Source organism: Ilumatobacter sp., assembly GCF_030065885.1.
GTDB lineage: Bacteria > Actinomycetota > Acidimicrobiia > Acidimicrobiales > Ilumatobacteraceae > Ilumatobacter.
This window is the reverse complement of sequence record NZ_JASJCS010000033.1, coordinates 1-48,005: the sequence shown is the minus strand read 5'-3', so window position 1 is coordinate 48,005 and position 48,005 is coordinate 1. Positions and strand designations below refer to the sequence as shown.

The following is a 48,005-nucleotide window of genomic DNA, read 5'->3' as shown; positions in this document are numbered from 1 at the left end:
AGCCGGTCGATCTCGAGCTCACCAAGACCGATGACGGGTTCGTCGCGGTCGCCGGCGGCGACCCGATCCCGTACACGATCACGGTGCAGAACGTCGGGATCCGCGACGCCGACCTCGGTGAGGCGGTCACGGTGACCGACGAGCTGCCGGCGTTCCTGTCGTGGAACACCTTCCCGGCGAACTGCTCGGCCGACGGCCAGGTCCTCACCTGCGACCTCGATCCGGCGCTGCTCGGCGCCGGTGACCCGGCGATCGTGATCGACCTGCTGGTCGACGTCGCCCCCGACGCTCCGTCGGGCGACTACGTGAACCGGGCGTGGGTCGACACCGCCGACGATCCGGTCTGCGAGGGCGAGGACTGCGTCCCGCCGCCGTGCGAGCGTGCGCTCGGCAACAACAACGTCGACTGCGAGACGACGCCGCTCGAGCGGTTCGCGTCGATCTTCATCACGAAGACCGACAACGTCGCCGACGGTGACTTCGTCCAGCCGGGAGACACGTACACCTACGAACTGGTGACCGGCAACAGCGGCCCGTCGACGGTGCTCAGCAACCTGGTCATCGACGACGACCTCCCCGAGCAGCTGACCTTCGTCGGCACGTCGGCCGTGGCCGAATGGGACTGCAACGATGCCGACCCGCTCGAGTGCTCGTGGACCGGCGGGGACACGTTCCCCGGCGAGACGCTGCCGCCGATCACGGTGACGGTGCTCGTCAACGACGACGCCACCGGCGAGTTCATCGAGAACACGGCGATCGTGACCGCGCTGGTCGACGTCTTCCCGGAGGCGACGCAAGGCCTCGCCCCGTTGTCGGAGGCCGACTTCGGCGGCGTCGGTGAGACCGTCACCGCCCAGGACGACGAGCAGACCCCGCTGACCGCCAGCGCGGACCTGGCGATCGCCAAGGGCGCCAGCGTCGCCCAGGTCGGCGCCGGCAACTCGTTCGACTGGGAGCTGACCGTCACCAACAACGGTCCGGGCGTGGCCGTGAACGTCACGGTCGGCGACATCGTGCCGAGCGACGTCACGGTCACCGGCGTGACCTCCGGCGACTTCAGCTGCAGCAACACCGGCAACTCGGTGACCTGCACCAAGGCGACGATGGCCGTCGGCGAGACGGGCGACGTGACGGTCTCGGTGTCGGTGCCCGCCGATGCGCCCGACGGCACGGTCATCAACGTGGGCACGGTCGAGTCCGACACGCCGGACCCCGACCTCACCAACAACAGCGACGACGCCACGGTCACGATCGTGGCCCAGGCGCCGCCCACCACGCAGCCGCTGCCTCCGGTGACCCTGCCGAGGACCGGCTCGGACACCACCGGTGGCCTCGTACGAGCAGCTGTCCTGCTGCTGGTGCTCGGCGGTGGAGTCCTGCTCATCACCCGTCGCCGCCGCGACGGCGAGCAGGCCGCCGTGTGAGACGTTCCCCGTCGCCGCCGCGGGGAACGTTTCGAAAACCGTGAGGGCCCGGGGTTGTACCCCGGGCCCTCACGCGTCCAACCTGTGACGATGAACGTTGGGAGGACCCGCGTGCTCGTCGTCGACGACGAGCCGACCGTGCGCGAGGTCGTCGTCGGCTACCTGCGGCGCGACGGTCACGAGGTCAGCGAGGCGGCCGACGGCCCGACCGCCCTCGAGCTGCTCGAGTCAGAGGAGCCCGACCTCGTCGTGCTCGACATGATGCTGCCCGGCGTCAACGGGTTGGACATCCTGCGGCGCATCCGTGCGAGCGGTGACATGCCCGTCATCATGCTGACGGCCCGTGCCGAGGAATCCGATCGCGTCGCCGGCCTCGAGCTCGGCGCCGACGACTACGTCGTCAAGCCCTTCTCGCCCCGCGAGCTGGCGGCCCGTGTCAACGGCGTGTTGCGCAGGGCCGCGCCGAGGGACGCGCCGGGGGCCGAGCTGCTCGAGTTCGACGGCCTGACGATCGACAACCGCTCGAGAGAGGTGCGCTGCGGGGCCGAACTGGTCGAGATGACGCCGAAGGAGTTCGACGTGCTCGCTCACCTCGCGGGTTCACCGCGGCAGGTGTTCTCCCGCGCCGACCTGCTGCGCGACGTCTGGCAGTCGTCCCCCGAGTGGCAGGACCCCGCCACCGTGACCGTGCACGTCCGCCGGATCCGCAACAAGATCGAGGCCGATCCCGAGAACCCGCGCTGGATCACCACGGTGTGGGGGGTCGGCTACCGGTTCGAGCCATGACCTCCGGCCGGTGGCGCCTCAACCGGCTCGGCCGTCGCTTCATGTGGGCGTCGCTGGGCGTGCTGGCGACGGCGGTGATCATGATCGTGATCGCCGCCCAGCAGATGTTCATCAACGACCAGGACCTCGGGTTCCTCCTGTGGATCATGATCCCGGCGGCGATCGCCGCCGGCCTGGCCGCCTACCTGCTGTCGGCGCCCATCGCGCGCGATGCACATCGACTCAGCGCCGCAGCCACCCGCGTCGCCGACGGCGACCTCACGGCCCGCACCGGGGTGATGCGCAGCGACGAGCTCGGCGACGCCGCCGTCGAGTTCGATCGGATGGTCGAGCGCCTCGACGCCGTCGAGAAGGAGCGCGCCCTGATGCTGTCGTCGATCTCGCACGATCTCCGGACGCCACTGGCGGCGCTGCGGGCCTCGGTCGAGGCGTTGCGCGACGGCGTCGCCGAGGACCCCGACGCCTCGCTGTCGGGCATGGAGCGTCAGGTCGAGGCGCTCGCCCACCTCGTCGACGACCTGCAGCTGCACACCCGGCTGTCGGCCGGGACGCTGCGGATGCGGCTCGGCCGGGTCGACGTGACCGAGCTCGCCGACGAGGCGATCGAGACCGTCTGTGCGATCGCCCGCCAGCACGGCGTCGAGTTGGCGCTCGAGGCCGACGCCCGTGTCGTCGTCGACGGCGACGGGGCCCAGCTCGGCAGGGTGCTGCGCAACCTGCTCGACAACGCGATCCGGCACACGCCGGCGGGAACCACGGTCCGCATCGGCGTCGGCCACGCCGCCGACGGCGTGCGGCTCACCGTCCGCGACGAAGGCGAGGGATTCCCCGACGAGTTGCGGCTGCGTGCGTTCGACGCGTTCACACGCGGCGACCCGGCCCGCAACGTCGCCACCGGAACCGCCGGCCTCGGCCTGGCGATCGCCCGCGAGATCGTCGTTGCCCATGGCGGCGCGATCCGCGCGCTCGACGGACCGGGGGGCGTCGTCGAGGTCCGGTTGCCCGCCACTGCGGCCGCTGCCTGATCCCGCTCGTCTGGGTGCGGGGGACGACCGGCCGGCGGTGCTTGCACCGGGACGGGCGCCCTTCTACAGTCCTCGCCCGACGCGAGGACTCGTTTCTCGCATTCGGGGTCCCGACCGTCTTCCCGCCTGGTCGCCGGCCTCGACGGGCACCGACTGGTGCGGAGGCGGTCACCCGCCGGCCGCCTCCGCGCCGGCCTGACCGACGACCGAGCAGATCCCTCGGTGTGCTCCTAGACTCGGGGGCCACATGTCGTCGCTCGCCTCGCCTCCCGCCGTGCTCCCGCTCGCCAACGAGCCGTGCTGGTGCGGGAGCGGCCGCAAGTACAAGCGGTGCCACAAGAAGTCCGAGGGCCGGGTGCTCCAGGGCGAGGTGTCACCGATGCGCACCGTGCCCGACCACATCGAACGGCCGTCGTACGCCGACACCGGCATGGTCGACCGCTGGGACGAGCCGCGGGTCAAGTCGCCCGAGATCATCGAGCGCATGCGGCACGCCGGTTCGGTGGCCGCCGAGATCCTGCGGCTGACCGGCGAGTACATCCGGCCCGGCATCACCACCGAAGACGTCGACGCCTACGCCCACCAGCTGTACGTCGATCGCGGCGCCTACCCGAGCACGCTCAACTACCACGGGTACCCCAAGGCGCTGTGCAGCTCGGCCAACGAGGTCATCTGCCACGGCATCCCCGACTCGCGGGTGATGCAGGACGGCGACATCATGAACATCGACATCACCGCCTACATCGGCGGTGTGCACGGCGACACCAACGCCACGTTCTTCGTCGGCGACGTCGATCCGCAGAGCCGCCAGCTCGTCCGCATCACCGAGGAGTGCACCTGGAAGGGCATCGAAGCTGTGGTGCCCGGACGCCCGATCAGCGACATCGGGCGGGCGATCGAAGACCATGCGAAGGCGCACCGGCTGGCCGTCGTCAAGGCGTTCGTCGGGCACGGCATCGGCGAGCAGTTCCACACCGACATCCAGGTGCTCCACTACTACGACTCGCGCGGCTCGACGATCATGCGCCCCGGCATGACGTTCACGATCGAGCCGATGATCGCCCTCGGCACGTGGCAGCACAAGATGTGGGACGACGACTGGACGGCGGTCACCGCCGACGGCAAGCGCACCGCCCAGTTCGAGCACACCGTGCTGGTCACCGACGACGGCGTCGAGGTGCTCACCGGCGGCGACGGCGCCGTGTCACCGGTCGCCCCCTGGCACCGCTGAGACGACGCAACCGACCAAAAGTTCGGACATTTCGGGAACCGGCGGCCGCGCTTCGGCGACCGAACGAGACATGAAGCGTGTACTCACCCTCCTCCCCCTGGCCGCGCTCGCGCTCGCTGCGTGCGGCGACGACGGCGATCAGGTCACGATCGAGAACGCCTGGGCGCGCAACAGCCCGGCGGCCGCGACCCTCGGTGCGGTCTACTTCGACGTGACGGTCGACGCCGACGACGTGTTGCTCCGTGCCGACGTGGCGGATTCGGTCGCCGACCACGCCGAGGTCCACGAAGTCGTCGCAGCCGAGATGGACGGAGGTGAGATGGGCGAGATGGATGACTCGGGCGACATGGCGGGTTCCGATGACATGGACGACGGCGACATGGACGACGGCGACATGGACGACGGCGACATGGACGACGGCGCCATGGACGACGGCGCCATGGAGGGCATGGGTGCGATGCGGATGCAGGAGATGACCGACGGCTTGCCGCTCACCGCCGACGAGACCGTGTCCCTCGAGCCCGGCGGCTACCACGTCATGCTGATCGATCTCGTCGAGCCCCTCGAGCTCGGCGACGAGATCGAGCTGACGCTCGAGTTCGCCGAGGCCGGCGAGACCACCCTGACCGTCGAGGTCGCGGAGACCGCTCCGTGACCGCTCGCCGCCGTCGCCGGTCGTTGTTGTTCGCCGCGTCGGCCCTCGTGCTCGCGGCGTGCGGCTCGTCCGACGGCGGCGGCGACCCGTCGGCCGACGGTGACGGCGGCGAGCGCCTGCCCGACGTCGCGATCGAGGAGCTGGCCACCGGCGAACCCGGCAGCCTGGCCGACATCGAGGGCCCGGCGGTCGTCAACCTGTGGGCGACGTGGTGTGCGCCGTGCCGGGCCGAGATCCCCGACTTCGAGTCGGTGCATCGAGCGCGCGGTGACGAGGTTCGCTTCGTCGGCATCAACATCGGTGAGGGGAGCGATCGAGCCCTCGACTTCCTGGACGAGGTCGGTGCCAGCTACGACCAGTTCCTCGACCCCGAGGGTTTCGTGGTCACCGAGCTCCGCACGACCACGATGCCGGTCACGATCGTCCTCGACGCCGACGGTGCGATCAGCAAGCGCCACCTCGGCCCACTCGATCAGGGCGGCCTGAACGACGCGATCGACGAGGCGCTCGCCGTCTCCTAGGAGTTCGCCGCGGCCGATTGAGCCGGCGACGCCGACGTCGGCGCGGCGTCATGTGACCCCGCGGGACCGTCGTGGCCCTCGGGGACGGGCGCGGCTGGGCGGAACAGTCCGCGCACGACCGCGATCAGCAGCACGGCGCTCCCGACCAACACGCCGGCGGTGACCGCCCGGTCGAGCCAGAACGGGGCGTCGGTGGGCAACACGGCCCTGGTGAGCGTCGTGCGGCGCAGCACCGCCCAGAGGAGCACCTGGAGCGCTGCCAGGGCCACGAGGCCGCTCTCGGCGAGCACCGACCTGCCGTAGATCCCGATCGTCGTCACGGCACACGCGACGGCGATCGCCGGCAGGAGCCACCAGGTGACCAGTGGTCCCGTCTCGCCGGGGAGCGACCGGTACTGAACGACGCCGACGATCAACGCAGCGACCCCGAACACCAGGGCGGCAAACGTCGTCGACGCCCGACCCAGCAGTACGGCGACGAGCGCCAGCTGCAGCCCGACCAGGATGCCGAACACCGCCGGCCACATCGACGGCCCGTCGAGCAGCGTGGTGCGGACCTCGACGTCGACCGTCGAGCCGTCGACGACGATCGGGATCCGCTGGCTCGGCAACGAGTCGCCCGGCTCGAGGCCGATCGGCGGGTCGTCGCCCATCCAGTGAGCGCGGTGGTCGTGCCAGGCCCAGGCCCCGCCACCGCCGATCCGTTCCCACTCGGGCGCCGCCGCGTTGTCGACGATGCCGGGGATGTCGGTGCCGCCGTACCGCTCCTCGTTGTAGTAGGTGGCGAACGACAGCCGGTTCTGCTCGACGGTGCCGTCGGGGCCGATCCGCAGGTACGGCTCATCGTCGTAGCCGAGCACGATCGCCTCGTGCCCCGGTTCGACTCGCAGGCGGACGAAGGCATCGCCGCCGACGATCGAGACCACGATCGACTCCGTCTCGGGGGAGACGGAGACCACCTCGGACCGGTAGTCGGTGGGTCCTGCGGCGTCGGCCGACGCCGCGCCGGGCGTGGCGAGCACGGTGAGGGCGACCGTGGCCAACGCCGTGACCACGCGGGCGGTCGTGGGCCTCACGCTTCGACTCGCAGCGTGAACGAGCCGCTCTCGTGCACGCTGCATTCGCCTTCGAGGACGCCGGCGCTGTTGAACCGTTGTGTCAGCGTCTCACCGGACGCCACGAAGAACACGCCGACGACGTGGTCCTCGGAGTCGTCGTTGACGATCCGGATCGCGTCGCCCACCCGCACGGTCAGCTCGGCCGGCACGATCTGGACGGGTTCGCCGTTCGCCATCCTGTCGGCCGTGCCGAGGGGGATCACGTAGTCGTGCTCGTAGGACGCCTCGTCGGCGGCGGAGGTGATCTGGAGGCCGGTGGGTGCGTCGTCGTCGCGCAGCGACGTGCCGAGCAGCACCGCGCCGACCACGATCAGCGGGACGATCAGCAACAGGGCGGTGAACTGGACCCGGCTCACGTCGCCTCCAGCATCTGCTCGAGGTCGGCTGCGATGTCGTCGATGGTGGTGCCGAACTGCCACGTGAGCGCCAGTTCGCCGGCGTCGTCGACCAGGTACAGCGCGGTCGTGTGGGCGACCTCGATCTCGCCCTCGTCGGTCTCGAAGACGTCGTACTGGGCGCCGAACGGCGCCGCCACCTCGGCGAGCAGCGACGGGTCGTCGGTGCCGAGTGCGTGGCCGTCGTCGAAGAAGCTCGTCACGTAGTCGACGAGCACCGGGAGGTCGCGGTCGGGATCGACCGAGATCATCGCCACCTCGACCCGGCCGGCCTCATCGTCGTCGAGCCGGTTCCGGGCCAGCTTGAGGTCGGACAGCGTCGTCGGACAGAAGTCGGGGCAGTTGGTGAACCCGAAGTACACGGCGAGCACGCCGCCGTCCCGGGCTCGGAGGGCGAACTCGTCGCCGTCGTTCGCCAGGTCGGGCATCGCCAGCCCGCCGACCGCCGGTGCGGGCTCGCGCCGGAACCCGGCCAGCTCGCGCGTGTTGCTGCCGCAGGCGGTCAGCAGCGTCGTGGCGGCGAGCGCCGTCGCGACGAGACGCCTCATCCGTCGGCTGCCTCGTCGGGCTGCTCGGCGAGCTCGATGATGTAGGCGACGACCTGATCGACCTGCTCGGGCGACAGGTCGTTGCTCGGCATCTTCAGACCGTATCCGGCGTTCTGAGCGGCGTCCGGTCGCGTGATCGACTCGCGGATGAAGTCCTCGTCGGCGACGACGGACTCGACGACGGTCTCGCCGTCACGCTCGACCTCGACCTCGATCGTCGAGTTGTAGAGCCCGACGTACGCCGGACCGACGCTGCCCTGACCGTCGCCGCCGTGGCACGCGGCACAACCCTCGGATCGGTGGATCTGGCGGCCTGCCTCGCCGGCGGCAGAGAGCTCGATCGAGGGCGAGCCGTTGCTGGCGCAGCCCGCGAGGGCGACGAGCGCGGTGACAGCGGTGCCGACGGCGAGACGCGAGGGGAGCATCAAGCGTGAGGTCGCCGGCGGCGATGCTCTGGTTCCCGGCCGGGCCGGGGTTCGGCCTCGGCCAGTGCCGCGACGAGCTGCTCGCGGGCCCGCGAGACGCGCGAGCGGATCGTGCCGATCGGGATGCCGAGCAGCTCGGCCGCCTCGTCGTAGTGCAGGCCGTTGATCTGCGTCAGCACGAACGCCGCGCGACGGTCGTCGTCGAGGATGTGGACGAGGTCGTCGAGCTCGATCGAGTCGACGCTGGGCGGTGGGTCCTCGAGGCTGGGCTGAGCGAGGCTGGCGACCCGCTGCGCCGTGCGGCGGCGACGGGCGCGCCGCCTCGCGGCGTCGGCGCACGTGCGGCGGGTGATCGTCAGCAGCCAGTGCTTGGCGGGCCCGTTGGCTCGGAAGCGGTGGAGCGACGCGAACGCCCGCTCGTAGGCCTCTTGCGCGAGGTCCTCGGCGTTGTCGGGGTCGCCGAGGTACCGGCACATCGCCAGCACGTCGTGCTGCGACTCCGCGACGAAGCGCTCGAGCGCGGCCCGATCGCCGCGCTGGGCGTCGAGCAGGAGCCGGGTGAGCGGATCCATGCCGACCCAGTGTGCCGCCGGAACCAAACACTTCCTAGGGCCGACCGTCACAACGTGGAACCTCACACCGGCTCGAAGGCCTGTGCCCGTGCGCGCGAGCTGATGTCGGCCGCGTCCGACCTCGAACTGGGAGGTCGGGGCGAGCGCGAGCTCGACACGCATCTCGCCAGTTGCCCCGACTGTCGCGAGTACGCGGAACGACTGGCGGGGCTGACGCGTGCGATCCGGCTCCGCCCCGCCGACCGCGACGGCGAGTTCGTCGAGCGCGTGATGCGGGGCTCCGGCAAGCTGGGCCGGGGCCGATGGTTGCGACCCGCGCTCGCCTGGTGCGGGGTGGTCGTCATCGCCCGCAGCGTCGAGCCGCTCCTCCTCGGCGAGGTCGACGACGCACCGACGCACGTCGCCCGCCACGTTGGCGCCTGGGGCCTCGCGCTCGGGATCGGCTTCCTGTACGCAGCGTGGCGTCCGCAGCGGGCGTCCGGCCTGATGCCGCTCGTCGTCGCACTCCTCGCCACGATGCTGGTGAGCGCGACGTTCGACATGGTCGGCGGCGTCCGCTCGCTCGCCGACGAGCTGGTCCACCTCGTCGAGCTCGTCGGCCTGGTGCTGTTGTGGATGGTCGCCGGATCACCCGGCCTCACCCGCGTCGGCGACGCCTGGCGCTCGTTCAGGGCCGGCCGGGCCGTCGTGCAGACCACCAACTGAGCAGTTCCGCCGCGCCGTCTCCCACGCCGAACGCCTCGATGGTGTGCCGCGCACACCCGTCCACGTCGCCGTCGCGCAGGGCTGCCACCGCGTCGTCGAGCGGACCAGCCGGCCAGGGCAACGCCGCGAGCACGGCCGGCCCGACGCGCATCGAGCGCGTCGACAGGCCCGTCCCGGCGGTGAGCCGCCACGCCAGCGCCGACGCCACGGGCGACGTCAGCACAGCAGCGAGTTCCCACACCGACGTCGGCCCGGAGGGTGTCACCGCGGTCACCGGGACGCCGGGGAGCCAGGCTCCGTCCGGATCGGCGACGGCCTCGACGACCGAGGTCTGGTTGGCGACGAGCACCTTGGGGACGAGCTTGCGCTCTGCCCATGCGGCGAAGCGTCCCTCGAGCATCGACAGGTCGACGCGGGGCGCGGCGAACCGTCGCTTCGCGAAGCGGACGTCGCGGCTGCCCCAGTGGCAGACGCCCGGGTCGATGAGGCCGCTCGTGACGAGTGGGGGACCGTCGGCATGGTCGCTGACGGCCGGCACGAGGGCGTAGTACTCGTCGCGGAAGTTGGCGTTGAGGTCGGCCCGATCGCCGACGGTCCCGTTCGACCGGTGGCCGGCCGCGGCGGGCACGCCCAATACGTCGGTCACGACGCTCGTCCAGTCGATCGAACCGGACGTACCGGGTCGCCGCAGGGCCAGCGCGCACACGTTGACGTTCGCATCGAAGTGCCGTTGATCGGGCCGCCACCACGACCAGACCAGATCAGCGAGGCGGGCGACGTCGGTGCGGACTGGCCTCGCGTCGCGAGCGGCGAGGATCGACTGCGGGAGCACGAACCCGACCAGGCCGCCGGACGGCTCGGCGAGCCGGACCGCCAGCGCGAGGAACTCGACAGCGGCGTCCGCGTAGGGCCCGCCGCCGTGTGCGCTCGATCCACCCCGGGTGGTGGCGGCGGCCAGCTGGGACAGGAACGGCGGGTTGCCGACGACGATGTCGTAGCGCGCGTCACCCCAGGGCCGTGTCAGCGCATCGTCGTGGAGCACCTCGTGGTGGCGGCCGGCGAGGCATGCGTCGGCAGCCGCCACCGCGTCGGCGTCGATGTCGCAGCCCGTCAGGTGAACGGTGCGACCGGCTGCGACGAGCCGGTCGCCGATCGACCGGAGGAAGCGCCCGTCGCCGCAGGCGGGGTCGAGCACCGTGACCCGGCGCTCACGAGATGGCAGCGTCGCGTGGTCGAGCACCGCGCCGACCACGAGGTCGACGAGCTCGGGCGGCGTGTACCAGGCTCCACGGAGCCTGCGTGCCGCTTGCGTCGTGACCACGGCACGAGCGTAGGTTTGCGGACCGTGCCCGACCGGTACATCACGTTCGACCGCGACGAGTGGGCCCCGCTGCGTGCCGCGACACCGTTGACGCTGCGCGAGGCCGACCTCGAGTCGTTGCGCGGCATCAACGAGGAGATCGACCTCGACGAGGTGACGACGATCTACCTCCCGCTCAGCCGGCTGCTCAACCTGTACGTGAGCGCCGTGCAGGACCTCCAGCGGGTGGCGTCGACGTTCCTCGGCTCGATCGCGCCGAAGGTGCCGTACGTCATCGGGGTCGCCGGCTCGGTGGCGGTCGGCAAGTCGACATTCGCCCGGATCCTGCAGGCCCTGCTGTCGCGCTGGCCGAACCACCCCCAGGTCGACTTGATCACCACCGACGGGTTCCTGTATCCGAACGCGGTGCTCGCCGAGCGGGGCCTGATGGATCGGAAGGGCTTCCCCGAGAGCTACGACACCCGCGAGTTGCTCGCGTTCCTGCGCGCGGTGAAGAGCGGCCGGCGTGAGGTGTCGGCGCCGGTCTACGACCACGTGACCTACGACATCCTCGACGGCGAGTCGGTGGTCGTCGAGCAGCCGGACATCGTCATCGTCGAGGGTCTCAACGTGCTGCAGGTCAGCCAGGAGGGAGCGGAGTTCGTCAGCGACTACTTCGACTTCTCGATCTACATCGACGCCGCCGTCGCCGACATCGAGGAGTGGTACGTGCAGCGCTTCTTCGCGCTCCGCGAGTCGGTGTTCCGCGACCCGGACAGCTACTTCCGCAACTTCGCCGAACTGACCGACGACGAGGCCGAGGCGACCGCTCGTCAGATCTGGACGACGATCAACGGCCGCAACCTGCTGGAGAACATCGAGCCGACCCGTGAGCGGGCGTCGCTGATCCTGCGCAAGTCGGCCGATCACCGGGTCGCCGAGGTCTCCTTGCGCAAGCTCTGAGACCCGCCGGTCGGCCGGGTGAGCCGGTCGGCCGATCGCCCGATCGTGCTCGTCGACGTGCCGGTCACCCGCCGGCCAGCCAGCCGGGCAGCTCGCTGATCGATGTGAGGGTGTCGAAGTCGCCGTCGTGGTCGTGGACCACCTCGTGTGCCCACGTGACGTGATAGGGGATGTGCACGCCGTGGCCGCCCAGCTCGAGGATCGGGAGGATGTCGGACTTCACCGAGTTCCCGACCATCAGGAACGTCGGCGGGTCGACGCTCCAGTCGTCGAGCACGCGTCGGTACGTGGCGAGGTCCTTGTCGAGCACGACCCTGATGTGCTCGAAGTGGTGCTCGAGTCCGCTCGTGCGGACCTTCCGGGTCTGGTGGACGAGGTCGCCCTTCGTGATCAGCACGATCCGGTGTGACGCGCCGACGGCCGCCAACGCCTCGGGCACCCCCGGCAGGAGCTCGACCGGGTGCATCAGCATCTCGTGCGCGTGGTCGACGAGCTCGCCGATCACCGACGCGGGCACCTGGCCCCCGGTGACCGTCACGGCGGCCTGCACCATCGACAGCGCGTATGCCTTGACGCCGTAGCCGGAGATGGGGATGTTGTCGGACTCGGTGGCGTGGAGCGCGTCGAGCACGTCGACACCCTGCGGTGCGTACGGTTCGACGAGCGCCTTGAAGCGCTCGTGTGCCTCGGTGAAGAAGTCCTCGCTGCGCCAGAGCGTGTCGTCGGCGTCGAAGCCGACCACGTCGAACCGATCGCCGTTCGCCATGACGGGGAACCGTACCGGCCGACCGCCCCGCTCGACCGATCGGCGATGGATCGGTCAGCGGTGGACCAGTCGGCGTTCGACCGGTCAGCGCTCGACCGGTCAGCGGTGGATCGCGTTGAGGTAGTTGTAGATCGTGATGCGGCTGACGCCCATCGCGTCGGCGACGTCCTCGACCGCTCGGCGGAGGATGAACGCGCCCTTCTCGTCGAGGAGCCGGACCGCCCGTTGCTTGTCCTCGCGCGACAGGCTGGGCAGCGGCCCGCCGAGCTCGGCCTCGACGGTGTCGATCAGACGATCGAGCGCGCCGTGGAGCGGTGGCATGCGCACGGCGGCGATGACCTCGCCCTCCCAGACGAGGGGAACGTCGGAGGGCTCGCGGTCGGCGGCGGGCACCAGCGTCGCACCGACGGCGTCGACGACCGGCTTCACCGACTTGAGCAGGGGATGGGCGCCCATCACGCACCGCCTTCGTCGGCCGCGGCGCCCTCGTCGGTGTCGCCGCCCTCGTCGGTGACATCGATGTTGACGTGGCTGGCGCCGTGCTCGACCGCCATCGCCACGATCGTCGACACGACCTCGGAGGCCCTCCCGGCGGGCACGGAGCATCCCGAGCCGAACGGGCCGACCTCGACGTGGACACCCATCGCGGTCAGCGCGTTCACCGGCGCGGTGACGTGTCGACCTGGCTGGCCCTCGACGAACGGCTCGATCGTGAACTCGACGCGATGCACGACCTCATCGTACGTGACGGTCCGGCCGTGACCGCAGGGCGTCAGGGGGCGGCGAAGTCGGGCAGGAGCGGGAGGATCATGCCGTCGCAGGTCGGCAGGAAGCGCTCGCGATCCATCAAGCGGCCGAGTTCGAGCGGCGTGACCAGGCGGGCCTCGGCGATCTCCCCGTCGGCGAACACGTACGGGCCGTCGTGCACGGTGCGGTACACGTGCGACAGCTCGCGTGAGTCGACGTCGTCCCAACGGTCGACGCCGAGGAGCTCCAGCTCGCCGGGCGTGATGCCGAGCTCTTCACCGAGCTCGCGCCGTGCGCTCGCCTCGTAACTCTCGCCGACGCCGAGGACGCCGCCGGCGCAGACGTCCCACCAACCGGGATGCAGGTCCTTGGTCTCGGCGCGGCGATGGACCAGCAGCCGGCCGTCCGACGCGAGGACGACAACGGCGACCGACCGGTGGCGGAGGTTCTCGGACCGCATGCGACGGCGCGTGACGATCTCGATCACCTCACCGTGCTCGTCGACCCACTCGACCAACTCGTCGCCGGCGTCGATCGGGCTCCTCCCGCCGGGCTCGCCGTCTCCGCGCGGGCGCTCTGCGCCGCCGCTCCGACGCTCGCCACGGTCTCTCTCCGCCCACGCGTCTGACACGTCCACGTCACCGGCATACCATGCGGTGCATGACGCTCGACACGCTGCGCGACGAAGCCCTCGACCTGCACGAGGAGACGGTGGCGCTGCGGCGCTCGATCCACGAGCGGCCCGAGCTCGGCAACGATCTGCCGATCACGCGCGACCTCGTCCTCGAGTCGCTCGAGGGTCTGCCGCTCGACATCTCGCTCCACGAGACGACGTCGGGGATCTCGGCGCTGCTGACCGGCGGCCAGCCCGGCCCGACCGTGCTGTTGCGGGGCGACATGGACGCCTTGCCGCTCGACGAGGACACCGGTCTCGACTTCAGCTCGAAGACCGACGGGTGCATGCATGCGTGCGGCCACGACACGCACACGGCGATGCTCTCCTCGGCAGCGAAGATCCTGTCGGCCCACCAGGACGAGATACCCGGCCGGGTGCTCTTCATGTTCCAGCCGGGCGAGGAGGGCCACCATGGCGCGAAGTACATGCTCGAGGAGGGCCTGCTCGACCTGCCCGCAGCACCCGACGGTTCGGCATCCCCCGTCACCGGCGCGTTCGCGCTGCACATCACGTCGTCGCTCCCGACCGGGGCCGTGGCGACCCGCGGCGGCGCGTGCATGGCATCGGCCGACGAGTTCGTCATCCGGGTCCACGGGTCGGGCGGGCACGCCAGCGAGCCGTTCCGCACCGTCGACCCGATCCCGATCGCCTGCGAGATCGTGCAGGCCCTGCAGCTGATGGTGACCCGCCGCGTCGACGTGTTCGACCCCGCGGTCGTGACCGTCGGCCGCATCCAGGCGGGCACGACCAACAACATCATCCCGCCGACGGCCGAGATCCAGGGCACGATCCGCACGGTCAGCGCCGGGACCCGCGCGAAGGTGCACGACAACCTCCGCCGCGTCGCCGAGCGAATCGCAGAGGCGCACGGTGCGAGCGCCGAACCCGAGATCCTCCACGGCTACCCGGTGACCAGCAACGACGACCGGTTCGCCGACTTCACGCTCGACACCGCCCGCGACGTGCTCGGCGCCGATCGTGTGCATCGGCTGCCGAACCCGATCATGGGCGCCGAGGACTTCTCCTACGTCTTGGAGGAGGTGCCCGGCACGATGATGTTCCTCGGCGGCACGCCGCACGAACGCGACCCAGGGACGGCGCCTGCGAACCACTCGAACCTCGTCACGTTCGACGAGGCGGCGATGCCGACCGGCGTCGAGCTGTACAGCCAGATGGCGCTCCGCCACCTCGGCGTCGGTGCCTGATCGGCCCCGGTCGCGACGGTCCTGACGGTCGGCCCTATCGGGTCCGACGGTCGCCGTCATACGATCGAAACATGAAGAGGGTCCGCGATCTCGATCCGATCCTCGACGAGATGCTCGCGGTGGCCGACGAGTTGGCGCACACCGCCGATCTCGCCGAACGAGCGGCATTGCACGACCGGCAGCACGAGTTGCGAGCCGAGGCGGCCGTCGCACGCGGCCCCGACGTCGCAGCGCTGTCCGACGCCGAGCTCGAACGCCGCCTCGTCCGGTGCGAGCACCAGCTCCGCGACGTGTTCGCATCCCACTTCGACGTGGCCTCGGTCGCGGGCGCCAGTGGCATCGACGGCGGTCTCGACCCGGCGCAGACGTTGGCCCGCAACCGGGAGATCGACGCCGCACGTGGGCGTGACGCGCTCGAAGCCGAGCTGCACGAGCTCCTCGCCGAGATCGCCCGCCGCCGCTGAAGCCGTACTTCGCACCGCAGAACCGGATCGAACGTCAACCTCCCCGTGCGATCCCGAGCGTCAGGCGCAACGTCACCAGCTCGAAGGGCCGGACCGTCAGGCGGCAGCTGCCGTCGCTGACGCCGACGTCGGCGACCGGGTCCTCCAGCAGGTCGCAGCGTGCGGCTCCGGTGATCGGTCGGTGGGCCTCGACCGCAATGCCCGTGCGGTCGCCCAGCGCCTCGTGGAGCCGGACGACGAGGTCGCCCGAGCCGTCATCGGCGAGCTTGACGGCGTCGAGCTCGACGCCCGCGCCGGTCACGGTGACCACGGGGGCGGGTGCCGTCTCCGGAACGGTGCCCCGCACGACGCGCAGCGGCGTCGTGAAGCGCTGGGCCTCGTCGATGACACCGTCGAGACCGGGGCCGTGCGGGAACAGCGCGAGGCGTGCGGTGTGGGTGCCTCGGTCGGCGTCGGGATCGGGATACCGGGCGGCGCGGGCCAGGCTCACGCGTACGCCGCCGTCGAGCAGCCCGTGGCCGTAGCGCCCGTCGTTGAGCACGGCCACGCCGAAGCTCGGCTCGCTGAGATCGACGTATCGATGTGCGCAGACCTCGAACTTGGCGGCGTCCCACGAGTTGGACGGGTGGGTCGGTCGGCGGACGTGTCCGAACTGGATGTCGCAGGCGGCGGTGTCGGCTCGCACGTCGAGCGGGAACCGCATCGACAGCAGGTGCTCGGCGTGCTGCCAGTCGAGCTCGACGTCGATGTCGAGGCGTGCGCTCCCCGCCCGTAGCGAGCAGGTGACGACGGCGGTCGAACCACCGAACCGGTGCACGACGCGCACCGCACCCGACGCCGGCCCGGCATCGACGACCTCGATCGATTCGGGTCGCAGCAGCGGTTCACCCAGGTCGGGCGTCCACGACTCGACATCCCAGGCGTCGTAGCGCACCGGATGGTCGGGGGCGAGCTCGAGCACGGCTCCTCGTGTGCCCGTGGGAAGCAGCTCCCGATCGATGGGGCGATCGAGGATCGACGTCAACGCGCCCGACTCGTCCCAGCGCACCCGCAGAGCGCCGTTCTCGAGCCAACCGTCGCCGACGGACACGGGGTCGTCGATCGGCAGCGGCGTGAACGCTGCGATGCCGTTGGCGGCGACCCGGACCCGGGATGCAGCACCGTCGACCTCGACGATCTCGTCGCGGTCGACACCCGCCGCGTTGACGATGTGCGGCCCGGCCGGGACCACCTCGGCGAACAGGTCGGCGAGCAGTCGCTCGAGCTCGGCGGCGACGTCGGCGTGCACGCGCTCGGCGTCGTCGTGGACCCAGGCGATCGACGAGCCGGGGATGATGTCGTGGAACTGCTGCGTGAGCACCGCCTGCCAGAGCCGGTCGAGGTCGGCGGGGCGACCGAGCGTCGCCGACCAGAGCTCGACCTCGCGGAGCAGCCGTTCGCAGCGACGGTTGCCGGCCTTGGTGCGGAACTGGCTCGTCAGCGTGCCGCGGTGGGTCTCGAAGTACAGCTCGCCACGCCAGACCGGTACCGGAGCCCCGGCGTCGGCCTCGCGCTCGACGTGCTCGAAGAACCGGCTCGGCGTGCCGAGCTCGACCTGCGGCGAACCGTCGACGTCGGCGAGGCGGCGGGCGCGTTCGAGCATCTCGCGCGTCGGGCCGCCGCCACCGTCGCCGTGCCCGAACGGCATCAGCGACCAGTCGGACCAGGCCGCGTCGAGGAACCGGCGGGCCGAGCGAACCACCTCGGCGGGCGTGATCTCGGCGTTGTAGGTGTCGACCGGAGGGAAATGGGTGAGCACCCGCGTGCCGTCGAGGCCCTCCCACCAGAACGTGTGGTGGGGCAACCGGTTGGTGGTGTTCCACGACAGCTTCTGGGTCACGAAGCGGTGCATGCCACCTGCCGCGTAGAGCTGCGGCATCGATGCCGGGTAACCGAACACGTCCGGGATCCAGACCTCGGTGCAGCGACGGCCGAAGCGCGACTCGAAGTAGCGCTGGCCGTACACGATCTGGCGGGCGAGGCTCTCGCCCGACGGCAGGTTCATGTCGGCCTCGACCCACATGCCGCCGACGGGCTCCCACTGGCCACCGGCGACCGCCTCGGAGATCCGCGAGAAGAGATCGGGGTGGCGCTCCTCGATCCATGCGTACTGCTGGGCCTGCGAGCAGGCGAACCGGTAGTCGGTGTGCTCGCCCATGAGCCGGACCGCGGATGCGAACGTGCGCGTGCACTTCCGCGCGGCTTCGCTCGTCGGCCACAGCCAGGCCGTGTCGATGTGGGCGTGGCCGGTCGCCACGATCCGATGCGTGCCGTCGGCAGCACCTCGCTCGAGGAGCGGTCGCAGGATCGCGTTCATGGCATCGAGGTCGGGCAGGCGATCGAGCGCGGTGGCGAGCACGTGCCGGAAGCGGGCGCGGCGCGGGTCGTCGTCGGCGAACGTTCGCATCAGCCCGTCGAGCACGTCGAGGTCGTGGGCGAGCGACTCGGCCTCGCCGTCGACGAGCAGCAGCTCAGCCCGGCGGAGGCGGTACAGCGGCTCGTTCCCGGCGGTGGCCGGCGAGCCGAGCGGTGAGGGGCGGAACTGCGGGAACGACGGGTTCGACGCGGCCTCCAGCCGGATCGTGACCGGTCCCGGCACCGAGTCGACGCGGTGATGCATGCGGCGCGGGTGGATGCCCTGGACCGGCCGACCCTCGTCGTCGACGATCAGGCCTTCGCACTGGAAGCCGGCCGCGTCGGGGTGGAACCCGAGATCGAGCAGCGCCTCGACGCGGCGACCGGTCCACTCGGCCGGGAGCTCACCGCGGAACGTGAACCACGTCGTCGCCCACGGCGGCCCCCACCGGGTACCGACCTCGAACGGTGCCTGCTCGTCGGGCGTCGGGCCGGCCGTCACGACGAGCGGGCGGCGATCGAGCTCGACCAGTGCGAGCACCCGCTCGTGGAGCTCGCGGGCGATCCGCTCCTCGACCAGCTCGCGATCCTGGTGCACGATGCGACCGTAACGCCCGCGCCGCCGGCGCGAGCCAGCGCCGGCTCGGGTGAGTCAGTCGACGGCCGGGGCGAACGACGAGGCGGCAGTCACCAGCCCGTCGATCAGCGACTCGGTGTGGGGCACCAGACCGGCTTCCCAGTCCCACCAGATCGGGCTCGATCCGCGAACCCTCGGCGGCAGCTCGATCTGCACGCCGCCGAGCGGCGGCAGGTTCACCGGGTTGCGCGCGTGCATGCCGCGCAGCTCGGTCGGGATGCGATCGACGTCGTCGACGATGTCGTAGGCGGGCAACGCCGCTCGGAGGTGACCGGCGACGTGGGCGGCGAGCTCTCGGTTGCGGCCGCCGAGCAGCAGGGACGTGAAGAGCTGCCGCCGCCCGTACCCGTGCACGGTGATGACGGCGTCGACGTGGTCGAGGAAGCCGGCGAGCAGCTCGGAGTCGCCCGGGTCGACGCGGGTCGACGGCAGGTGCAGCTCCCACTTCGGCGGGTGCAGCACCCCGTAGTAGGACGCGTCGGCCCGCTCGGCGGCGGCGCGGGCGATGACGTCGGTCATCTCCTCGAGCCCGCCGCCGTGGTACGCCATGAAGCCCAGCCGGCCGCGCAGCTCGGCCTCCTCGACGACACCCGGCAGGGCGAGCAGCTCGGCGAACGTGATCCGGCTCATTGCCTCCCATCCTCCCACCCTCGTCTAGGGTCGCCACGATGCTGATGTGGATGGATCTCGAGATGACCGGGCTCGATCACACGACCGACGTGATCGTCGAGATCGCCACGCTCGTCACCGACGACCAGCTCGAGATCGTCGCCGAGGGCCCGGATCTCGTCGTGCACCAACCCGACGACGTGCTCGCCAGGATGGATCCGTTCGTCGTCGACATGCACACCAAGTCCGGCCTGCTCGACCAGATCAAGGCCTCCACGATCTCGCTGGAGGACGCCGGCGCCGAGACGCTCGCGTTCATCCGCGAGCACGTCCCGGTCGAGCGCACCGTGCCCCTGTGCGGCAACTCGATCGGCACCGACCGCCGCTTCCTCGCCGCCCAACTGCCCGAGATCGAGGAGTACCTCCACTACCGATCGGTCGACGTGTCGAGCGTCAAGGAACTGGTCCGCCGCTGGTACCCCGACGTGCTGACCCAGCGCGGGTGGAAGCAGGGCGCCCACCGCGCGCTCGACGACATCCGCGAGAGCGTCGCCGAGCTCCGCCTCTACCGCGAGTTGGTCTTCAGCAACGCCGACGAGGTGGCGGTCAAGTTGGCAGCGATGAACGCGGAGCACCCCGAGGAGGGCGACCACGTCGAGAAGCAGGCCGACCGCCTCGCGGACATCGCCGTCGACCACGACGACGGCGAGCCCGGAGAGGTCGCCGCCGAGAGCGGTTCGTCGCAGCAGTAGCGTCGCGGTCATGAGGCGTGTCCGGCGTGCTGCGCTGCTCGGCGCGTCGCTCGCCCTGGCCGCCTGCGCCGGCGACGGGCGCGAGCTCCGGCCACCCACCGCCGATCTGCCGGTCACCGAGGATCCGGCGGAGGTCGCCGACACGCCGGCGGGCGCCGACGTGCCGTCCGACACGGTGCGGAGCACGGCGACGACGACGGCGCCGGCGACGACGGCGCCGGGGGCGACCACGGTGCCCGCCGCCCGGATCGAGATCGAGCTGCTCCACAGCCCCGCCAACGCCACGGCCGAGATGATCGGGACCGGTGCCACCGCGACCGACGTGGTCACCGTCGACGGTGAACGCCGCGAGCCGCTGTCGCTCGCTGTCGAGCCGTCGGGTTCGTTCGTGATGCAGGTCCGGATCGACGAGGAGGGCGCCCACACCGTCTGCGTCGCCGACACCTGCGGACGGGTCTACACGCTCGCCCCCGACGCCGAGTCCCCCGAAGAGGTCATCGCGAAGATCGAGGAGGCGCAGCCGCTCGCGCAGGGCTACCTCGACTACCCGACCGTGTTCCCCGACTGGACGGTGGAGATCGGCGGCGTCCTGTCGGGGACCGGCGGCACGATCGACGCGGCGTCCAAGACCGTGACCATCTACCGCAACCGCGGCCGGGAGGTCGACGACTTCGTGCGGACGCTGCTGCACGAGTTCGGTCATGTCGCCGACGTCGAGTTGCTCGACGACGCCGCCCGCGACCGGTACCGGGCGCTGCGCGGCTTCGCGCCCGACACGCCGTGGCTCTCCGAGCAGTCGCACCGGATCGAGGACTGGGGCCGGCAGCCGGGTGAGGACTTCGCCGAGGTGATGACGATGATCTGGAGCGACGGTCGTTGGACGCCCCGCACGCTGGAGGGGACGCCGCCGGGCGACGCCGAACTGGCCGAGGTCGCCGCTCTCGTTCCCTCGGCGTTCGGCTGACCGCCACGCTCGGCAGCTCGCCGCGGTGCGTCGGGAGCGTGCACACTGACGTCATGCGTGCCGTCACGATCCCCGAGTACGGAGGACCAGAGGTCCTCGCCCTGGCCGAGGTGGACGACCCGGTCCCGGGGCCCGACGAGATCCTGGTGCGCGTCGCCCATTCGGCGTGCAACCGCGCCGACACGCTGCAGCGGATGGGCGGCTATCCCGACCCCACCGGCCGCAAGCCCGAGATCCCGGGGCTCGAGTACGCCGGCACCGTCGAGGCCGTCGGCGATCGCGTGACGACCTGGCAGGCGGGCGACCGCGTCATGGGCATCGAGTCGGGCGGCTGCTACGCCGAGCTGGTCGCCACTCACGAGCGCCAGGCCCTGCCGATCCCCGGCACGATCGAGCTGTCACAGGCCGCCGCGCTCCCCGAGGTGTTCCTCACCGCCTGGGACGCCCTCGTCGTCCAGGGCGGGCTGACGAGCGGACGCTGGGCGCTCGTGCACGCCGGCGCGTCGGGCGTCGGCACCGCCGCGATCCAGATCTCGAAGGCGCTCGGTGCTCGCATCGCGGTCACGTGCTCGGCAGGGAAGGCCGACGCCTGCCGCCAGCTGGGCGCCGACCTCGTCCTCGAACGATCGCCGGCCGACTGGGCCGCGGCGCTGCAGGCCGAGGTGCCCGGCGGCGTCGACGTCGTGCTCGACGTGATCGGTGGCGACGAGGCCAACCGCAACCTCGCCGTCATCAGACCGCAGGGCACGATCGTCCAGGTCGGGCTGATGGGAGGCGGCGCCACCGAGGTGAACCTCGGGTTGCTGCTCGTCAAGCGCATCCACTGGATCGGCACCACGCTGCGGGCGAGGCCGATCGAGCAGAAGGCGGCCCTGTGCCAGCGGTTCATCGCAGAGATGATCCCGCTGTTCGAATCGGGCGCGCTCAAGCCGGTGATCGACTCGCGCTACGACCTCGCCGACGTCGCCGACGCCCATCGCCACATGGAGGCCAACGCCAACATCGGCAAGATCCTGCTCGACGTGACCTGACCGGGCTGCTCCGACCGATGGATTTGGTCGGCTTCGCCCGGCCGACCTCGCTGCCGCCGTTGCCGCCTCGGCGCTTGCGCCTCGCCGGTGCGGGCGATGGTCCGGTGAGATGAGCGGGAGCGGCCGGGGCGGGGCGCCCGGTCGATCGAGCGTGCCGCCTCCACCGGTTCAACGACGACGCTCACGGCGCAAGCACGCCAGCACCCGGTCCCAGAACGTCCCACCGCTCTCGACGTCGAAGGTGACGTCATCGATCGGCGGTGGCTCGCTGAACTCCGGCGCGGTTGCCGGCTGCGCGTCGGGTCGCTCTGCGTTGGGTTCCGGGAACTCCCACACGGGTGCGCCGTCTCGCGCGTCCAACGGCTCCTCGTCGCGCTCACCGTCGTCGCCGACGACCGTCGCGCCGAGCGCGTCGGCGACCAGCAGCGCGCCGACGATGACGTGTTCGTCGGCGAACGCGACCTGCGCGACGCCCGCGGGCCACCTGAGTGGCGCGACGTCGACGTCCGGATGGCCGGTCCAGCAGCCCAGCGGTCCGCCCAGCGTGACCCGCTCTCACGTCGGTGACCCGGTTGACAGATCGTCCAGCAGGACGAAGTCGGACGACCGACGGACGAAGTCGAGCCACTCCGCCTCTTCGATCTCGCCGTCTCTCTACATGTGCAACTCGGAACCCATCGATCCAGTGTCGCCGCCACAGGTCGGGGCAGCACCGGGCGGTCGGCGGCGAGCTGTCCGCCACGCGTGTCTCGTCAGCGGGCGGGGACGCGCCGGCCCTTCCAGGCGACGTCGCGCTTCCTCGCGAAGCGCCAGCCGCTCCGAAGCACGACGTACAGGAACACGAGCAGTGCGATCGGGTACGCGAGGGACAGCACCGGTGAGAAGCGTCCGGCACGGCGGGACAGCACCAGGCACTGCAGTGCCGACGCGACGTAGGCGACCAGGCCGAGGAGCGGCGCTGCGGCGAGCGACCACACCCAACCAGCGGTGAGGAGCGCAGCCCAGCGTGGCGCAGAAGCGGCACCGGTCGCGATGCTGCGCGTCCAGCCGTCGACGAGGTCTCGGAGACCGCCCGGGTACATCCGGAACGACGCAGACCGACGATCGCCGAAGAGCTCGACCACGCCGATCGTGCGAGCGAGCGCGATGTCCTCCGTGTGGGCGCCGCGCACCGTTGGATGTGCGTGCCCGCCGGCCCGCTCGTACGTGTCCCGCGCGACCGCCAGCACCGGGCCGAACGCCACCCGCGGCTCGACCCGTTCACCGAACACGCTGAAGCGCGCACAGCCCATCAGGGCCGTCACGTTGCAGAGCATGCTCAGGTGCTCGGCCGAGCTGCCCGGTTCGTGCCATGGCTGCACCGACACGAGCGCCCCGGGCGTTCGTTCGACGGCGGCGGCCAGCCCGTCGAGCAGCTGCGGTCCGGGGCGCACGTCGGCGTCGAGGAACACGAGGCGCTCGGTGGTCGCCGCAGCGACGCCGTGATGGCACGCGTTCGGCTTGCCGAGCCAACCCGGCGGAGGCTCGCCGGCGCGAACGACCGTGGCGCCCGCTTCGACGGCGATCACCGCGGTCGCGTCGGTCGAGTGGTCGTCGACGACGATCAGCTCGTCGCCCGACCCGAGCTGCGGCGTCAACCGGTCGAGCAGGTCGGGGAGCGAGCGCTCCTCGTCGCGGGCGGGCACGATGACCGACATGGGCCGGTGCGGGCCGCCTCGGGGCAGCGGCCGCAGCCGCCACAGCATCGCCCAGCCCGCCAGCCAGCCGAGCACGAACGGTGCCCAGCGGAGCAACTGCGCCGTCGCATCGTCCACGATGACGATGTTCACATACTGTGCCCCCTGTCATGTCGGCTCGACCCCCCAAGCAGGAACAAGAGCAGGCCAGCGGCGAGATCTCCGAGGTCGCGCCGGGGGTGCTCCGGGCCCAGCTCCCGATCCACTTCCCCGGTCTCGGTCACGTCAACTGCTACCTCCTCGAAGACGGCGACGGCGTGGCGCTCGTCGACCCGGGCCTGCCTGGCGCGGCGTCGCACAAGACGCTGGTCGAGCGCCTCCGGCTGGCCGGCTTCCCGCTCCGCCGCGTCCACACGGTGATCGTCACCCACAGCCATCCCGACCACTACGGCGGTGCCGGCCGGGTCGCCCACGAGACGGGCGCCCGCATCGTCACCGACCGCCGTTTCCGGCTGATGTGGGATCCGGCCGAACCTCCCGACGTCGATGTCGAGGAGCTGCCCGACGTGCTCGACCGGCACGGCACGCGGTACCCCTGGTCGCCCCCGCCGTGGGGCGGTGAGGGCATCGACTTCTCGTTCCGCCGCAAGGTCGAGCTGCGGTTGGCGCGCCGCTTCCCGCGCCTGATGCGAACGCCCACGCCGACCCATCGTCTCGACGACGCCGAGACGATCGGGCTCGCAGGCCGCGACTGGGTGGCCGTGCACACGCCGGGCCACACCGACGACCACCTCTGCCTGTTCGACCCGGCCGAGGGCGTGATGATCTCGGGCGACCACGTGCTGCCGACCATCACCCCCCACATCGGCGGGTCGGGCCCGAACCCCGACCCGCTCGCGTCGTTCTTCGCCTCGCTCGACAAGGTCGCGGCCTACGGCGACGACGTCTCGGTCGCGCTCCCGGCCCACGGCCACCCCTTCACCGATCTCGCCGGCCGGGTCGCTTCGATCAAGGAGCACCACCTCGACCGTCTGGCGACGATCCGTGACACCGCTGCCGATCTGGGGAGGCCGTCGACGGTTCGCGAGTACGCGCGCAACCTCTTCTCGGCACGCGCGCAGGGTGGCCTCGCGGACAGCGAGACGTTCGCCCACCTCGAGCACCTGTGCCTCGCGGGCGAGATGACCCGCGTCGTCGACGATCGCCGGTACCGGTACGTCCTGAACGACTGAGACGCGGCGTCGACCCGTGATCGGTCCCGCCGGCCGGTCCGGCGCAGTCAGTGGATCTCCTTCAGAACGCGCGTATCAGGCGGGCGGTTCCTGCATCTCTGGAGTCGTCAGCCGCCTGGAAGGTCACCCGAACATGACACTGCTCGATCTCGCCGCCACGCTCTCCATCCCCGTTCGCCACGACGACGACGTCGACGACGCCCCGCACCGGCCGGTGGCCGAGGTCGGCGCGACACCCGATGCCGACCCGGACGCCGAGTCGACGGGGTCGACCTATGCCCGCTGTGCCGATGGCAACGGGACGCTCACGCATCTCTTCTTCTCCGACGACGAGGTCGACATCGCCCGGGCGAAGGCGATCTGCTCGAAGTGCGGGCTGTCCAACATCTGTCTCGCGGACGCGCTCGAGCGGTGCGAGCCGTACGGCGTGTGGGGCGGCGAGCTGCTGGTCGAGGGGGTGATCGTGGCGGTCAAGCGCGGTCGCGGCCGGCCGCCCAAGAACCCGCGTCCACCGCTCGTGGTCGACGAGGTACCGATCCCCCCGCACCTCGTGGCCTGATCCCGGTCCCCTCGGAGGTCGCTGCAGTCCCCCGCAGAAACCTCCTTGACTGCGGCGTGCGCAGCGTGTTCCACTAGGAACTCGCTGCGCACGCTCGCGTGCGCTCCACGAACGAAAGGCATCCGATGGACACGATGACGACGACGCAACACCAGGGCATGACGCCCGGTGGCGCGCGCCATCGCGTCGTCGTGGCCTGCGCCCGGCCCGCGAGCTGGCGGTCGATTGCCCCCGCATACCTGGGTCGCGGCACCACCGGTCTCGCTCTCGTCGCCGAGCACACCCCGACGAATCCGGCCGACGAGTCCTTCACGACCAAGCGCCACGCCCGGCCCCTCGGAACGAGGTCGACGTAGACACCACGTCGAAACACCTCACACCGAGGCCGCCGGGTTCCGAACCCGGCGGCCTTCTTGTTTTTTCCGCCACGACACGACACCAGAGACACACGACACACACGACATCAGCAACCACCGAGCAGACCGTGATCGATCGAGCAGCCACCACCCAGAACCACGTGAACACCCAGAAGGACATCAGCATGAACACCATCCAGCTCCAGCCCGTCGACGAGTTCTCCGTCTCCACCGTGCCCGTCGCGCGTTGCGCCGACGGCAACGGCACCCTCACGCCGCTGTTCTTCTCGGACCACGTCCTCGACATCGCCCGTGCCAAGGCGATCTGCGCCAAGTGCGCGCTGCGCGAGTCGTGCCTGAGCGACGCGATCGAGCGTGAGGAGCCCTGGGGCGTGTGGGGCGGTGAGCTGCTCTCGGGCGGCCGCATCGTCGCCAACAAGCGGCCCGGTGGGCGACCACCCAAACGTCCCAGACCTCCCGTGATCGTCGACGAGCTCGGCGTTGTCGACGTCGATGGCCCCGACCCGGCAGCCTCGCCCGGCTCCGAGCAGCTCTACGTCTAGGGCATCACGGGCGTGTGGCCCCGGAGCGCACCGCTGTCCCCCCACGGTGGCGCTCCGGGGCCGAAGGACTCGTCGCGGCGGCCGTTCGGGGCCGAAGGGTGACCGCCGGATCGTCGTCGTAGCCTGGGCGCCATGGCGCGCCGGCCCCCTTCGAGGACGACGATGGTGGTCGCGGCGCTCGTGGCGGCGATCGCCGGTTCGCTCGTCGGCGTCGTGCTCGCCGACGCGTTCGACGGCGAACCCGAGTACGACGGCGACTTCGTGCTCGAGCAGCCGGGGGTCTTCCAGCAGCCCGACGAGGACATCAACGTCGACACGTCCGGCGGCGAGCTCCCCGACGTGCCGATCGTCGATGCCGACGGCAACGAGGTCTCGCTCGCGGCCTACGCCGGCCGTCCGCTCGTCGTGAACTTCTGGTTCTCGCGATGTGCGCCCTGCCGTCGCGAGCTGCGCGACTTCGCCGAGGTGCACGCCGAGGTCGGCGACCGTGTGCAGTTCGTCGGCGTCGACCCGTTCGACACGGTCGAGGCGATGGAACGGTTCGCCGGCGAACGCGGCGTCACCTACCCGCTCCTGCGTGATCCCGAGCGTTCGCTGACGAATGCCCTGTCGATCGTGGGCTACCCCGTCACGCTGTTCGTCGATGCCGACGGCACGATCCTCCGCCAGACCGGTGTCATCGACGCCGACGGCCTCCGCTCGGCGATCGAGGAGCTGTTCTGATGGCGCCGGGCGTCGCCGTCCACAGCCGCGGTTCCGGCGGGCGCTGATGGAGCTGTCGTTCCTGCGCGGCCTCGTCGCAGCCGTCAACCCGTGCGCATTCGTGCTGCTGCCGACGTACCTCATGTACTTCCTCGGCATGGAGGGCCATCTCCCGGGCAGCCAGCGGGCGACGGTCCGGCGGGCGCTCGTCGTCTCGTCGGCGGTCGCCTCGGGCTTCATGGCGGTCTTCGTCGCGGTCGGCGTCGTGTCGGAGTACGTCACCGGCTGGATCGAGAACAACGCGAAGTACGCGACGCTCGTGATCGGTGTCGGCTTCGTGGTGCTCGGCGTCGCGATGCTCGCCGGTTTCAAGCTGCCGATCGCGACGCCGCGCCTCGATCCGGGTGAGCGCGATCGCACCGTCCCGTCGATGTTCGTGTACGGCATCGCCTATGCGGCGGCCTCGATCAGCTGCACGCTCCCGCTGTTCTCGACGACGCTGTTCGGCAACGTCGACGCCAACGGCTGGGGGAGCGGTCTCGTCAACGTGGTCGCCTACGGCGCCGGTATGGCGCTCATCGTCACGGCCCTCACCATCGCCCTCGCAGTGGCCAACACGACGCTGCTCGGCGCGCTCCGGCGCGGTTCGCAGTACGTCGATCGGATCGCGGCCGTGCTCGTCGCCCTCTCCGGCGCGTACCTCCTCTACTACTTCTGGGTCGTCGAGGTGAACGAGGACTCGTCGGCGATCGTCCGCCGAGTCGAGCGGCTGCAGACCCGGGTCCAGGCGACGTTCATCGACCACTGGGTCGTCGTCGCCCTGGTGCTCGGCGCGGTCGTCGCCGCCGCAGTGGCGTACGTCGCCGGCCGCCGGAGCGACGCGCCCGCACACTGAGCATGTCGGCGGCCGCGGTCCGCCGGCTCCGGCCCGGCCGTCGCCCCGGTGCCGGGTTACGGTCGCCCGTCATGGCCGACGACGAACCGATGCTCGCCGCCGACGTCCCGGTGCTGCCCGCCGCCACGGTCATGCTCGTGCGCGACGGCGACGACGGGATCGAGGTGTTCATGCTGCAGCGAACGATGTCGGCGTCGTTCGCACGTGGCCAGTACGTGTTCCCCGGAGGGCGCGTCGACGCCGCCGACCACGGCGAGGAGTTCGAACCCGTCTGCGACGGTCTCGACGACGCGACGGCGTCGGCGCGGATGGCGATGGATCACGGCGGGCTGGCGTGGCTGGTGGCGGCGATCCGCGAGTGCTTCGAGGAGGCCGGGGTCCTGCTGGCGCGCGCGGTGGACGAGGCCGACGTCGTGCGCTTCGACGATCCGACCACCGCCGACCGGTTCAACGACGCCCGGCACGCGATCCACGACGGCCGCCAGACGCTGGTCGAGCTCTGCGAGCGGGAGCGACTCCTGCTCCTCACCGACCGGATGCACCTCGTCGACCACTGGGTCACTCCGGTCGGTGAGCGCAAGCGGTTCGACACGAGGTTCTTCGTCGCCCAGGCGCCCGGGGCGCAGGAGCCGCTCCACGACGACAAGGAGACGATCGCCAGCCTGTGGGTTCGCCCGGCCGACGCCCTGTCGATGTGGCAGGCGGGCGACCTGCAGATGTTCCCGCCGACGGTCGCGAGCATCCGGTTCCTGCAGCGCTTCGACACGGCGGCCGCGGTCGTCGACGCGGCGAACGAGATGGACGTGCCGCGGGCGATCACGCCGCGCATGCTGTTCGGCGACGACGGTGGCATCGTCGGCGTCAGGCTGCCGTGGCAGGACGGCTACGAGTCGACACCGCTCCCCGAGTTCGTCATCGGCCGGCGCCGCTGACGGCCGGGCGCGGCTGCCCCCGGCCCTCGGCCCGGAGCAGCGTCGGCGTCGGGGCCGGACCAGCGCCGACCCAGATGCGTCGACACGCGACGTTGCGTCAGGCGGTTGCGAACGGCTGCTTCAGGCCGGCGCGGCGTCGGCGTCGCCGAACGCGGCCTCGACGGCCTCGAGCAGGCGGGCCGAGCAGCCGGCCATGTCGACGTCGGCACCCGTCGCCGGCGGTGCGATCTCGGTCGACAACCGCTCGGCGATCGACCGGAACATCCCGGCGGCCGCCGACCCGCCTCCGTGCGCCACCGGGCTGCCGGCGTCGTTGCCCGCGGCGACCGCCGGCTCGAGCGGCACCTGCCCGAGCAGCGGGGCGTCGATCGCTGCGGCCAGCGCGGCCCCACCGCCCTCGCCGAACAGCGCATACGTCTCGCCGTGGTCGCACTCGAACGCACTCATGTTCTCGATCACGCCGATCACGGGGAGGAAGCTGCGCTTGGCCATGTCGGCGGCGCGTTGGGCGACCTTCTGGGCAGCGCGTGCGGGTGTCGTGACGATCACCATCGACGTGCGGGGCAGCAGGCGGGCCAGGCCCATCTGCACGTCGCCGGTGCCCGGCGGCATGTCGATGAGGAGGTAGTCGAGCTCACCCCAGGCCACGTCGGCCAGGAACTGCTCGACCGCCTTGGTGAGCATCAGGCCCCGCCACATCAGCGCGGTCGACTCGTCGACGAGGAAGCCGGTCGACACCACCTTGAGCTGGCCGGCGCCGACCTTCTTGACGTTCGGGATGATCTTCGGCTTCTCGGCCCCGTCGACGCGCTCGGCCTGCATCCGCTCGTCGATGCCGAGCAGCCGCGGTACGGAGAACCCCCAGATGTCGGCGTCGAGCACGCCGACCGTGTGGCCCCGCGCCGCCAGCGCCGTCGCGAGGTTGACGGTGACCGAGCTCTTGCCGACGCCGCCCTTGCCGCTGGCGATCGCCAGCACCTGGCACGACAGAGGGATCTCGGTGTCCGGCGCGAGGTCACGAGCGTGCCAGCGGGCCTTCGACATCACCTCGGACCGCTCGTCGGCGGTCATCTCGCCCCAGTCGATGCGCACGTCGGCGACGCCCGGGTGGAGGCCGACGCGCTCTTCGACCTCGCGCTTGATCTCGGCCCGCAGCGGGCAGCCCCCGATGGTGAGCTTGATGCCGACCGTCACGACGCCGTCGTCGGCGACCTCGACACCGGGCACCATGCCCAGCGAGACGATGTCGGCACCGAGCTCGGGATCGATCACGTTGCCGAGCACCGCGAGCACCTCGTCGCGGCTCGGCGGTAGGGCGGTGAGGGTCATGCGGACGATTTTACCGGTGTTTGCCGTGTAATCTCTCCTCATGGCGAACGACGCCGGCTCCCGCCTCGCCCTCTTCAAGACGCTCGGCGACAACACCCGCTACGCGATCTTCCTCGAGATGGCCCGTGCGCTGCGCCCGCTCACCACCGCTGAGATCGCCGACGCGATCGGCCTGCATCCCAACACCGTCCGGCCACACCTCGAACGCATGCGCGAGGTGGGCCTACTCGACGTCGAGGTCTCGGGCCGCGGCGAGATCGGCCGCCCCCAGCACCGCTACTCGCTGGCGGCCGACGCCCCGTCGCTGGGGCTCGAGCCGCCGGTCATGCCGGTGCTGGCACGGATGGTGCTGTCCATGGCCGAACGGCTCGGGGCCGTGCCCGACGATGCCAGGGCGGTCGGCCACGACGAGGGTGCCCGCCGCTCGGCGCCCTTCGTCGATGCGCCGTCGAGTCTCGAAGCCCTGGTCTCCGACCTCGATCGGCTCGGATTCGACCCGGTGGTCAGCGACGCCGACGACGGCCCCGACGACGCCGTCGTGGCGTTCGCCAACTGCCCGTTCGGCGATCTCGCGCAGGAGCACCCGACGCTGGTGTGCAGTCTCCACCACGGCCTGGTGGCCGGATTCGTCGCCGGCATGGGCGACGCCGAGATCAGGGAGTTCTGCAGCCTCGTCGATCGCACCCCGTGCCAGGTGACGGTCGGTGCCGCCCGAGACGACGCCGGGGCCGCCTCCCGGTAGGCTGCACCGGAACGTGTCGCCGGTCCGTCCGAGCGGCGCTCCGAGCACGAGCAACCACCCACCACCGCATCATCGAAAGGACGACGATGATCACGCTCACCGACACAGCGGCCGGCAAGGTCAAGGAACTGCTCGAGGCCGAGGGTGCCGACGAGCTCGCACTGCGCGTCGCCGTCCGCCCCGGTGGATGCAGCGGCTTCTCGTACGAGATGTTCTTCGACGGCGACATCGCCGCCGACGACGAGCAGGCCACCTACGGCGAGGCCGTGAAGGTCGTCGTCGATCCTGCGTCGGCGCAACTGCTGCAGGGTGCCACGCTCGACTACAAGGACGGCCTCGACCAATCGGGTTTCTCGATCACCAACCCGAACGCCAGCCGTACCTGCGGCTGCGGCCAGAGCTTCTCCTGACCGCCGCGCGACCCGCGTGCGGGCGACCTCGTCACGATGGCGCCTGTTGAGCTTGCATTGCGGTCCGTTGACGAGGTTGCCGCGGCGGTGACGCTGCTGCGATCGTGAGCGGCCATGGCTGCTGAGCGTCCCGCGCCCAGGTACCGGCGCCGCATCCTCGGCATCGGCGCGCTCGCCGTGTTCGCGCTGTACGTCATCGGCGCACCGTTCTTCGTCAACAGCGTCGAGGGTGACCTCGAGCGCCGGGTCCCCGACGAGCTGGCCGAATCGGGCTTCGACGGGGTCGTGGCCGCCTTCTCGGGCCAGGACGGCACGCTGACCTGCGCCGCGCCCCTCGACGACCCCGAGGCGGCGATCAGCGCCGCCTACGACATCCGCGGCGTCCGATCGATCGACCTCGACCGGTCGTGCCGCGTCAACCGTGCTCCGCAGGTCGACACGTCGACCACGGTCGCCGTCACGACGCCGCCCGATGCCGATGTCGACGAAGCGGCCGGCGCCGATGACGCGGTCGACGCGGATGCGGCCGCCGCTGACGGCGCGAGCGCCGCCGACGAGACGGCGCCGACCACCACGGTGCCGCCGCCGGACTTCGCGACGGTCGGCGAGATCATCGCCACCGACCCCCAGTTCTCGCTCCTCGCCGTGCTCGTGCAGGACGCGTCGCTCGCGGCCGTGCTCGACGGCGCCGACCCGGTCACGCTGTTCGCGCCCACCGACGACGCCTTCGACGCGCTTCCGGCCGATGCGATCGCGCAGCTGCAGGCCGACCCCGAGCTGCTGTCGCTCGTGCTGAGCCACCACACGGTCGCCGGCCTGCTGACCGCCGACGACCTGGTCGACGGCCCGCTCGAGACGCAATCCGGCAGCGCAGTCGAGCTGTCGGTCGGCGACGAACTGGTCACGGTCGACGGCATGTCGGTGAGCGAGTCCGACATCGTCGCCGGCAACGGCGTGGTGCACGTCATCGACGGCCTGCTCCTGCCCGGGGGTGTCGACCTCACCGCGCCCGAGCCGCTCGCCGCGGCATCGGCGATGTTCGACGGGGGCGCGGTGACCCTCGACGGCGTCGTCGCCAGCGAGGTCGAGCGAGCGGTGCTCGTCGCAGCCGCCACGGCGGCGCTCGGCGAGGCGGGCGTCGTCGACAACCTCGAGGTCGACCCCGACGTGGGCCTCGACGCCGAGACGACCGCTGCGCTCGCACAGCTCGTGACTGCGATGCCGCCGAACCTCGTCACCGGCGTGGCGGCGTTCGACGGTTCGACCCTGTCGGTCGGCGGCGTGTTCGTCACCGAGGCCGGCCGAGATGCGCTGGAGGCGACCGCGGCGTCGGTGGGCGCCACGACGTCGCTCGAGCCGCCGCCCGAAGCGACCGAGGAGGACGCCGTCGACCTCGAGGCCGAGCTGAACGACTTCGTCGCCGCCAACCCGATCCTGTTCCAGCCGACCTCGTCGGTGCTCGACGCGTCCGCCGGCGCCGTGCTCGACGAGCTGGCGAGCCGGCTCCAGCAGTTCAGCGGTGTCGCCGTCACCGTCGAGGGCCACACCGACAGCGACGGCGCCGCCAACGAGAACCTCGTCCTCAGCCAGTTGCGGGCGATCGCGGTCCGCGACGCCCTCGTCGAGCGCGGCATCGCCGCCGAGACGATCACGGCGCAGGGCTTCGGGAGCGAGCGTCCCGTGCTCGTCGACGGCGTCGAGGACAAGGCCGCGAGCCGTCGTGTCGAGTTCCGGGTCGTGACGGTCTCATGACGAACCGGCCGGGCCGCGCCGGCGGTCATCGCGCCGCCTGCCCGTCGCGTGCCAGCATGGGCGAGGTGACGAACTGATGCCGTACACGCTGGGAATGGGATTGCTGTGGGTGCTGCTGGCGGTGCTGCTGGGCATCGTGATCGGGTGGCTCCTGCGCAGCGTCGGCGCGTCGCGCCAGCTCGCACGAGCCCGCGCGGCGACCACCGACAATGCCGAGCTCGAACGCCTTCGCGGCCGGCTCGCCAACCTCGAGCCGGTCGTCGCCGAGCGCGACCGGCTCCAGTCCGAGCTCGCCGAGGCACGCGCCGGCGGACCGGGTCAGCCGGCGTCGAGCGTCGCCCCGCAGCCGATCGCCGCCGCCGAGGGCGAGCCGCAGTCACCGCCGGTCGCGCCCGACGTCGACGCGGCCAAGTCGGTGCTCGGCAAGTCCGTCACCCTCGACGACCTCACCGTCGTCGAAGGTGTCGGTCCGAAGATCCAAGAGCTGTGCCACGGCATCGGGATCCGTACGTGGTTCGACCTCTCCACCACCGAGGCCTCACTGCTCAAGACCATGCTCGTCGACGCCGGACCGCGCTTCCAGACCCACGACCCCTCGACGTGGCCGCAGCAGGCGGGCCTGCTGGCCGAGGGTCGCTGGGCGGAGTTCAAGGCGCTCACCGACCAGCTCGCCGGTGGCCGTGCCGCCGAGTGACGCCTCCGTCGACTTCGAGCTGAACGGCACTGCGGTCAGCGTGCCGGCCGAGGGCTCGCTGCTCGACGCGCTCCGCGAGCATCTCGGCGTTCGATCGGCGAAGGACGGGTGCAGCCCGCAGGGCCAGTGCGGCTGCTGCACCGTCTGGATCGACGGCCAGGCACGGGTGTCGTGCGTGACCCCCGTGGCGCGCGCTCGAGGCCGAACGGTCACGACGGTCGAGGGGCTCCCCGAAGCCTCCCGGTGGGCGCAGACGTTCACCGATTGTGGCGCCAGCCAGTGCGGCTTCTGCACCCCGGGCATCATCATGCGGGTGGCAGCGCTCGACGACGCCAAGCGAGCGTCCGCCGGCGCGGTCGGGCAGGCGATGCTCGCCCACCTCTGCCGCTGCACCGGATGGCAGTCGATCGTCGACGCCGTCACCTCGTTCGAGCCCACCGACCCTCCCGAGGCGACCGTGCCGGTCGAGTCCACGGCGGCGTCGAGCGATGCGCCGAGCGACGTGCCGACGACCCCGACACCGTCCGAACGGCGGGCGGCGATCGAGGGCGGCGTGGCCCAGAGCGTCGGCCCGCACGTCGCACTCGGTGCCGGTGGCTTCGCCGACGACACCGCGCCGAGCGACGCGCTGGTGGCGGTGCTCGGCGCCGACGGGGAGTGGGTGGTCGGCGAGTCGCTCGCCGAGGCTCGCCGACTCAGCGGCAAGGTGCAGGGACGCCGGACCACGGCGCCGCTCTCCTGGCCGATCGAGCTGCCCCACGGCGATTGGGTCCGAACGCTGCAGACCACGTGGGTCGAACCGGCCTACCTCGAGCCCGACGCGTCGTGGTGCCGGCCGGCGTCCGAACCGGTGAGCGCCCAGGGCAACGGCGGCGCGTTCGGCGGCAAGGCCGACACCCCGGTGGCCGCCGTGGCACGGCGCCTCGCCGACCAGCACGGCCGTCCCGTCCGGGTGCTCATGACCCGCGAGGACGTCGTGCGGCGCGGCGCCAAGCGCCCCCCGCTCGCGGCCGGCCTCCGCGCCGACGGCTCGGGAGTCGTGCGGGTGGCCCGAACCGCCGGCATCGTCGACGCGATCGGGTCGGTCGCCCCCGGCCTCGACGTCGTCGAGGTCGACGTCGAGGGGCCGCCGACATCGACCTCGCTCCGCGGCGCGGGCTGGGTCGAGGCGGCCGTGTTGCTCGCGTCGCTCCGGCCGGGCCCGGAGTTCGCCGTCGAAGCGCCGAACGGCGCCGTCGCGTCGGCTGCGGTCGACAACCGCGGCGCGATCAGCGCGAGGGTCCGCTGTGGGAGCGTGCTCGACGATGCGGTGTTGCGCAGCTACTGCGTCGGTGCCGCGCACATGGCGCTCGGCTGGGTGACCTCCGAAGGCGTGTCGGTCGACGGCGACGGCGTGCCGCACGACCTCACGATCCGCTCGTTCGGCGTGCTCCGCGCCGTCGACACGCCGCAGATCGACATCGACGTCGAGCAGGGCGACGGTCCGCCCGTCAACGGCAGCGATGCCGTGTTCGCCGCAGTCGCCGCGGCCGTCTGGCACCGAGCGGGCTGGCCCGCTCGGTGGCCGACCGGCCGGTAGCCGCTGGCGTCGTTCGGCGCCCTCGTTGTGTACGGTCGGCGCGATGAGCAAGCCGTTGGGTCCGTACACGCCGGCCGTCCGCGCCGGTGACTTCATCATCGTCTCGGGGCAGGTCGGCGTCGTCGACGGCGCGCTGGCCGAGGGCGGCGTCGCCGGGCAGACCAGTGCCGCGATCGCCAACCTGACCGCACGTCTCGCCGAGATGGGCGCCGAACTGACCGACGTCGTGAAGACCACGTGCTTCCTCGTCGACATGGACGCGTTCGCGACCTTCAACGACGCCTACGTCGAGGGCTTCGGCGCGCACCGGCCGGCGCGGTCGACCGTCGCCGTGCGCGAGCTCCCGGTGGGCGCCCAGGTCGAGATCGAGGCCATGGCGTACCGGCCGGACTGATCTGATCGGATCGGCGGCCGACGGCTAGCCTGGCCACATGGCCGGAGCAATCGCGATCGTCGTCGTGCTGCTGATCTTCCCAACGCTCATCCTGATGAGCGGTGGTGCCGCCTCCGCGATCCTCGGGTTCTTCCTCCAGCAGGACGGCGAGGCGCGGCACGAGGGCAGCGAGCTGCTCGACCTCGACGATTGAGCCGCCGGGCCGACCGCCCGGCCGGTGCCGCTCCGTCGGGTCGTGCACGGGTCAGAATGGACGCCGTGTCCGTCCGCGTCCTGGCGCTCGCCGCCGGCCTGCTCGTCAGCGCGTGTGCACCCAACGCGTCCTCGCAGGGCGTGTCGGCCGTCGCCGCCGGCACGACACCGGAGCAATCCGAACGTGTGCGGCCGGCGGCCATCCCCGCCGCGGCCGGTGAGTCCGCGGTCGCGGTCGCCGTCGATGCCGACCCCGACGCCGACGACGAGACGGCCGATCCCGTCCGGATCGTGCCGGAGGTCGTGGCCCCGCGGCTCCCCGGGTCGGTCGCGGTGGTCGGCGACTCCTTGACGCTCTCGGCGGCGGCGGAGATCGAGACCGCGATGCGCGGCCTGGGCCTCGACCTGGTCGGCTTCGACGCGATGGAGAACCGGCGGATGGTCAAGAGCGCACGCTCCCTGCCGGCCGGGGTCGATGCGATCGACGAGATCGTCGCCGCGGGTGAGCCCGCCGAGGTCTGGGTGATCGCGCTCGGGACCAACGACATCGGGTCGTTCGACTCCGCCGTCGGCTTCGGCGACGACGTCACGACCGTGCTCCGACACGTGCCCCGCGATGCGACCGTGATCTGGGTCGACCTCTGGATCCGCGACCGGGCCGAGTCGGTCGCCGAGGCCAACGAGGTGCTTCGCTCGGTCGTCGGCGCTCGCCGCGACGCCGCGGTCGTCGACTGGTTCTCGTCCGGTGACGACGAGGGCGTCATCACCGGCGACGGCGTGCACCTCACCGAGATCGGCCGCCAGCGGTTCGCCGAGGCGATGGCCGACGGCATCGTGGCGCACTTCTCCCGCTGAGCCGGCCGCCGCCCCGCTGACGGGCCGACGATCCGACGCGCCGACCCGCCGACCCGTCGGCCTCGCCCCGACGATCCGTCGCCGGTCGGACGCGCCGCCGGTCCGGAGCGCCGCTCAGCCGACGTCGTCGAAGCGGGCGAGGATCGACTCGAGCGCTGCCCGGTCGTCGCCGGTCGCATGGTCGCGGAAGGACGCCACGGTCGTCCGCGCGGCTGCGAGCTGGTCGGGCGACGCCCGTGCGATCGCGAGCGCGTAGTGGCCGTCGGCGTCCTCGTACTTGCCGAGGGCGAGTTGGGTGACGCCCACTCCCATCAGCACGGCGGCGTCGTCGAGGCCCAGCGCCACCGCCTGCAGAAGCTCTCGTTCCGCTGCGGCGGCGTCGTGGGCCTGCAGGGCCTCGATCCCGCGGTCGCGAGCCTCGTACGCCTCGGGCGGGATGATGATCTGCTGCAGCAGCCCGGCGGCACGGTCGACGGCGTCGGACACGGCATCGCCGGTCACGCGGAGGCGTTCACCGCGCGCCGAGGCCACCTGCATCGCCGAGATGAGCATGGCGAGCGCGCCGATCTCGGGAACCGGGAAGTCGGGTCCGGACGGGTCGTAGCTGAGGATCGTGTCGTGGCCGATGTTCGCCGGCACCTCGGCCGTCGACTCGGCGCTCTTGACCAGCACCGACAGGTGCCCGCTGGCGTGGGCGGCACCGATCTCGTAGAAGACGTTCGCGTTGGGTTCGGACACGTCGGCCCACACGATCCCCGACTTCGCGATCAGCCGGATCAGGAGGTCGGCGTACTCCTCGTCCGACAGGCCGCCCCACGCCCGGAACGCCCGGAAGCCGGCTCGCTCGAGCGTCGGGCGGTAGAACGTGGCGAAGTACCCGGCGTACGGCGGCGCGAAGGGCATGATGACGAACGCGGTTTCGGGCTCGGCGGGGAGCTGCTCGACGACCTCTGCCAGATAGAGCAGCGACGGGGTCAGCAGCGGGTCGACGAGGCGAACGCCGTCGTCGCCGATCGGTGCGACGAACAGATCGAGATCGGGCTCGGGGAGTTCGTACTTGGCCACGATCCCGCGGATCTGGTCGAGGATGCCCGCGGCGACCTCGGGGTCGTCGGCCTCGCCCAGGCCCTGGAGGATGAGGTGCCCGCCGAGCAGCACGAACTCCGCCAGCTCCTGCGACACCGCCGCCGCGCCGACGATGACCTGCTGCATGAGCTCGTTGTGCTCCGGCGTGCCGAACGGGGTCTGCTCGGTGCTCAACCGCACGTCGACCCCGATCTCGTCGAGGAACTCCTGCATGCGGTCACGTCGGATCGGCCAGTCGTCGCGTGCGTACCTCGCGGTGGCGACCATCATGAACTGCCCGAGGAGCATGCCGTTGTAGCGGCAGTACATCGGCGAGAACCGATCGACGTCGGGCATCGCCGTCGAGAACGACACGAACGCCGGCGGTCCCTCGTCGGTGTCGGCGCCGACGTCGATCTCGTGCTCGGCCGGCTCGAAGTCGGCCGGCCCGTCCAGGGAGACCACGTGTCGTCCCGGCGCCAGCGAGAGGACGCGGTTGGTGTTCCCTTCCACGGCGCCATCGACGACGACGCCGCGGAGACCGGGGTACTGGACGTGCAGTCGTGCCACGTTGCCCTCACTGATCGGCGACGGCCGTCACGGTAGCAAGGCGCCGAGGAGCGGGTGGCCGGCGGGCACCCGGCTCACCCGGCCGGACGCGTCGCGTGTCGAGACGTCAGCTGCCCCAGCGCGACTGGCCGAACCGGTAGCCGACCGAACGGACCGTCTGGATCAGCCCGGCGTGCTCCTCGCCGAGCTTCGCCCTGAGGCGCCGGATGTGCACGTCGACGGTGCGGGCGCCGCCGTAGTACTCGTAGCCCCACACCCGCGACAGCAGGATCTCCCGCGTGAACACCTTGCCCGGGTTCTGGGCGAGGAACTTCAGCAGCTCGTACTCCATGAACGTGAGGTCGAGCGGGCGCTGCGCGATGGTGGCCTGGTAGGTCTCGAGGTTGAGCCGGAGCTCGCCGTACTCGACCAGGTCGGCGGCCGGGACGGTGTCGCCCGACGTCCACAGCAGATGTCGCACCCGCGCTTCGAACTCGGCGGGATGGAAGGGCGTCAGGCAGAAGTCGTCGAACAGGTCGTCGCGCAGCTCGAGGTCGCCGATCTGCGAGCCGCCGATCAGCACGAGCACGCTCACGGCCGACGAGTCGGACTGACGGATCGCGCGGGCGAACGCCCAGGCGCTCTCGGCGTCGTCGGTGCAGTCGACGATGGCACCGCTCCAACCCGCGGGCGGCTCGTGCTCGGCGGCATCGTCGAGCCCCGTGACGGTCTTCCAGGAGATGCCGGCGAGGTCGAGCGCCCGCGCCACGTCGACCGAGTCGGCGTAGACCGCGATCAGGCCGCGGTCGTGCGGCGCGGTCACCATGGCGCGCCGATCCGGCCTGTGGCCGAGCACGGTCGCCGTCCGGGAGAACCGTCGCGCATCAGACGGACCCGAGGTACCGGTCGAGCTCGAACTGGCTGACGTGGGTCTTGTAGCTGCGCCACTCGCGGCGCTTGTTGCGCAGGAACCACTCGAAGATGTGCTCGCCGAGCGCCTCGTGCACGAGCTCGGACGACTCCATCATGCGCAGCGCGTCGGACAGCGACTGCGGGAGCTGGGTGATGCCGAGCTTGGCGAGCGCCGCGTCGTCCATCTCGAAGAGGTTGGCGTCGGCCTCCTCGGCGAGCTCGTAGCCCTCGTGGATGCCGCGCATGCCGGCGGCGAGCAGCACGCTGAAGACCAGGTAGGGGTTGGCGGCGGGGTCGGGCGAGCGGAACTCGATCCGCGTCGCGACCGGGTTGCCCTTCTTGGCGATCGGGACTCGGATCAGGCCGCTGCGGTTGTTGCGGGCCCAGCTGATGTGGACCGGCGCTTCGAAGCCGGGGACGAGCCGCTTGTAGCTGTTGACGGTCTGGTTGGTGATGGCCGTGATCTCTGCCGCATGGACCAGCAGGCCGGCCATGAACGACTTGGCGAGCGGCGACAGGTGGTGGGCGTCGTCGCCGTCGTAGAACGCGTTGTCGTCGCCGCGGAACAGCGACATGTGGAGATGCATGCCCGACCCCTGCATCGCCTCGAACGGCTTGGGCATGAACGTGGCGTGCACCCCTTGGCTTGCGGCGACCTCCTTCACGACGAGGCGGAACGTCATCACGCTGTCGGCCATCGTGAGCGCGTCGGTGTGACGGAGGTCGATCTCCTGCTGGCTCGGCGCGTCCTCGTGGAAGCTGTACTCGACCGGGATGCTCATCTGCTCGAGCTTGCGGATCGTCTCCTTGCGGAGATCGCCGGCGGCATCGCGAGTGGTGAGGTCGAAGTAGCTGCCCTGGTCGAGCGGCTGGGGACGCTCCCCGCGCCTGGGAGGCTCGAAGTAGAAGAACTCGATGTCGGGCGCGAGGTAGAAGGTGAAGCCCTCTTCGTGCGCGGCGGTGATGTGACGGCGGAGGACCTGCCGCGGGTCGCCCTCGAACGGTGTGCCGTCGAGGCTGTGGATGTCGCAGAAGACCCGCGCCTCGGCTGCACCCGGCTCGCTCCACGGGATCAGCTCGAAGGTGTCGGGGTCGGGCACCGCCAACACGTCGGCCTCCTGGATGCGCGAGAACCCGTCGATCGACGAGCCGTCGAACGTCATGCCGTCCTCGAGCGCGTTCTCGAGCTCGGCCGGGCTGATCGCGAAGCTCTTCAGGTTGCCGAGCACGTCGGTGAACCACAGGCGCACGAGGCGTACGCCGCGCTCCTCGACGGTGCGCAGCACGTAGTCGCGGTGTTGATCGAGCATGTCGCTCACCTCACCAGTGTGGGTCGAGGTCGGTCAGGTTGAAAACCCGAGCGAGGGCCCGGTGTCGGGCCCTCGCTGGTCGAGTCGTGGTCCGCCGGGCGCTGGTGGTGCGACCGGCGAGTGATCACTTCTTGGCGGCCGCCTTCTTCTTGGCGGCCTTCTTGGCCGGCTTCTTGGGGCTGTTGATCGTCTCGGTGATGAGACGGGCGACCGTGTACGGGTCGCAGTTGGCGTTCGGGCGGCGGTCCTCTGCGTACCCGCGGCCGTCCTTCTCGACCTGCCACGGGATGCGGATCGATGCGCCGCGGTGTGACACGCCGTAGCTGAACTCGCTCCACGGGGCGGTCTCGTGGTCGCCGGTGAGGCGCTCCTCGATGCCGTCGCCGTAGTTGCTGACGAGCTCCATGTAGTTGGCGCCGATCTTCTCGACGGCCTCGATGATGGCCGGGTAGCCCTCACGCATGGCGAGGTTCGAGAAGTTCGTGTGGCAGCCGGCGCCGTTCCAGTCGCCGGTCTGCGGCTTCGCGTCGAAGCTGATCAGCACGTCGTAGTCCTCGCCGATCCGCTGCAGCAGCCAGCGGGCCACGTTGAGCTGGTCGCCGACCGCGGTCGGGCCGAGCGGGCCGATCTGGAATTCCCACTGGCCGGGCATGACCTCGGGGTTGGTGCCCGAGATCGCGAGGCCCGCGTCGATGCACGCCTGGGTGTGCTCCTCGACGATGTCGCGCCCGAAGATCCGGTTCGTACCGACGCCGCAGTAGTACGGACCCTGCGGTGCGGGCTGTCCGCCACCTGGGGGAAACCCGAGGGGCGTGCCGTTGGCGCGCTCCATCGTGTACTCCTGCTCGAGGCCGAACCACATCTGCGCGTCGGCGTGCTTCTTCTCGGCACGGGCGCATGCGGCGCGGGTGTTGGAGGGGTGGGGGCGCAGCGACGACGCCAGCAGCACCTCGCACATGACCAGCATGTTGCGGCCGCCGCGGATCGGGTCGGGGCACTGGAACACGGGACGCAACACGCAGTCCGAGTGCTCGCCGGTGGCCTGCTCGGTCGACGAGCCGTCGAAACCCCAGATCGGAGGCTCGCTGACCTCGTCGTGCAGGATCTTCGTCTTGCTCCTGAGCATCGGGGTCGGCTGGTAGCCGTCGAGCCAGATGTATTCAGCTTGGTACGCCACAGATGGGTCCTTCCACATCAACGGGTTGTAGGGGCAGCGGCAGGGTGTCACTGCGCGATTACCCCGTCATGTTCGCAATGTGAACTCCCTGTGAACAAACGGCCGGCGGCAGCCGTTCGCGACGCCCGCGCCGACCTGGACGACGGTCGCGGGGCACCTATCGTGAGGGCGATGCGCGGTCGGACGCTCGTCGGGTTGACGCTGGGGCTCTCGATGATCGCCGCCGCATGCGGCGGCGACGAACCCGGCGCGCAAGCCGTCGTACCGGCGGGATCGACGACGGCGGAGCTGCCCTTCTCCGAGGCCGAACCCGACTTCGTCGCCCGCGCCGGCGACGGCGAGGTGGCCGATGAGCTCGCACCGAGCCAGGAGACGGCGGAGACCGTGCCGCGGCCCGACACACCAGGGCCGTGCGCGGCGGGCGACCTGCACGTCTGGACGGCACAGGTGGTGCTCGGCGAGCGGTCGGCAGATGCGGTGGTCCGGGTGCGCAACGCCGGCGACCGGTGGTGTGAGGCCGATCTGTCGGCGTCGCCGCAGATCGATCCGGCGGCCGAGCCGGACGTCTGGCTCGAGCCCGGCGAGTGGGCCGATCTCGTCATCGGTCCGAGCGGCGACGACTGCGACGAACCGTCGCTCGTCACACTCGCCACGGTCGACGTCAACGGCACCCCGGTCGACATACCGACATCGGCGCTGATGCGGTGTGGCTGGCAGGTCACCGCCTTCTTCCCCAACGAGACCGCCGACTCGCCGTGCGGCGCGAACGACCTCGAGGTCGCCGTCCTCGAGGCGCACGTGCTCGTGCGCAACGCCGACTTCCGTCCGTGCGTCCTCGGCGAGCTGGTGTCGGTGACCCGAGCTGCGGTCGTGCCGCGCGGCGACGCGCCCGCGGCGTCGGCGCTCCCCGTGCTCACGACGTTGGCGGGCGGGGACGTCGTGGCGTTCGCATACGAAGCGCCCGGTGACGCGGCCTGCACGGCGCCGGCGGCGGAGTACCTGCTCTCGTTCACGACCGCCGGTGACGTGCCGTTCGATGGCGTCGCCTGCGACTCGTCGTTCGTCGGCGGGTCCGGGACTCCGTACTTCGGCGTGCGGGGCGCCCCGTTCGATGTCGCGCCCGGCGAAGCACTCGACGTCGACGCGGCGTTGCTGGCGCTCGACCCGTTCGGACTGCGAGCAGCCGGTGGCGGCTGATGGTGACGTTCACATCCGTCGACCGGAGCCCGTCGCGAGTTCTGTCGGACACAACTCGCGACGGGCGCGGCGCAGGGCCTTCGGGCCCTTGCCGTGTCGACGAACGGGGGAGATGCTCGAGTCATGGATGCGTTCCTCGCGTACCTCGCCGCCGGTCTGGTCGCCGCCTGGGGTGTCGCGCATGCGATCCCGACCAGGCAGGTCGTCGCCGGCTTCGAGCCGATCACCGCCGACAATCGGCGCGTGCTCCAACAGGAGTGGCTCGCCGAGGCGTTCACCATGTGGGGCATTGCCGCCACGACCATCGCCGTCACCCTCGCCGACGGCGCCGACGCGGCCGCCTGGGCCTACCGGACACTCGCCGCACTGCTCGTCGCCCTCGCGGTCCTGACCGCCGCCACCGGCGGGCGCACGCCGGTCATCTGGTTCAAGATCTGCCCGGTGCTGCTCACCACGTCGGCGGCGCTGCTGTTCGCGGCCAGCGTCGTGTAGCACCCGGCGTGGGCACGCGCCGACCCGTAGGGTTCGACGCGTGACCCCCGATGCAGTCGCCGCGGTCTACCTCGACGGTGTTCGCGCCGTCGAGCGGATCGCGGGTGGGCTCGCCGACCCGCAGTGGGATCTCCCGGCATGCGGCGCGTGGACCGCGACCGAGACCGCCCGTCATCTCGCGGCGGTTGCCGGTTGGTACCACGAGTGGCTCGACCGGGCGCTGGTCGGTGAGCTCTCGCGGCCGTTCCCGGCCGAGTCGATCGACGCGTACACGGCGGCCTCGCTCGATGTGCACCGAGACCTCGATGGCCCTGGTGCGGTCGCGGCGTTCGCGACCTCGGCGACGGCGTATCTCGATCGCGCCCGCCAGCACTGGGATCTCCCGTTCAGCTTCCCGTTCGGCACGGTGACGGTCGGCCTGCACGCGGGCGTGGCCGCGACCGAGTGGCACCTCCACGCCTGGGACCTGTCGCAGCTCACCGGGCGGCGCCACGAACCGACGGACGCCGACCGGCTCCTGGTCGCGGCAGCCCAGTGCGTCGCGGCCGCGGACGGCGGGGTGAAGGCGGCGCTCGTGCGGCGGTTCGCCCCGCTCGCCGCCCGCCGGGCGCCGTGGTTGACCCTGCTGCGCCGTTCGGGTCGCGCCTGAGCGGGGTGGGTCGGGAGTCCCGGGGCGACGGTGGCCGCCCGTCGCGTGGCCTCAACGGCTCGGCGTGCCGGCGGTTCGGCGCGTCGCCTGCGTGAGGAAGACGCCGACCGACACGATCAGCACGCCGGCGGCGCCCAGCGGGCCTGGCGGCTCGTCGAGGAAGATCCAGGCCAGCACAGCGATCTGGATCAGCATCGTGTTGTTGATGCCCGCCGACTCCACCGCCGCCAGGCGGCGCATCGACACGTTCCAGAGCGTGAACGCGAACGCCGTGTTGACGACGGCCAGCCACAGCACGATCAGCGCCGCCCGTTCCGACACCTCGGGCACACCCTCGGCGGCCAACCCGGCGACGATCAGCACCGCAGCGCCGATCGACATGCTCACCGTCGTGACGATCGTGGGCGACAGCCGCGCGTCACGGTTCGCCAGCCGGCCCAGCAGCGACGACGCGACGTTCGCCGCGAGGCCGATCACGGCGGCGGTCATCCCGATCGCAGTCGCGCCGAGGTCGCCGCCGAAGTAGATCCCGGCGCCAGCGGCAACCAGCACGCCGCCGCTCACCTGCCGCGGCGACGAGTGCTCCGCCAGCGAGCGCCCGCCGGTCAGGGCCACCGCGATCGGCGTCAGCGAGAGCACGAGGCTCGTCGTCGCCGCCGGTTGGTGGTCGATCGCGACGAACTGGGCGCCCTGGGTCAGCGCGTAGAAGACGAGGCCGAGCACGGCCAGGAGCCCGAGGTCGCGGCGACCGAGCCGGCGGAGCTCGGCGCGATGACGTGGCCGAGTCGCGACCCATGCGCCGAGGACGACCGCTGCTGCGCCGTAGCGCAGGCCGGCGAACGACACCGGTCGCAGCGACTCGTCGTCGAGGCCGACGCGGATGAGCACCCAGGACGAGCTCCAGAGGAACGTGACGAGGAGCGCCGCCGAGACGGCGATGCTGTGTTGGCGGGAATCGGATCGAGGCAACGGAGACCTCCGGATCGGCGCGACGGACGGACGCCGACCTCTCCACTCGAGGCTTTGTCCCATGAGGTGCGAGCCCGTGCTGCGGGCCTTCCGTGGCGCTCGGACCAGGCCTCGCCGTGCGGCGAGCGGAACCCGAGCCACCCTTCGATCGGTGCGGTCAGCGTACCCGAGCCGCACACCACGACACGCGGCCGGAACTCCGCGGCACCCCCTCGTCACACTGCCCAGGGACCGACGGAAGGGGAGCAACATGCGAGTACTGATCGCCACCAGGGAACAGCAGGGCACGTCGCCCAGCGACGAGGACTTCGCCGTCGAGGGCGAGCTGGTCACGCCTGTCGTGATCGAGTGCCCCGATGCGATGTGCGACGTGTGCACGCGGGCGTGGTTCGGCCTCGCCAGCCACGGGGGCACCACGACCGCGATGGTCGTCGACCGGCCGGGCGTGACCGAGCTCGACCTCCGCCGGGCTCTGCACGAGTGGCTCGACTGCCGCGGCACGATCGATCTGATCGTGCAGGCCGCCGAGTCGGGCGCCTACGAGGTCGACGGCACCGTCGTCGTCGACCCGGTCGAGGCCGTCGACGAACTGGTCGACGCGCACGTCGCCGAGATCGCGGCGATCTGCCGGGCGTTCCCGGCGGGCACGGTGGTGAGCCGGCTCGGCGACCTCGTCTCGCCGCGGGTCACGCAGCGGGCCGCCTGAGCGGCCGCGACCGCGACGTCAGCGGGCGGGTCGCATCGGCAACGACGCTCGCCACTGCCCGTCGACCTCGTGGAGCGCCGCCGCGACCGCCGGCGCGGTCGGCACGAGGCCGATCTCGCCGACGCCCTTGATGCCGTACGGCGATCGCGGCTGTGGCACCTCGACGATGCGCACGTCGATCTCCGGCACGTCCTTGGCCCGGAGGATCCCGAGCGAGCGGAGCGTCATGTTCGTCGGGAACCCCGTGTCGGGGTCGGCAGGGAAGTCCTCGGTCAGCGCGTATCCGAGCCCCATGTGCACGCTGCCCTCGACCTGGCCCTCGACCAACAGCGGGTTCACGGCGCGCCCGACGTCGTGCACGGCGACGACCCGCTCGATCGAACCCGACTCGCGGTCGGCGACGGCGAGCTGCGTCGCGTAGCTGAAGCACGAGTGGATCGTCGGGTGCTCGACCTCGGGGTCGTCGAGCCGCTGCGTCCAGTCGACGACGTACTCGGCGTGGTGATCGACGTCGGGCGTGCAGCCGGCGGCGATCGCCGCCTCGCACGCGCCGCGCACCGACCCGGCCGTCATCAGCGTGCCCCGCGAACCGGTGGTCTGGCCGTGTCCCAGCTCGCGGCTCGTGTCGACGATGACGTCGATTCGGTCGGGGTCGACGCCGAGCTCGTCGGCGGCGACCTGGAGCGCAACCGTGTGCACGCCCTGGCCCATCTCGGTCCAGCCGTGGCGAACCTCGATCCGGCCGTCGGCCGAGCGGATTCTCACGACTGCGCCGCACACCTCGCGGAAGCCGTTGCCGAGGCCCGAGTTCTTCATGCCGAGCGCGAGCCCGACCGCCTTGCCGTCGGCGCGGGCGGCGTCGTACGCGCCGCGGATCTCGTCGAGGCACGCCTCGGCGCCGGCCGTGCCGTCGTCCATCAGCTGGCCGGGGCCCCAGATCTCGCCCGGCCGGATCACGTTGCGCTTGCGGATCTCCCAGCCCGACAGCCCCACCCGCTCGGCGAGCCGGTCGATGACACCCTCCATCGCGAACTGCGCCTGGTTGGCCCCGAACCCGCGGAACGCCCCGCAGACCGGGTTGTTCGTGCGGACGGCGATGGCCTCGACGTCGATCGCGTCCCACCGGTACGGCCCGCAGGCGTGTCCGGCGGCGCGTTCGAGCACCTTCATCCCGACGCTCGCGTACGCGCCCGAGTCGCCGATCGCACGGACCCGCAGTGCGGTCAGGTGGCCCTCGTCGTCGCAGCCGGCCTCGTACGCGAGCTCGATCGGATGCCGCTTCGCATGTATGCGCAGGCTCTCCTCGCGGGAGAGCGTGCACTTCACCGGCCGGTCGAGCAGCCACGCAGCCAGTGCGGCATGGGCCTGGTTGCTCATGTCCTCCTTGCCGCCGAACGCGCCGCCGTTCGAGACCAGCTCGACCGTGATCCGCTCGGCGGCCACGTCGAGCACCGACGCGATGTCGTCGCGGTCGTCCCACACACCCTGGCCGCCCGAGTAGACGTGCAGCGTCTTCGCGTCGTCGTCGCCGCTCGGCACCGCCAACGACGACTCGGGCTCGAGGAAGGCGTGCTCGACGCGCTGGGTGCGGAACGTCTCGCGCACGACGTGGGCGCTGGCGGACAGCGCTGCGTCGACGTCGCCCCCGCGTTGGTATGCGCTGACCGAGAGCGTGTTCGAATCGGTCCCCCAGACGGCGAGCGGGCTCGCGTCGGTGAGCGCGGCGTGCGGATCGGCGACCGGGCGGTGCACGTCGTAGTCGACGCGCAGCAGCTCGGCGGCGGCGCGGGCCTGGTCGCGCGTCTCGGCCACGACGACGGCGAGCACGTCGCCGGCGAACGACGTGGTGCCGCCGACCGGGATCATGACGGGCCAGTCGCGGTGGATCAGCCCGACCCGGAGCTCACCGGGGACGTCGGCGGCGGTCACTACGTCGATCACGCCCGGCGCTGCGCGTGCCGCCGCGGCGTCGATCGCCTCGATCGTGGCGCGGGCGTGCTCGGTCAGGCACAGCGCCGCGTGCAGCATGCCCGGCACCCTGATGTCGTCGATGTAGTCGCGTTCGCCCAGCGTCAACTCGGCCGCCTCGTACTTGGTGCCGCGACCGCCGATGGTGGCGGCGAGCGCCGGCTCGGCGATCGATTGCTGTGCGACCGCCTCGATCGCGTCGAGGACCTTCACGTAGCCGGTGCAGCGGCAGAGGT

The 48,005-nt window shown here is 71.4% G+C and carries 50 protein-coding genes and 2 pseudogenes; 31 read left to right on the top strand and 21 right to left on the bottom strand.

The genetic code is table 11. The features are described from left to right. The 6 genes from QNJ12_RS09730 to QNJ12_RS09705 form a co-directional block, all read left to right on the top strand. The coding region (locus QNJ12_RS09730) for a DUF11 domain-containing protein (RefSeq protein WP_300622247.1) at positions 1 to 1,424 on the top strand (1,424 nt) is incomplete at its 5' end. 90 nt (positions 1,425 to 1,514) lie between these two features. Further along, complete coding sequence (locus tag QNJ12_RS09725; RefSeq protein ID WP_300622244.1) at positions 1,515 to 2,210, top strand: response regulator transcription factor; 696 nt, start codon at positions 1,515 to 1,517, stop codon at positions 2,208 to 2,210. Further along, positions 2,207 to 3,235 carry a cell wall metabolism sensor histidine kinase WalK gene (locus tag QNJ12_RS09720; protein WP_300622242.1) on the top strand — a complete coding sequence of 343 codons (1,029 nt, stop codon included), beginning with the start codon at positions 2,207 to 2,209 and terminating at the stop codon, positions 3,233 to 3,235. The genes QNJ12_RS09725 and QNJ12_RS09720 overlap by 4 nt, the downstream gene beginning before the upstream one ends. A 247-nt stretch (positions 3,236 to 3,482) precedes the next feature. After that, complete coding sequence (gene map, locus QNJ12_RS09715) at positions 3,483 to 4,466, top strand: type I methionyl aminopeptidase (protein ID WP_300622239.1); 984 nt, start codon at positions 3,483 to 3,485, stop codon at positions 4,464 to 4,466. A gap of 70 nt (positions 4,467 to 4,536) precedes the next feature. Beyond that, complete coding sequence (locus QNJ12_RS09710; protein WP_300622236.1) at positions 4,537 to 5,121, top strand: copper chaperone PCu(A)C; 585 nt, start codon at positions 4,537 to 4,539, stop codon at positions 5,119 to 5,121. Continuing rightward, positions 5,118 to 5,642: a TlpA disulfide reductase family protein gene (locus QNJ12_RS09705; protein ID WP_300622233.1), complete on the top strand. Its 525-nt coding sequence runs from the start codon at positions 5,118 to 5,120 to the stop codon at positions 5,640 to 5,642. The genes QNJ12_RS09710 and QNJ12_RS09705 overlap by 4 nt, the downstream gene beginning before the upstream one ends. On the opposite strand, the gene QNJ12_RS09700 is transcribed toward QNJ12_RS09705, so the two are convergent. From QNJ12_RS09700 to QNJ12_RS09680, 5 genes are read right to left on the bottom strand one after another with little or no spacing between them, the layout of a single operon-like run. Further along, positions 5,639 to 6,718: a hypothetical protein gene (locus tag QNJ12_RS09700; protein WP_300622230.1), complete on the bottom strand. Its 1,080-nt coding sequence runs from the start codon at positions 6,716 to 6,718 to the stop codon at positions 5,639 to 5,641. The genes QNJ12_RS09705 and QNJ12_RS09700 overlap by 4 nt on opposite strands. Next, a complete protein-coding gene (locus QNJ12_RS09695) occupies positions 6,715 to 7,116 on the bottom strand; it encodes a hypothetical protein (RefSeq protein WP_300622227.1) in 402 nt (133 codons plus the stop codon). Before QNJ12_RS09695 ends, QNJ12_RS09700 begins: the two co-directional genes overlap by 4 nt. Then, positions 7,113 to 7,703, bottom strand: a complete 591-nt coding sequence (locus QNJ12_RS09690; protein WP_300622224.1) for an SCO family protein — start codon at positions 7,701 to 7,703, stop codon at positions 7,113 to 7,115. The genes QNJ12_RS09695 and QNJ12_RS09690 overlap by 4 nt, the downstream gene beginning before the upstream one ends. Further along, positions 7,700 to 8,128 (bottom strand): cytochrome c, encoded by a 429-nt coding sequence (locus QNJ12_RS09685; protein WP_300622221.1) that lies wholly within the window; start codon positions 8,126 to 8,128, stop codon positions 7,700 to 7,702. The genes QNJ12_RS09690 and QNJ12_RS09685 overlap by 4 nt, the downstream gene beginning before the upstream one ends. After that, a complete protein-coding gene (locus tag QNJ12_RS09680) occupies positions 8,128 to 8,700 on the bottom strand; it encodes a sigma-70 family RNA polymerase sigma factor (RefSeq protein ID WP_300622218.1) in 573 nt (190 codons plus the stop codon). The genes QNJ12_RS09685 and QNJ12_RS09680 overlap by 1 nt, the downstream gene beginning before the upstream one ends. Before the next feature lie 54 nt (positions 8,701 to 8,754). On the opposite strand from QNJ12_RS09680, the gene QNJ12_RS09675 reads away from it, so the two are divergent. Then, positions 8,755 to 9,405, top strand: a complete 651-nt coding sequence (locus QNJ12_RS09675) for a zf-HC2 domain-containing protein (RefSeq protein ID WP_300622215.1) — start codon at positions 8,755 to 8,757, stop codon at positions 9,403 to 9,405. On the opposite strand, the gene QNJ12_RS09670 is transcribed toward QNJ12_RS09675, so the two are convergent. Continuing rightward, positions 9,368 to 10,726 (bottom strand): N-6 DNA methylase, encoded by a 1,359-nt coding sequence (locus tag QNJ12_RS09670; RefSeq protein WP_300622212.1) that lies wholly within the window; start codon positions 10,724 to 10,726, stop codon positions 9,368 to 9,370. The genes QNJ12_RS09675 and QNJ12_RS09670 overlap by 38 nt on opposite strands. 24 nt (positions 10,727 to 10,750) lie before the next feature. Between QNJ12_RS09670 and coaA the strand changes: the two genes are divergently transcribed. Then, positions 10,751 to 11,668 carry a type I pantothenate kinase gene (gene coaA, locus QNJ12_RS09665; protein ID WP_300622209.1) on the top strand — a complete coding sequence of 306 codons (918 nt, stop codon included), beginning with the start codon at positions 10,751 to 10,753 and terminating at the stop codon, positions 11,666 to 11,668. A gap of 64 nt (positions 11,669 to 11,732) precedes the next feature. On the opposite strand, the gene QNJ12_RS09660 is transcribed toward coaA, so the two are convergent. The 4 genes from QNJ12_RS09660 to QNJ12_RS09645 form a co-directional block, all read right to left on the bottom strand. Continuing rightward, positions 11,733 to 12,434 (bottom strand): HAD family hydrolase, encoded by a 702-nt coding sequence (locus QNJ12_RS09660; RefSeq protein WP_300622206.1) that lies wholly within the window; start codon positions 12,432 to 12,434, stop codon positions 11,733 to 11,735. A gap of 99 nt (positions 12,435 to 12,533) precedes the next feature. Next, on the bottom strand, positions 12,534 to 12,890 hold the full coding sequence (locus tag QNJ12_RS09655; RefSeq protein WP_300622203.1) for a helix-turn-helix domain-containing protein: 357 nt from the start codon (positions 12,888 to 12,890) through the stop codon (positions 12,534 to 12,536). Then, complete coding sequence (locus tag QNJ12_RS09650; protein WP_300622200.1) at positions 12,890 to 13,165, bottom strand: hypothetical protein; 276 nt, start codon at positions 13,163 to 13,165, stop codon at positions 12,890 to 12,892. Before QNJ12_RS09650 ends, QNJ12_RS09655 begins: the two co-directional genes overlap by 1 nt. A 41-nt stretch (positions 13,166 to 13,206) precedes the next feature. Continuing rightward, on the bottom strand, positions 13,207 to 13,818 hold the full coding sequence (locus tag QNJ12_RS09645; RefSeq protein WP_300622198.1) for an NUDIX domain-containing protein: 612 nt from the start codon (positions 13,816 to 13,818) through the stop codon (positions 13,207 to 13,209). 23 nt (positions 13,819 to 13,841) lie between these two features. Between QNJ12_RS09645 and QNJ12_RS09640 the strand changes: the two genes are divergently transcribed. Together QNJ12_RS09640 and QNJ12_RS09635 are read left to right on the top strand one after the other, a co-directional pair. Beyond that, positions 13,842 to 15,062 carry a M20 family metallopeptidase gene (locus QNJ12_RS09640; protein WP_300622195.1) on the top strand — a complete coding sequence of 407 codons (1,221 nt, stop codon included), beginning with the start codon at positions 13,842 to 13,844 and terminating at the stop codon, positions 15,060 to 15,062. A gap of 71 nt (positions 15,063 to 15,133) precedes the next feature. Further along, positions 15,134 to 15,526, top strand: coding sequence for a hypothetical protein (locus QNJ12_RS09635; RefSeq protein WP_300622193.1), 393 nt, complete (start codon positions 15,134 to 15,136; stop codon positions 15,524 to 15,526). Positions 15,527 to 15,560: 34 nt separating this feature from the next. On the opposite strand, the gene QNJ12_RS09630 is transcribed toward QNJ12_RS09635, so the two are convergent. Then, positions 15,561 to 18,518: a glycoside hydrolase family 38 C-terminal domain-containing protein gene (locus QNJ12_RS09630; protein ID WP_300622190.1), complete on the bottom strand. Its 2,958-nt coding sequence runs from the start codon at positions 18,516 to 18,518 to the stop codon at positions 15,561 to 15,563. A gap of 54 nt (positions 18,519 to 18,572) precedes the next feature. Beyond that, positions 18,573 to 19,187 (bottom strand): poly-gamma-glutamate hydrolase family protein, encoded by a 615-nt coding sequence (locus tag QNJ12_RS09625; protein ID WP_300622187.1) that lies wholly within the window; start codon positions 19,185 to 19,187, stop codon positions 18,573 to 18,575. A gap of 38 nt (positions 19,188 to 19,225) precedes the next feature. Here QNJ12_RS09625 and orn point away from each other — a divergent pair. The 3 genes and pseudogenes from orn to QNJ12_RS09610 form a co-directional block, all read left to right on the top strand. Continuing rightward, a pseudogene (gene orn / locus QNJ12_RS09620) lies at positions 19,226 to 19,750 on the top strand (oligoribonuclease); the annotation flags it as partial. Between the two features lie 178 nt (positions 19,751 to 19,928). Next, entirely contained in the window at positions 19,929 to 20,882 is a 954-nt protein-coding gene (locus QNJ12_RS09615; protein WP_300622181.1) for a hypothetical protein, read from the top strand. Positions 20,883 to 20,935: 53 nt separating this feature from the next. Continuing rightward, complete coding sequence (locus QNJ12_RS09610) at positions 20,936 to 21,913, top strand: NAD(P)H-quinone oxidoreductase (RefSeq protein ID WP_300622178.1); 978 nt, start codon at positions 20,936 to 20,938, stop codon at positions 21,911 to 21,913. Between the two features lie 168 nt (positions 21,914 to 22,081). Here the strand turns inward: QNJ12_RS09610 and QNJ12_RS09605 are convergent, their stop codons facing one another. Both QNJ12_RS09605 and QNJ12_RS09600 read right to left on the bottom strand, forming a co-directional pair. Further along, entirely contained in the window at positions 22,082 to 22,273 is a 192-nt protein-coding gene (locus QNJ12_RS09605) for a hypothetical protein (protein WP_300622175.1), read from the bottom strand. 392 nt (positions 22,274 to 22,665) lie between these two features. Continuing rightward, positions 22,666 to 23,727 (bottom strand): glycosyltransferase family 2 protein, encoded by a 1,062-nt coding sequence (locus QNJ12_RS09600; RefSeq protein ID WP_300622172.1) that lies wholly within the window; start codon positions 23,725 to 23,727, stop codon positions 22,666 to 22,668. A gap of 32 nt (positions 23,728 to 23,759) precedes the next feature. On the opposite strand from QNJ12_RS09600, the gene QNJ12_RS09595 reads away from it, so the two are divergent. The 6 genes and pseudogenes from QNJ12_RS09595 (at position 23,760) to QNJ12_RS09570 (ending at position 28,828) form a co-directional block, all read left to right on the top strand. Then, positions 23,760 to 24,821, top strand: coding sequence for an MBL fold metallo-hydrolase (locus QNJ12_RS09595; protein WP_300622170.1), 1,062 nt, complete (start codon positions 23,760 to 23,762; stop codon positions 24,819 to 24,821). Positions 24,822 to 24,954: 133 nt separating this feature from the next. Continuing rightward, complete coding sequence (locus QNJ12_RS09590) at positions 24,955 to 25,380, top strand: WhiB family transcriptional regulator (protein WP_300622167.1); 426 nt, start codon at positions 24,955 to 24,957, stop codon at positions 25,378 to 25,380. A gap of 541 nt (positions 25,381 to 25,921) precedes the next feature. Next, positions 25,922 to 26,212: pseudogene (locus QNJ12_RS09585) on the top strand (WhiB family transcriptional regulator); the annotation flags it as partial. Positions 26,213 to 26,431: 219 nt separating this feature from the next. Next, the gene (locus QNJ12_RS09580) at positions 26,432 to 27,022 is read left to right on the top strand and encodes a TlpA disulfide reductase family protein (RefSeq protein WP_300622162.1); all 591 of its coding nucleotides are present in this window, start codon (positions 26,432 to 26,434) and stop codon (positions 27,020 to 27,022) included. Between the two features lie 46 nt (positions 27,023 to 27,068). After that, a complete protein-coding gene (locus QNJ12_RS09575) occupies positions 27,069 to 27,896 on the top strand; it encodes a cytochrome c biogenesis CcdA family protein (protein ID WP_300622159.1) in 828 nt (275 codons plus the stop codon). 71 nt (positions 27,897 to 27,967) lie between these two features. Then, complete coding sequence (locus QNJ12_RS09570; RefSeq protein WP_300622157.1) at positions 27,968 to 28,828, top strand: NUDIX domain-containing protein; 861 nt, start codon at positions 27,968 to 27,970, stop codon at positions 28,826 to 28,828. A 120-nt stretch (positions 28,829 to 28,948) separates the two neighbouring features. Here QNJ12_RS09570 and QNJ12_RS09565 read toward each other — a convergent pair whose 3' ends face one another. Next, complete coding sequence (locus QNJ12_RS09565) at positions 28,949 to 30,157, bottom strand: P-loop NTPase (RefSeq protein WP_300622153.1); 1,209 nt, start codon at positions 30,155 to 30,157, stop codon at positions 28,949 to 28,951. 40 nt (positions 30,158 to 30,197) lie between these two features. On the opposite strand from QNJ12_RS09565, the gene QNJ12_RS09560 reads away from it, so the two are divergent. The 8 genes from QNJ12_RS09560 to QNJ12_RS09525 all read left to right on the top strand — a co-directional run bounded on the left by QNJ12_RS09560 (position 30,198) and on the right by QNJ12_RS09525 (position 36,775). Next, positions 30,198 to 30,899: a helix-turn-helix domain-containing protein gene (locus tag QNJ12_RS09560; protein ID WP_300622151.1), complete on the top strand. Its 702-nt coding sequence runs from the start codon at positions 30,198 to 30,200 to the stop codon at positions 30,897 to 30,899. Positions 30,900 to 30,985: 86 nt separating this feature from the next. Next, on the top strand, positions 30,986 to 31,309 hold the full coding sequence (gene erpA / locus QNJ12_RS09555) for an iron-sulfur cluster insertion protein ErpA (protein WP_300622148.1): 324 nt from the start codon (positions 30,986 to 30,988) through the stop codon (positions 31,307 to 31,309). Positions 31,310 to 31,423: 114 nt separating this feature from the next. Next, the gene (locus tag QNJ12_RS09550; protein ID WP_300622146.1) at positions 31,424 to 33,061 is read left to right on the top strand and encodes a fasciclin domain-containing protein; all 1,638 of its coding nucleotides are present in this window, start codon (positions 31,424 to 31,426) and stop codon (positions 33,059 to 33,061) included. Between the two features lie 76 nt (positions 33,062 to 33,137). After that, on the top strand, positions 33,138 to 33,755 hold the full coding sequence (locus QNJ12_RS09545; RefSeq protein ID WP_300622144.1) for a hypothetical protein: 618 nt from the start codon (positions 33,138 to 33,140) through the stop codon (positions 33,753 to 33,755). After that, positions 33,736 to 35,334, top strand: coding sequence for a 2Fe-2S iron-sulfur cluster-binding protein (locus tag QNJ12_RS09540; RefSeq protein ID WP_300622141.1), 1,599 nt, complete (start codon positions 33,736 to 33,738; stop codon positions 35,332 to 35,334). The genes QNJ12_RS09545 and QNJ12_RS09540 overlap by 20 nt, the downstream gene beginning before the upstream one ends. Before the next feature lie 43 nt (positions 35,335 to 35,377). Beyond that, a complete protein-coding gene (locus QNJ12_RS09535; protein ID WP_300622138.1) occupies positions 35,378 to 35,728 on the top strand; it encodes a Rid family hydrolase in 351 nt (116 codons plus the stop codon). 37 nt (positions 35,729 to 35,765) lie between these two features. Further along, entirely contained in the window at positions 35,766 to 35,921 is a 156-nt protein-coding gene (locus tag QNJ12_RS09530; protein ID WP_300622135.1) for a hypothetical protein, read from the top strand. A gap of 65 nt (positions 35,922 to 35,986) precedes the next feature. Next, positions 35,987 to 36,775: a hypothetical protein gene (locus QNJ12_RS09525; RefSeq protein ID WP_300622133.1), complete on the top strand. Its 789-nt coding sequence runs from the start codon at positions 35,987 to 35,989 to the stop codon at positions 36,773 to 36,775. 114 nt (positions 36,776 to 36,889) lie between these two features. Here the strand turns inward: QNJ12_RS09525 and QNJ12_RS09520 are convergent, their stop codons facing one another. From QNJ12_RS09520 to glnII, 4 genes are all read right to left on the bottom strand, one after another. Then, positions 36,890 to 38,410 (bottom strand): hypothetical protein, encoded by a 1,521-nt coding sequence (locus QNJ12_RS09520; RefSeq protein WP_300622131.1) that lies wholly within the window; start codon positions 38,408 to 38,410, stop codon positions 36,890 to 36,892. Positions 38,411 to 38,516: 106 nt separating this feature from the next. Beyond that, complete coding sequence (locus QNJ12_RS09515; protein WP_300622129.1) at positions 38,517 to 39,215, bottom strand: response regulator transcription factor; 699 nt, start codon at positions 39,213 to 39,215, stop codon at positions 38,517 to 38,519. Positions 39,216 to 39,273: 58 nt separating this feature from the next. After that, entirely contained in the window at positions 39,274 to 40,611 is a 1,338-nt protein-coding gene (gene glnA, locus QNJ12_RS09510) for a type I glutamate--ammonia ligase (protein WP_300622250.1), read from the bottom strand. Positions 40,612 to 40,735: 124 nt separating this feature from the next. Continuing rightward, the gene (gene glnII / locus QNJ12_RS09505) at positions 40,736 to 41,788 is read right to left on the bottom strand and encodes a glutamine synthetase GlnII (RefSeq protein ID WP_300622126.1); all 1,053 of its coding nucleotides are present in this window, start codon (positions 41,786 to 41,788) and stop codon (positions 40,736 to 40,738) included. A 171-nt stretch (positions 41,789 to 41,959) separates the two neighbouring features. Between glnII and QNJ12_RS09500 the strand changes: the two genes are divergently transcribed. From QNJ12_RS09500 to QNJ12_RS09490, 3 genes are all read left to right on the top strand, one after another. After that, the gene (locus QNJ12_RS09500) at positions 41,960 to 42,985 is read left to right on the top strand and encodes a hypothetical protein (protein ID WP_300622123.1); all 1,026 of its coding nucleotides are present in this window, start codon (positions 41,960 to 41,962) and stop codon (positions 42,983 to 42,985) included. 123 nt (positions 42,986 to 43,108) lie between these two features. Further along, entirely contained in the window at positions 43,109 to 43,477 is a 369-nt protein-coding gene (locus QNJ12_RS09495; protein WP_300622121.1) for a hypothetical protein, read from the top strand. Positions 43,478 to 43,517: 40 nt separating this feature from the next. Further along, the gene (locus tag QNJ12_RS09490; protein WP_300622118.1) at positions 43,518 to 44,126 is read left to right on the top strand and encodes a maleylpyruvate isomerase N-terminal domain-containing protein; all 609 of its coding nucleotides are present in this window, start codon (positions 43,518 to 43,520) and stop codon (positions 44,124 to 44,126) included. Positions 44,127 to 44,177: 51 nt separating this feature from the next. On the opposite strand, the gene QNJ12_RS09485 is transcribed toward QNJ12_RS09490, so the two are convergent. Continuing rightward, positions 44,178 to 45,095, bottom strand: coding sequence for a DMT family transporter (locus QNJ12_RS09485; RefSeq protein WP_300622115.1), 918 nt, complete (start codon positions 45,093 to 45,095; stop codon positions 44,178 to 44,180). A 250-nt stretch (positions 45,096 to 45,345) separates the two neighbouring features. Between QNJ12_RS09485 and QNJ12_RS09480 the strand changes: the two genes are divergently transcribed. Further along, positions 45,346 to 45,801: a hypothetical protein gene (locus QNJ12_RS09480; protein WP_300622112.1), complete on the top strand. Its 456-nt coding sequence runs from the start codon at positions 45,346 to 45,348 to the stop codon at positions 45,799 to 45,801. Between the two features lie 18 nt (positions 45,802 to 45,819). On the opposite strand, the gene QNJ12_RS09475 is transcribed toward QNJ12_RS09480, so the two are convergent. After that, positions 45,820 to 48,005, bottom strand: a 2,186-nt coding sequence (locus QNJ12_RS09475) for a molybdopterin cofactor-binding domain-containing protein (protein ID WP_300622109.1), incomplete at its 5' end; no start/stop codon positions are given.

Bases quoted from the DNA above. Each gene is read 5' to 3' on its own strand.
- QNJ12_RS09725 (WP_300622244.1), top strand. From the start codon at position 1,515: ATGAACGTTGGGAGGACCCGCGTGCTCGTCGTCGACGACGAGCCGACC.
- QNJ12_RS09720 (WP_300622242.1), top strand. From the start codon at position 2,207: ATGACCTCCGGCCGGTGGCGCCTCAACCGGCTCGGCCGTCGCTTCATG.
- map (WP_300622239.1), top strand. From the start codon at position 3,483: ATGTCGTCGCTCGCCTCGCCTCCCGCCGTGCTCCCGCTCGCCAACGAG.
- QNJ12_RS09710 (WP_300622236.1), top strand. From the start codon at position 4,537: ATGAAGCGTGTACTCACCCTCCTCCCCCTGGCCGCGCTCGCGCTCGCT.
- QNJ12_RS09690 (WP_300622224.1), bottom strand. From the start codon at position 7,703: ATGAGGCGTCTCGTCGCGACGGCGCTCGCCGCCACGACGCTGCTGACC.
- QNJ12_RS09685 (WP_300622221.1), bottom strand. From the start codon at position 8,128: ATGCTCCCCTCGCGTCTCGCCGTCGGCACCGCTGTCACCGCGCTCGTC.
- QNJ12_RS09680 (WP_300622218.1), bottom strand. From the start codon at position 8,700: ATGGATCCGCTCACCCGGCTCCTGCTCGACGCCCAGCGCGGCGATCGG.
- QNJ12_RS09660 (WP_300622206.1), bottom strand. From the start codon at position 12,434: ATGGCGAACGGCGATCGGTTCGACGTGGTCGGCTTCGACGCCGACGAC.
- QNJ12_RS09655 (WP_300622203.1), bottom strand. From the start codon at position 12,890: ATGGGCGCCCATCCCCTGCTCAAGTCGGTGAAGCCGGTCGTCGACGCC.
- QNJ12_RS09640 (WP_300622195.1), top strand. From the start codon at position 13,842: ATGACGCTCGACACGCTGCGCGACGAAGCCCTCGACCTGCACGAGGAG.
- QNJ12_RS09635 (WP_300622193.1), top strand. From the start codon at position 15,134: ATGAAGAGGGTCCGCGATCTCGATCCGATCCTCGACGAGATGCTCGCG.
- QNJ12_RS09625 (WP_300622187.1), bottom strand. From the start codon at position 19,187: ATGAGCCGGATCACGTTCGCCGAGCTGCTCGCCCTGCCGGGTGTCGTC.
- QNJ12_RS09615 (WP_300622181.1), top strand. From the start codon at position 19,929: ATGAGGCGTGTCCGGCGTGCTGCGCTGCTCGGCGCGTCGCTCGCCCTG.
- QNJ12_RS09610 (WP_300622178.1), top strand. From the start codon at position 20,936: ATGCGTGCCGTCACGATCCCCGAGTACGGAGGACCAGAGGTCCTCGCC.
- QNJ12_RS09595 (WP_300622170.1), top strand. From the start codon at position 23,760: ATGTCGGCTCGACCCCCCAAGCAGGAACAAGAGCAGGCCAGCGGCGAG.
- QNJ12_RS09590 (WP_300622167.1), top strand. From the start codon at position 24,955: ATGACACTGCTCGATCTCGCCGCCACGCTCTCCATCCCCGTTCGCCAC.
- QNJ12_RS09580 (WP_300622162.1), top strand. From the start codon at position 26,432: ATGGCGCGCCGGCCCCCTTCGAGGACGACGATGGTGGTCGCGGCGCTC.
- QNJ12_RS09575 (WP_300622159.1), top strand. From the start codon at position 27,069: ATGGAGCTGTCGTTCCTGCGCGGCCTCGTCGCAGCCGTCAACCCGTGC.
- QNJ12_RS09570 (WP_300622157.1), top strand. From the start codon at position 27,968: ATGGCCGACGACGAACCGATGCTCGCCGCCGACGTCCCGGTGCTGCCC.
- QNJ12_RS09565 (WP_300622153.1), bottom strand. From the start codon at position 30,157: ATGACCCTCACCGCCCTACCGCCGAGCCGCGACGAGGTGCTCGCGGTG.
- QNJ12_RS09560 (WP_300622151.1), top strand. From the start codon at position 30,198: ATGGCGAACGACGCCGGCTCCCGCCTCGCCCTCTTCAAGACGCTCGGC.
- erpA (WP_300622148.1), top strand. From the start codon at position 30,986: ATGATCACGCTCACCGACACAGCGGCCGGCAAGGTCAAGGAACTGCTC.
- QNJ12_RS09550 (WP_300622146.1), top strand. From the start codon at position 31,424: ATGGCTGCTGAGCGTCCCGCGCCCAGGTACCGGCGCCGCATCCTCGGC.
- QNJ12_RS09545 (WP_300622144.1), top strand. From the start codon at position 33,138: ATGCCGTACACGCTGGGAATGGGATTGCTGTGGGTGCTGCTGGCGGTG.
- QNJ12_RS09535 (WP_300622138.1), top strand. From the start codon at position 35,378: ATGAGCAAGCCGTTGGGTCCGTACACGCCGGCCGTCCGCGCCGGTGAC.
- QNJ12_RS09530 (WP_300622135.1), top strand. From the start codon at position 35,766: ATGGCCGGAGCAATCGCGATCGTCGTCGTGCTGCTGATCTTCCCAACG.
- QNJ12_RS09515 (WP_300622129.1), bottom strand. From the start codon at position 39,215: ATGGTGACCGCGCCGCACGACCGCGGCCTGATCGCGGTCTACGCCGAC.
- glnA (WP_300622250.1), bottom strand. From the start codon at position 40,611: ATGCTCGATCAACACCGCGACTACGTGCTGCGCACCGTCGAGGAGCGC.
- QNJ12_RS09500 (WP_300622123.1), top strand. From the start codon at position 41,960: ATGCGCGGTCGGACGCTCGTCGGGTTGACGCTGGGGCTCTCGATGATC.
- QNJ12_RS09495 (WP_300622121.1), top strand. From the start codon at position 43,109: ATGGATGCGTTCCTCGCGTACCTCGCCGCCGGTCTGGTCGCCGCCTGG.
- QNJ12_RS09480 (WP_300622112.1), top strand. From the start codon at position 45,346: ATGCGAGTACTGATCGCCACCAGGGAACAGCAGGGCACGTCGCCCAGC.